Source organism: Streptomyces sp. NPDC048584, assembly GCF_043199595.1.
GTDB classification, from domain to species: Bacteria; Actinomycetota; Actinomycetes; order Streptomycetales; family Streptomycetaceae; genus Streptomyces; species Streptomyces edwardsiae.
The window spans coordinates 118731-175156 of record NZ_JBICWF010000016.1 but is presented as its reverse complement, the minus strand read 5'-3'; the positions used below and the strand labels follow the sequence as shown (position 1 = coordinate 175156).

At 71.9% G+C, this 56426-nt stretch carries 52 protein-coding genes and 3 tRNA genes (2 of these 55 cut by a window edge); 31 read left to right on the top strand and 24 right to left on the bottom strand.

Annotated features, from left to right (window positions below; genetic code table 11):
* The 8 genes from ACGFR9_RS30205 to ACGFR9_RS30170 form a co-directional block, all read left to right on the top strand.
* On the top strand, window positions 1–871 hold the 3' portion of the coding sequence (locus ACGFR9_RS30205) for a DHA2 family efflux MFS transporter permease subunit (protein ID WP_393214651.1). 611 nt of this gene lie to the left of the window's left edge; only the last 871 of its 1482 coding nucleotides appear in the window; its start codon lies off the left edge, out of view; it ends in the stop codon at window positions 869–871.
* 325 nt (window positions 872–1196) lie between these two features.
* Entirely contained in the window at window positions 1197–3320 is a 2124-nt protein-coding gene (locus ACGFR9_RS30200; protein ID WP_393214648.1) for a cellulose binding domain-containing protein, read from the top strand.
* Between the two features lie 685 nt (window positions 3321–4005).
* Window positions 4006–4380, top strand: a complete 375-nt coding sequence (locus ACGFR9_RS30195) for an MmcQ/YjbR family DNA-binding protein (RefSeq protein ID WP_393214645.1) — start codon at window positions 4006–4008, stop codon at window positions 4378–4380.
* 111 nt (window positions 4381–4491) lie between these two features.
* Window positions 4492–4565 (top strand) — tRNA-Pro (locus ACGFR9_RS30190).
* 215 nt (window positions 4566–4780) lie between these two features.
* On the top strand, window positions 4781–6046 hold the full coding sequence (locus tag ACGFR9_RS30185; RefSeq protein WP_393214642.1) for an ABC transporter substrate-binding protein: 1266 nt from the start codon (window positions 4781–4783) through the stop codon (window positions 6044–6046).
* Between the two features lie 5 nt (window positions 6047–6051).
* Window positions 6052–6972 (top strand): carbohydrate ABC transporter permease, encoded by a 921-nt coding sequence (locus tag ACGFR9_RS30180; RefSeq protein WP_393214713.1) that lies wholly within the window; start codon window positions 6052–6054, stop codon window positions 6970–6972.
* Window positions 6972–7805: a carbohydrate ABC transporter permease gene (locus ACGFR9_RS30175; protein WP_393214640.1), complete on the top strand. Its 834-nt coding sequence runs from the start codon at window positions 6972–6974 to the stop codon at window positions 7803–7805. The genes ACGFR9_RS30180 and ACGFR9_RS30175 overlap by 1 nt, the downstream gene beginning before the upstream one ends.
* A 25-nt stretch (window positions 7806–7830) precedes the next feature.
* Window positions 7831–9012, top strand: a complete 1182-nt coding sequence (locus ACGFR9_RS30170) for an ABC transporter ATP-binding protein (RefSeq protein ID WP_393214637.1) — start codon at window positions 7831–7833, stop codon at window positions 9010–9012.
* An 11-nt stretch (window positions 9013–9023) separates the two neighbouring features.
* On the opposite strand, the gene ACGFR9_RS30165 is transcribed toward ACGFR9_RS30170, so the two are convergent.
* From ACGFR9_RS30165 to ACGFR9_RS30145, 5 genes are all read right to left on the bottom strand, one after another.
* Complete coding sequence (locus tag ACGFR9_RS30165; protein WP_030225899.1) at window positions 9024–9551, bottom strand: NUDIX hydrolase family protein; 528 nt, start codon at window positions 9549–9551, stop codon at window positions 9024–9026.
* Between the two features lie 31 nt (window positions 9552–9582).
* Entirely contained in the window at window positions 9583–10392 is an 810-nt protein-coding gene (locus ACGFR9_RS30160; RefSeq protein ID WP_393214634.1) for an SAM-dependent methyltransferase, read from the bottom strand.
* Window positions 10393–10509: 117 nt separating this feature from the next.
* Window positions 10510–11166: an endonuclease gene (locus tag ACGFR9_RS30155; RefSeq protein ID WP_393214631.1), complete on the bottom strand. Its 657-nt coding sequence runs from the start codon at window positions 11164–11166 to the stop codon at window positions 10510–10512.
* Window positions 11167–11169: 3 nt separating this feature from the next.
* Window positions 11170–11502: a DUF3140 domain-containing protein gene (locus ACGFR9_RS30150; RefSeq protein ID WP_393214628.1), complete on the bottom strand. Its 333-nt coding sequence runs from the start codon at window positions 11500–11502 to the stop codon at window positions 11170–11172.
* Between the two features lie 99 nt (window positions 11503–11601).
* The gene (locus ACGFR9_RS30145; protein ID WP_030225910.1) at window positions 11602–12084 is read right to left on the bottom strand and encodes a Dps family protein; all 483 of its coding nucleotides are present in this window, start codon (window positions 12082–12084) and stop codon (window positions 11602–11604) included.
* A 235-nt stretch (window positions 12085–12319) separates the two neighbouring features.
* On the opposite strand from ACGFR9_RS30145, the gene ACGFR9_RS30140 reads away from it, so the two are divergent.
* Both ACGFR9_RS30140 and ACGFR9_RS30135 read left to right on the top strand, forming a co-directional pair.
* Window positions 12320–13507, top strand: a complete 1188-nt coding sequence (locus ACGFR9_RS30140) for a thiolase family protein (protein WP_393214625.1) — start codon at window positions 12320–12322, stop codon at window positions 13505–13507.
* A 75-nt stretch (window positions 13508–13582) separates the two neighbouring features.
* Window positions 13583–14356 (top strand): sulfite exporter TauE/SafE family protein, encoded by a 774-nt coding sequence (locus ACGFR9_RS30135; RefSeq protein ID WP_393214622.1) that lies wholly within the window; start codon window positions 13583–13585, stop codon window positions 14354–14356.
* Here ACGFR9_RS30135 and ACGFR9_RS30130 read toward each other — a convergent pair.
* On the bottom strand, window positions 14342–15793 hold the full coding sequence (locus ACGFR9_RS30130) for a diacylglycerol/lipid kinase family protein (protein WP_393214710.1): 1452 nt from the start codon (window positions 15791–15793) through the stop codon (window positions 14342–14344). The genes ACGFR9_RS30135 and ACGFR9_RS30130 overlap by 15 nt on opposite strands.
* 122 nt (window positions 15794–15915) lie before the next feature.
* Here ACGFR9_RS30130 and ACGFR9_RS30125 point away from each other — a divergent pair, with 122 nt between their 5' ends.
* Window positions 15916–16665, top strand: a complete 750-nt coding sequence (locus tag ACGFR9_RS30125; protein ID WP_393214619.1) for a cobalt-precorrin-6A reductase — start codon at window positions 15916–15918, stop codon at window positions 16663–16665.
* A 35-nt stretch (window positions 16666–16700) separates the two neighbouring features.
* On the opposite strand, the gene cobF is transcribed toward ACGFR9_RS30125, so the two are convergent.
* Together cobF and ACGFR9_RS30115 are read right to left on the bottom strand one after the other, a co-directional pair.
* Window positions 16701–17474, bottom strand: a complete 774-nt coding sequence (gene cobF, locus ACGFR9_RS30120; RefSeq protein ID WP_393214616.1) for a precorrin-6A synthase (deacetylating) — start codon at window positions 17472–17474, stop codon at window positions 16701–16703.
* Window positions 17475–17529: 55 nt separating this feature from the next.
* Entirely contained in the window at window positions 17530–18045 is a 516-nt protein-coding gene (locus tag ACGFR9_RS30115; protein ID WP_393214613.1) for a DUF309 domain-containing protein, read from the bottom strand.
* Window positions 18046–18144: 99 nt separating this feature from the next.
* On the opposite strand from ACGFR9_RS30115, the gene ACGFR9_RS30110 reads away from it, so the two are divergent.
* Window positions 18145–18218 (top strand) — tRNA-Pro (locus ACGFR9_RS30110).
* A gap of 599 nt (window positions 18219–18817) precedes the next feature.
* Here ACGFR9_RS30110 and ACGFR9_RS30105 read toward each other — a convergent pair.
* Window positions 18818–19759 (bottom strand): endonuclease/exonuclease/phosphatase family protein, encoded by a 942-nt coding sequence (locus ACGFR9_RS30105; RefSeq protein WP_393214610.1) that lies wholly within the window; start codon window positions 19757–19759, stop codon window positions 18818–18820.
* A gap of 154 nt (window positions 19760–19913) precedes the next feature.
* Here ACGFR9_RS30105 and ACGFR9_RS30100 point away from each other — a divergent pair, with 154 nt between their 5' ends.
* Window positions 19914–20894, top strand: coding sequence for an aldo/keto reductase (locus ACGFR9_RS30100; protein WP_393214607.1), 981 nt, complete (start codon window positions 19914–19916; stop codon window positions 20892–20894).
* Window positions 20895–20901: 7 nt separating this feature from the next.
* Here ACGFR9_RS30100 and ACGFR9_RS30095 read toward each other — a convergent pair whose 3' ends face one another.
* From ACGFR9_RS30095 to iolC, 5 genes are read right to left on the bottom strand one after another with little or no spacing between them, the layout of a single operon-like run.
* Window positions 20902–21687 (bottom strand): GntR family transcriptional regulator, encoded by a 786-nt coding sequence (locus tag ACGFR9_RS30095; protein WP_393214604.1) that lies wholly within the window; start codon window positions 21685–21687, stop codon window positions 20902–20904.
* Between the two features lie 34 nt (window positions 21688–21721).
* Window positions 21722–23593: a 3D-(3,5/4)-trihydroxycyclohexane-1,2-dione acylhydrolase (decyclizing) gene (gene iolD, locus ACGFR9_RS30090; protein ID WP_393214601.1), complete on the bottom strand. Its 1872-nt coding sequence runs from the start codon at window positions 23591–23593 to the stop codon at window positions 21722–21724.
* On the bottom strand, window positions 23590–24507 hold the full coding sequence (gene iolB, locus ACGFR9_RS30085) for a 5-deoxy-glucuronate isomerase (RefSeq protein WP_393214598.1): 918 nt from the start codon (window positions 24505–24507) through the stop codon (window positions 23590–23592). Before iolB ends, iolD begins: the two co-directional genes overlap by 4 nt.
* Before the next feature lie 28 nt (window positions 24508–24535).
* Window positions 24536–25411, bottom strand: a complete 876-nt coding sequence (locus tag ACGFR9_RS30080; RefSeq protein ID WP_393214596.1) for a deoxyribose-phosphate aldolase — start codon at window positions 25409–25411, stop codon at window positions 24536–24538.
* Window positions 25412–25424: 13 nt separating this feature from the next.
* Window positions 25425–26417, bottom strand: coding sequence for a 5-dehydro-2-deoxygluconokinase (iolC, locus tag ACGFR9_RS30075; protein ID WP_393214593.1), 993 nt, complete (start codon window positions 26415–26417; stop codon window positions 25425–25427).
* 308 nt (window positions 26418–26725) lie between these two features.
* Here iolC and ACGFR9_RS30070 point away from each other — a divergent pair, with 308 nt between their 5' ends.
* Genes ACGFR9_RS30070 through ACGFR9_RS30050 form a run of 5 tightly spaced genes read left to right on the top strand, consistent with a single transcriptional unit; the run spans window position 26726 to window position 31655 of the window.
* Entirely contained in the window at window positions 26726–27745 is a 1020-nt protein-coding gene (locus tag ACGFR9_RS30070) for a sugar ABC transporter substrate-binding protein (RefSeq protein WP_393214590.1), read from the top strand.
* Window positions 27745–28821 (top strand): ABC transporter permease, encoded by a 1077-nt coding sequence (locus tag ACGFR9_RS30065; protein ID WP_393214587.1) that lies wholly within the window; start codon window positions 27745–27747, stop codon window positions 28819–28821. The genes ACGFR9_RS30070 and ACGFR9_RS30065 overlap by 1 nt, the downstream gene beginning before the upstream one ends.
* A gap of 5 nt (window positions 28822–28826) precedes the next feature.
* The gene (locus ACGFR9_RS30060; protein WP_393214584.1) at window positions 28827–29714 is read left to right on the top strand and encodes an ATP-binding cassette domain-containing protein; all 888 of its coding nucleotides are present in this window, start codon (window positions 28827–28829) and stop codon (window positions 29712–29714) included.
* Between the two features lies 1 nt (window position 29715).
* Entirely contained in the window at window positions 29716–30618 is a 903-nt protein-coding gene (locus ACGFR9_RS30055) for a sugar phosphate isomerase/epimerase family protein (RefSeq protein WP_393214581.1), read from the top strand.
* A 17-nt stretch (window positions 30619–30635) separates the two neighbouring features.
* On the top strand, window positions 30636–31655 hold the full coding sequence (locus tag ACGFR9_RS30050; RefSeq protein WP_393214578.1) for a Gfo/Idh/MocA family protein: 1020 nt from the start codon (window positions 30636–30638) through the stop codon (window positions 31653–31655).
* Between the two features lie 75 nt (window positions 31656–31730).
* Here the strand turns inward: ACGFR9_RS30050 and ACGFR9_RS30045 are convergent, their stop codons facing one another.
* Genes ACGFR9_RS30045 through ACGFR9_RS30030 form a run of 4 tightly spaced genes read right to left on the bottom strand, consistent with a single transcriptional unit; the run spans window position 31731 to window position 35772 of the window.
* Window positions 31731–32747: a Gfo/Idh/MocA family protein gene (locus ACGFR9_RS30045; protein ID WP_393214575.1), complete on the bottom strand. Its 1017-nt coding sequence runs from the start codon at window positions 32745–32747 to the stop codon at window positions 31731–31733.
* Window positions 32744–33748 carry a Gfo/Idh/MocA family oxidoreductase gene (locus tag ACGFR9_RS30040; RefSeq protein ID WP_393214572.1) on the bottom strand — a complete coding sequence of 335 codons (1005 nt, stop codon included), beginning with the start codon at window positions 33746–33748 and terminating at the stop codon, window positions 32744–32746. Before ACGFR9_RS30040 ends, ACGFR9_RS30045 begins: the two co-directional genes overlap by 4 nt.
* Window positions 33749–33801: 53 nt before the next feature.
* Window positions 33802–34578: an SDR family oxidoreductase gene (locus tag ACGFR9_RS30035; RefSeq protein WP_393214570.1), complete on the bottom strand. Its 777-nt coding sequence runs from the start codon at window positions 34576–34578 to the stop codon at window positions 33802–33804.
* An 18-nt stretch (window positions 34579–34596) separates the two neighbouring features.
* A complete protein-coding gene (locus tag ACGFR9_RS30030; protein ID WP_393214567.1) occupies window positions 34597–35772 on the bottom strand; it encodes a phytanoyl-CoA dioxygenase family protein in 1176 nt (391 codons plus the stop codon).
* A gap of 109 nt (window positions 35773–35881) precedes the next feature.
* On the opposite strand from ACGFR9_RS30030, the gene ACGFR9_RS30025 reads away from it, so the two are divergent.
* Window positions 35882–36904: a LacI family DNA-binding transcriptional regulator gene (locus ACGFR9_RS30025; protein WP_393214564.1), complete on the top strand. Its 1023-nt coding sequence runs from the start codon at window positions 35882–35884 to the stop codon at window positions 36902–36904.
* A 180-nt stretch (window positions 36905–37084) separates the two neighbouring features.
* Here ACGFR9_RS30025 and ACGFR9_RS30020 read toward each other — a convergent pair whose 3' ends face one another.
* Window positions 37085–38236 (bottom strand): Gfo/Idh/MocA family protein, encoded by a 1152-nt coding sequence (locus ACGFR9_RS30020; protein ID WP_393214561.1) that lies wholly within the window; start codon window positions 38234–38236, stop codon window positions 37085–37087.
* 189 nt (window positions 38237–38425) lie between these two features.
* Between ACGFR9_RS30020 and ACGFR9_RS30015 the strand changes: the two genes are divergently transcribed.
* From ACGFR9_RS30015 to ACGFR9_RS29985, 7 genes are all read left to right on the top strand, one after another.
* Window positions 38426–39076, top strand: a complete 651-nt coding sequence (locus ACGFR9_RS30015) for a GntR family transcriptional regulator (RefSeq protein WP_311640548.1) — start codon at window positions 38426–38428, stop codon at window positions 39074–39076.
* Window positions 39077–39124: 48 nt separating this feature from the next.
* On the top strand, window positions 39125–39877 hold the full coding sequence (locus ACGFR9_RS30010; protein ID WP_393214558.1) for a PIG-L deacetylase family protein: 753 nt from the start codon (window positions 39125–39127) through the stop codon (window positions 39875–39877).
* Window positions 39874–40581: a 4-carboxy-4-hydroxy-2-oxoadipate aldolase/oxaloacetate decarboxylase gene (locus ACGFR9_RS30005; protein ID WP_393214555.1), complete on the top strand. Its 708-nt coding sequence runs from the start codon at window positions 39874–39876 to the stop codon at window positions 40579–40581. The genes ACGFR9_RS30010 and ACGFR9_RS30005 overlap by 4 nt, the downstream gene beginning before the upstream one ends.
* 23 nt (window positions 40582–40604) lie before the next feature.
* On the top strand, window positions 40605–41690 hold the full coding sequence (locus ACGFR9_RS30000) for a 4-oxalomesaconate tautomerase (RefSeq protein ID WP_393214707.1): 1086 nt from the start codon (window positions 40605–40607) through the stop codon (window positions 41688–41690).
* On the top strand, window positions 41671–42621 hold the full coding sequence (locus ACGFR9_RS29995; protein ID WP_393214553.1) for a catechol 2,3-dioxygenase: 951 nt from the start codon (window positions 41671–41673) through the stop codon (window positions 42619–42621). Before ACGFR9_RS30000 ends, ACGFR9_RS29995 begins: the two co-directional genes overlap by 20 nt.
* Before the next feature lie 172 nt (window positions 42622–42793).
* A complete protein-coding gene (locus tag ACGFR9_RS29990) occupies window positions 42794–44116 on the top strand; it encodes an MFS transporter (protein ID WP_393214550.1) in 1323 nt (440 codons plus the stop codon).
* A gap of 70 nt (window positions 44117–44186) precedes the next feature.
* Window positions 44187–44260 (top strand) — tRNA-Pro (locus ACGFR9_RS29985).
* 291 nt (window positions 44261–44551) lie between these two features.
* Here the strand turns inward: ACGFR9_RS29985 and ACGFR9_RS29980 are convergent.
* Window positions 44552–47182, bottom strand: coding sequence for a CHAT domain-containing protein (locus tag ACGFR9_RS29980; protein WP_393214548.1), 2631 nt, complete (start codon window positions 47180–47182; stop codon window positions 44552–44554).
* A gap of 102 nt (window positions 47183–47284) precedes the next feature.
* On the opposite strand from ACGFR9_RS29980, the gene ACGFR9_RS29975 reads away from it, so the two are divergent.
* Genes ACGFR9_RS29975 through ACGFR9_RS29965 form a run of 3 tightly spaced genes read left to right on the top strand, consistent with a single transcriptional unit; the run spans window position 47285 to window position 49802 of the window.
* The gene (locus ACGFR9_RS29975; RefSeq protein WP_393214545.1) at window positions 47285–48715 is read left to right on the top strand and encodes a S8/S53 family peptidase; all 1431 of its coding nucleotides are present in this window, start codon (window positions 47285–47287) and stop codon (window positions 48713–48715) included.
* A 59-nt stretch (window positions 48716–48774) separates the two neighbouring features.
* Window positions 48775–49350: an RNA polymerase sigma factor gene (locus tag ACGFR9_RS29970; RefSeq protein ID WP_030226003.1), complete on the top strand. Its 576-nt coding sequence runs from the start codon at window positions 48775–48777 to the stop codon at window positions 49348–49350.
* Window positions 49347–49802, top strand: a complete 456-nt coding sequence (locus ACGFR9_RS29965) for a hypothetical protein (RefSeq protein WP_393214542.1) — start codon at window positions 49347–49349, stop codon at window positions 49800–49802. The genes ACGFR9_RS29970 and ACGFR9_RS29965 overlap by 4 nt, the downstream gene beginning before the upstream one ends.
* Before the next feature lie 117 nt (window positions 49803–49919).
* Here the strand turns inward: ACGFR9_RS29965 and ACGFR9_RS29960 are convergent, their stop codons facing one another.
* Entirely contained in the window at window positions 49920–50738 is an 819-nt protein-coding gene (locus ACGFR9_RS29960; RefSeq protein WP_393214539.1) for an N-formylglutamate amidohydrolase, read from the bottom strand.
* An 86-nt stretch (window positions 50739–50824) separates the two neighbouring features.
* Between ACGFR9_RS29960 and ACGFR9_RS29955 the strand changes: the two genes are divergently transcribed.
* On the top strand, window positions 50825–51166 hold the full coding sequence (locus ACGFR9_RS29955; protein ID WP_393214536.1) for a DUF5713 family protein: 342 nt from the start codon (window positions 50825–50827) through the stop codon (window positions 51164–51166).
* A 72-nt stretch (window positions 51167–51238) separates the two neighbouring features.
* On the opposite strand, the gene ACGFR9_RS29950 is transcribed toward ACGFR9_RS29955, so the two are convergent.
* The 3 genes from ACGFR9_RS29950 to ACGFR9_RS29940 form a co-directional block, all read right to left on the bottom strand.
* Window positions 51239–53458: an NADP-dependent isocitrate dehydrogenase gene (locus tag ACGFR9_RS29950; RefSeq protein ID WP_393214534.1), complete on the bottom strand. Its 2220-nt coding sequence runs from the start codon at window positions 53456–53458 to the stop codon at window positions 51239–51241.
* A gap of 146 nt (window positions 53459–53604) precedes the next feature.
* Window positions 53605–54702, bottom strand: coding sequence for a mechanosensitive ion channel family protein (locus ACGFR9_RS29945; protein ID WP_393214531.1), 1098 nt, complete (start codon window positions 54700–54702; stop codon window positions 53605–53607).
* 179 nt (window positions 54703–54881) lie between these two features.
* Window positions 54882–55781, bottom strand: a complete 900-nt coding sequence (locus tag ACGFR9_RS29940) for a YbhN family protein (protein ID WP_393214704.1) — start codon at window positions 55779–55781, stop codon at window positions 54882–54884.
* A 162-nt stretch (window positions 55782–55943) separates the two neighbouring features.
* On the opposite strand from ACGFR9_RS29940, the gene ACGFR9_RS29935 reads away from it, so the two are divergent.
* Window positions 55944–56426, top strand: the 5' end (the start) of a protein-coding gene (locus ACGFR9_RS29935; RefSeq protein WP_393214702.1) for an ABC transporter ATP-binding protein. The gene runs 1395 nt beyond the window's last position; 483 of the gene's 1878 nt are visible here — the first part of the coding sequence; its start codon is at window positions 55944–55946; the stop codon falls past the right edge of the window.

Here is a 56426-nt window from a genome sequence, read left to right as displayed (position 1 = left end):
CCGCGTGGAGCCGTCCGAGACCTTCGACTGGCCGGGCATGCTGATGCTGTCGCCGGGCCTGGCGACCTTCCTGTACGGCGTCTCGTCCATTCCGGAGGCCGGTACCGTCTGGGCGGGCAAGGTCCTGATACCCGCGGCCATCGGCCTGGTTCTCCTCGCCGCGTTCGTCCCGTGGGCGCTGCGGCGGCACAACATCCATCCGCTGATCGACCTGCGGCTGTTCCTCAACCGGGACCTGAGCATCGCGGTGATCGCGATGTCGCTGTTCGCGATGGCGTTCTTCGGCGCCAGTCTGCTTTTCCCGCTCTACTTCCAGCAGGTGCGCGGGGAGTCGGCGCTCGACTCCGGAGTGCTTCTCGCCCCGCAGGGCATCGGCGCGATGATCACCATGCCGATCGCCGGAATACTCGCCGACCGCATCGGTCCCGGCAAGATCGTGCTGACCGGCATCGTGGTGATCACCGTCGGCATGGGGATGTTCACGCAGCTCAGCGCGGACACGTCCTACACCTACATCGTCGCCGCGCTGTTCGTGATGGGCCTCGGCATGGGTGCCACGATGATGCCGATCATGGCGTCGGCGCTGGCCACCCTGAAGGACCACACGGTCGCCCGCGGATCGACCCTGATGAACATCGTCCAGCAGGTGGCGGCCTCGATCGGCACCGCCCTGTTCTCGGTGCTCCTCACCAACGGCCTCAAGGACATCACCGCGACCTCGCCCGTCGAGGTGCGCTCCGAGATGGGTGACGCGTTCGCCTCGGTGTTCCTGGTCGCGACCATTCTGGTCGCCGTGTGTCTCGTCCCGGCGGCGCTGCTGCCCCGCAAGAAGGTCAAGGCGACGGACCCCACCGTGCTGGCCGGACACTGAGTCCGGGAAACGCGGACGCCGGCCGGCGCCGCGTGCCGTCGAGGCGATGACCTCGGCGGCACGCGGCACCGGCCGATCCGTGTACCGGGGGAAACCGGTCACGGACGCGGGTCCCCTCTGTTGACAGCACGTCACACCACTCCCATCATGGGAGCGCTCCCACCGGCGACACCGGCCGCGCGCCGCCGTGCACGACCGCACCGCAACCACGCACCGTCCCTGTGCCACAGGCGCGGAACGTCCTGCCGTCGCGCCGGCACTCCGCCTGTCCGGCCGCACGTCCCCGGCAACTGCCGCCCGCCGGACCCCGAGGGAGGACCCCCCCATGTCCTTACCGCAGAGATCCGGCCGCCCGGCCGGCAGCGCCACCGTACGCGCCGCCGCCGCCGTGGCCGCAGCGCTCACCCTGCTGCTCCCGCTGGACGCCGCCGGTGCCGCGTCGGCCGCCGAGCCCGACGTCCCCGCGGCGGACGCCGAGGTCCGCGTCAACACGCGGGCGTCGCTGGGCCGTATGTCCGACACGGCACGCGGCGTCAACACGGCCATCTGGGACTCCCACATGAACGATCCCGAGGTCGTCGGCCTGATGAAGGCGGCCGACGTCGGGGCGATGCGCTATCCGGGCGGTTCCTACGCGGACATCTACCACTGGGAGACCCACACCGCGCCCGGCGGTTACGTCGCCCCCGGTACCGGCTTCGACGCCTTCATGGGCACCGTCCGCGCCACCGGCGCCCAGCCGATCCTGATCGCCAACTACGGTTCCGGCACGCCCGAGGAGGCGGCCGGCTGGGTCCGGTACGCCAACGTCACCAAGGACTACGACGCCGAGTACTGGGAGATCGGCAACGAGATCTACGGCAACGGCCACTACGGCAGCGGCTGGGAGCACGACGAGCACGCGGACAAGAGCCCCCGGGAGTACGCCCGTCAGGTCCGCGCCTACGCCGAGGCGATGAAGGCCGTCGACCCGGCCGTGAAGATCGGCGCGGTCCTCACCACGCCGGGCGAGTGGCCGGACGGCATCGTGGGCGAAGGCGATCCGGGCGACTGGAACCACACCGTGCTCTCCGAAGTCACCGACGTCATCGACTTCGTGAGCGTCCACTGGTACGCGGGCGGCGCCGACACCACCGCCGAGGACGCCATGGCCAGGCTGACCCGCCTTCCCGGCGAACTGCGTGAGGTGCGCAACCAGTTGGACCGGTACGCCGGTGCCGATTCGCCGCGCATCGGCATCGCACTCACCGAGATCAACACCAACACGGGCGGTGCCATGCTGACCGCCCGCCCCAACGGGCTGTTCGCCGCCGACGCCTTCATGACCGCACTGGAGAACGGTGTCTTCACCGTCGACTGGTGGAACACCCACAACGGCGCGGGACAGATCACCACCGTCGACGGCGAGACCGACTACGGCGACATGGGGATGCTCTCCAGCGGCGTCTGTACCGGCGACGTCTGCGAGCCGGCGCCCAACACTCCGTTCCACCCGTACTACGGCATGAAGATGACCAGTGAACTGGGCACCGCGGGGGACACGCTGGTCGCCGCCGAGTCCTCCGCGCAGGACGTCTCCGTACACGCCGTGCACCGTCGCGACGGCCGGCTGAGCGTCCTGCTCATCAACAAGAACCCGGACGCCGCCCGCACCGTCGACCTCGCCTACGACGGCTTCACCCCGTCCGCCGCGACACCCGAGGCCGGCCGATACGCGCGCGGCGACAGCGACATCACCGATGTCACCGACGGTACGGTGTCGGCCTCCCGGGCCACCGTGCCGCCGTACGGGATGCTCACCGTCACCCTCACCCCCGAGCCCGGAACCGGCCCCGGCGCATCCGGCGCCGAGGCCCCGGGCACTCCGGTGCTGGAAGCGATGACCGACACCACCGCCCGGCTCTCCTGGCCGGGCGCGGCGGGCGCCGCCCGCTATCTGGTCCAGGAGCGTGAAGGTGTCCACACCTACGCCGTGGGCGAGAGCACCGGCACCTCCGTGACCCTGCGCAACCTGCCCCCGGGCAGCACCCATACCGTCAACGTGCTGGCGGCCGACGCCGCGGGCCGGCTCTCCGCGCCGTCCACCCCGCTGACCTTCACCACCGGCACCCCGCCGGACGCCCGCTGCGCGGTGTCGTACCACCGCGACACGAGCTGGGGCAACGGCTTCGTGGCCACGGTCACCGTCCGGAACCTCTCGGACACCCCCCTCACCGGCTGGACCATGGACTGGGAGTGGCCGACCGGGGGCCAGTCGGTGTCCTCCGGCTGGAACGCCGGATTCCACCAGACCGGCAGGCATGTCCGCGTGACCGCCCCCGACGGTGCCGGCCCGCTGGCCCCGGACGGCGGCTCCACGGCCTCGTTCGGCTTCGTCGGCGCCAACGACGGCCCCAACCCGGACCCGACGGTCTTCCGCCTCAACGGCACGGTCTGCTCGGGCGGCTGACACCGCGCGGTCGAAGAAAGGGGGGCGGCCGGCACGACCGGCCGCCCCCGCCTTCCGTACGGCGAGCAGCGCCACGATCACCTCCGCCGAGCGCGGCACCGACACCGCCACCACCGCGCCGGGACCGGCCCCGAGGGACCGTGGATGCCACACCAACCGGCGTGCCCGCGCGGCGGTTCGCCGTGGGCCTGGGTGCCTCCCCGGTACACCGGGGCGGTCGCGCCGGGGGTCGGTGGGCCCGGCCCGTGCCTCGATCGGTCCGGTCAGGGCCGTCGCGGGCAACTCCCGCTCGCTGTCGTCGACAACGCTCTCCCTGCTCCCCCCGTCCTGATGTGCACGGGCCAACCCGTTGTCTCGGTTTGCCGTACTGCGAGTAACGAGATCACGATTGATGTGTGCGCCTCAGGCAACCACCTGGGGTGATCCATCCCCCGCGGGCGCCCGTGATCCGGCGCGCCCCGGCCGACCGTCAGGAAGCCGAATGCAGCCGTCACCCGACCGTCTCGAACAGGCACGCCAGGACTACGAGCACCATCTGCGCGCCTGCCGCCAATGTGTGGCGGACGGCGCCCACTGCCCCGTCGCCAAGCATCTGAGACGGCTGTACAACCTCGCCAGAGTGGGCAGATGACCGGGAGCGGCCGCCGGCGGACGCATGTCAGTGGCGGCCGCTAGCGTGCCTGTCATGCCGGATGCAGAAGACGTACGACGGATCGCCCTGTCCCTGCCGGACACCACGGAGAAGGTCGCCTGGAGCATGCCCACGTTCCGGGTCGCGGGAAAGATGTTCGCCACCCTGCCCGAGGACGAGACCTCCATCGCGGTGCGCTGCCCCAAGGAGGAGCGCGACGAACTGGCCCTCGCCGAACCGGAGAAGTTCTGGATCGCCGGCCACGAGGCACAGTTCGCCTGGGTCAGGGTCCGGCTCTCGGCCCTGGAGGACGAGGGCGAACTGCGCGACATCCTCGCCGACTCCTGGCGCCAGGCGGCGCCGCCCCGGCTCATCGAGGCACACCCCCGGCTGGGGCTGCCGCCCGCCGGCCGGACGGCACCGGCCTGACGGCGGCCCGGGACGAGCCCCCGGCCGTAAACGCGTGCGCGATCACCGCCCGGAGTGCGGTATGGTTTCCGTGCGCGTTCAGCCGGGGGAATCCCCAGGTCAGACGGGCAACGGGACGTGGCGCAGCTTGGTAGCGCACTTGACTGGGGGTCAAGGGGTCGCAGGTTCAAATCCTGTCGTCCCGACTTGTGGCATCGCAGGTCGGAGGCCGTATCGGGGATACCCGGGACGGCCTCTTCGTCATGTCTCCCGCCGGGCGAACCGGCCCCGGCACACCGACCGCCAGGGGCGAGTCGCCGTCGGATGTCCTTGATGTAGCACTTCGCCCTGTTTAGTCTTCGCCGGGTAGGCGCCGCCGCGGGGTTTCCGCGCGCCCGCGCCGCTGTCCCGGAAGCGAGGTGTGGAGCGCGTGGTGCGACGGACGCGTGTGCTGGTCGCGCTGACCCTGCTGGCCTCCGCGCTCGCCGCCTGCGGCGGCGACGAGGACACCTCCCGGCCCACCCTGAACTGGTACAACTTCCCCGACGACTCCGGTGCCCTGCAGCAGGCCGCCGACCGCTGCAGCCGGGCGTCCGGCGGCCGCTACCGCATCAGCTACCAGAAACTGCCCCGCGCGGCCGACGGCCAGCGCCAGCAGATGGTGCGCAGGCTAGCCGCCGAGGACGACTCCCTCGACATCCTGGGCCTCGACGTCACCTGGGCCGCCGAGTTCGCCGAGGCCCGCTGGATCCGCGAATGGACCGGCGAGGTCGAGCGCCGGGCCACCGAGGGCACCCTCCGCGTCCCCCTGCAGACCGCCACCTGGAAGGGCAGGCTGTACGCCGTCCCGTACAACACCAACACCCAGCTCCTGTGGTACCGCTCGGACCTGGTGCCCACCCCGCCCGCCACCTGGTCCGAGATGCTCGACATGTCCCGCGATCTCGCCCGGCGGGGCGAACCGCACTACGTGGAGATCCAGGGCGCCCAGTACGAGGGCCTCACGGTCTGGTTCAACTCGCTCATCAACAGCGCGGGCGGCACCATCCTCAACCCGAGCGCCACCGAGCCCTCCCTCGGCCCGCCCGCCGTGCAGGCCGCCACGGTCATGCGGGAACTCGCGAACTCCCCGGCCGCCGACCCCTCCCTGCCCAACCAGATGGAGGACCAGAACCGCCTCGCCATGGAGTCCGGCACGGCCGCCTTCGAGCTCAACTACCCGTTCGTCTATCCGTCGATGAAGGCGAACAACCCGGCGCTGTTCAAGAACTTCCGCTGGGCGCCGTACCCGCGCGTCGACGCCGGCCGGCCCGCCCGCCCCACCATCGGCGGAATCGACCTCGCCGTGAGCGCCTACTCCCGCCACCCCGACCTCGCCTTCGAGGCCGCCCTGTGCCTGCGTGACCGGGAGAACCAGCTCACCGCCGCGCTCGACGGCGGACTCCCGCCCACCCTGCGCGCCCTCTACGACGAACCCGCCTTCAAGAAGGCGTACCCCTTCTCCCAGGAGGTGCTGGCCGCCCTGGAGACCGCGAGCGTACGGCCGCTTACCCCCGCCTACCAGAACGTGTCGATCGCCGTCTCCCACGCCCTGTCCCCGCCCTCCGGAATCGATCCGAGGAGCGCGGTCGGCACCATCCGGGAACAGATCGACCAGGCCCTGCGATCCGAGGGTGTGATCCCGTGAGCACCATGGCGGAACCCGCCAAGGAGAAATCGCGGAGCCGGAAGGAGCTCTCCGCCGGCGCCCGGCAGGAACGCCGGCTCGGCCTGCTGCTGTGCGCACCCGCCGTCCTCGTCATGGCCGCCGTGACCGCCTACCCCATCGGCTACGCGATCTACCTCTCCCTGCAGCGCTACGACCTGCGCTTCCCCGACCGGGCCGAGTTCGTGGGCCTGAGCAACTACGGGTCGGTACTGACCTCCCCGTTCTGGTGGGACGCCTTCTGGGTCACCGTGTTCCTCACCGCCGTGTCCGTGGCCATCGAACTCGTCCTCGGCATGGGCCTCGCCCTGGTGATGCACCGAACGCTCTTCGCCCGAGGCACCGTACGCACCGCGGTCCTCGTCCCGTACGGCATCGTCACCGTCGTCGCCGCCTTCTCCTGGCAGTACGCCTGGACACCCGAACTCGGTTACCTCGCGGACCTGTTGCCCAGCGGCGACGCCCCGCTCACCGAGCAGTGGCCCGCGCTGTGGCTGATCGTCCTCGCCGAGGTGTGGAAGACCACCCCGTTCATGGCGCTGCTCCTGCTGGCCGGCCTCGCCCTCGTCCCCGAGGAGACGCTGAAGGCGGCCATGGTCGACGGCGCCACTCCCTGGCAGCGGTTCACCAAGGTCATGCTGCCGCTGATGAAACCGGCCATCCTGGTCGCCCTCCTCTTCCGCACCCTCGACGCCTTCCGGATCTTCGACAACATCTATGTGCTCACCTCGGGCGCGCAGGGCACCGGCTCCCTGTCGATCCTCGGCTACGACAACCTGTTCACCGCGCTGAACCTGGGCATCGGGTCGGCGATCTCGGTCCTGATCTTCCTCTGTGTCGGGATCATCGCCTTCACCTTCGTCAGACTGTTCGGCGCCGCGGCACCGGGCGCGGAGGTGAAGCGCTGATGGCCGCCGTCGGCAGGTCCCACGCCACCCGCTGGGGCGTCGTCAACGTCGTGGTGGTGCTGTACGCCCTGTTCCCGGTGTGGTGGATCGCCGCCCTGTCGTTCAAGGACCCCGGCACCCTCACCGACGGCAACTACATCCCCCGCGACTGGACCTGGGAGAACTACCGGGGCATCTTCGAGACCTCCGAGTTCACCCGCGCGCTGATCAACTCGATCGGCATCGCCCTGATCGCCACCGTGATCGCGGTGGTCCTCGGCACCATGGCCGCCTACGCGGTGGCCCGGCTGCGGTTCCCCGGGAAGCGGCTCCTCATCGGCATGTCGCTGCTCATCGCCATGTTCCCGCCGATCTCCCTGGTGTCCCCGCTGTTCGAGATCGAGCGGATCATCGGGATCTTCGACACCTGGACCGGGCTGATCATCCCGTACATGACGTTCTCGCTGCCGCTGGCGATCTACACCCTGTCGGCGTTCTTCCGGGAGATCCCCTGGGACCTGGAGAAGGCCGCCAAGGTCGACGGGGCCACTCCGGCGCAGGCCTTCCGGCTGGTCATCGTGCCGCTGGCCGCGCCCGGCGTGTTCACCACCGCCATCCTCGTATTCATCTTCTGCTGGAACGACTTCCTGTTCGCGATCTCGCTGACCTCCACCGAGTCCGCGCGCACGGTCCCCGCCGCGATCGCGTTCTTCACCGGCAGCTCGCAGTTCCAGCAGCCCACCGGGTCGATCGCCGCCGCGGCCGTGGTGATCACCATCCCGATCATCATCTTCGTCCTGCTCTTCCAGCGGCGGATCGTCGCCGGACTGACCTCCGGGGCGGTCAAGGGATGAGCCCGAAGGCAAGGAGGCGCCACCCATGGCCGAGATCGTCCTAGAGGGAGTCACCAAGCGCTATCCCGACGGATCCCTCGCCGTACGGGACGTCGACCTCGACATCGCCGACGGCGAGTTCGTGATCCTGGTCGGACCCTCCGGCTGCGGCAAGTCCACCACCCTGAACATGATCGCCGGGCTGGAGGACATCACCGAGGGCACCCTGCGCATCGGCGGCCGGGTCGTCAACGACCTCGCCCCCAAGGAGCGCGACGTCGCCATGGTGTTCCAGAGCTACGCCCTGTACCCGCACATGAGCGTGCGGGAGAACATGGGGTTCCCGCTGCGGCTGGCGAAGGTCGACCAGGCGGTCATCGACAGCAAGGTGGAGGAGGCCGCCCGGGTGCTCGACCTCGGCGAGTTCCTGGACCGCAAGCCCGCCAACCTCTCCGGCGGCCAGCGCCAGCGGGTCGCCATGGGGCGGGCGATCGTCCGTGACCCCGAGGCGTTCCTCATGGACGAGCCGCTGTCCAACCTCGACGCCAAACTCCGGGTGCAGATGCGCACCCAGATCTCCCGGCTGCAACGCCGCCTGGGCACCACCACCGTGTACGTCACCCACGACCAGACCGAGGCGATGACCCTCGGAGACCGGGTCGTGGTGATGCGGCAGGGCCTGGTGCAGCAGGTCGGCACTCCCGCCCAGCTCTACGAGATGCCGCGCAACCTGTTCGTGGCGGGCTTCATCGGCTCACCGGCGATGAACTTCCTCCACGCCTCCCTGTCGGGCGGAGCCCTGCGCACCCCGCTCGGCGACCTGCCCCTCGACGACCGTACGATCCGGGAGCTCGAGGAGCGCGACGCGCCCCGCGAGGTCATCGTCGGGCTGCGACCCGAGGCCTTCGAGGACGCGAGCCTGGCGCACGGGACCGGCGGCCCCGTCGTCACCGCCACCGTGGACGTGCTGGAGTCGCTGGGCTCCGACGCGTACGTCTACTTCAGCGCGGAGGGCGGCCCGGTGACGACGGCCGAACTGGAGGAACTCGCCACGGACTCCGGTGTACGCGACACCGGGGCCGGGGGAGGCCAGCAGATCGTGGCCCGGCTGAACGCCGCCACCCGGGCCCGTGAGGGCGCGCCCGTCGAACTCCGGGTCGACATGGGCAAGGCCCATGTCTTCGACCCGTCGACCGGGAGCAACCTCACCCACCCGGAGAAACACTGAGGGGCGGTCGCTCAGACCACACAGCCGGCGTGCGCCAGCGCCTGCTTCAGCAGCACCCCGTGACCGCCCGGCATCTCGCTCTGCACCGCCTGCGACAAGGCCTCCCGCGGGCTGAACCACACCAGGTCGAGGGCGTCCTGCCGGGGCCGGCAGTCGCCCGTCACCGGCACGATGTACGCGAGCGACACCGCGTGCTGACGCGGATCGTGGAACGGGGTGACGCCGTGCGTGGGGAAGTACTCCGCGACCGTGAACGGCTGCAGCGACGCCGGGACGCGGGGCAGCGCCACCGGGCCGAGGTCCTTCTCCAGATGGCGCAGCAGGGCGTCACGGACCCGCTCGTGGTGCAGCACCCTGCCGGAGACCAGGGTCCGGCTGACCGTCCCGTCGGGCCCTATGCGCAGCAGCAGCCCGACGCTGGTGACTTCACCGCTGTCGTCGACACGCACGGGCACGGCCTCGACGTACAGGATCGGCATCTGGGCGCGTGCCATCTCCAGATCGTCGGAGGACAGCCAGCCCGGCGTGGTTTCGGTCATGTCAGACATTGCTTGATCATACTTTCAGCGTTCAGGGCTTCACGGCCACCGCGCCGTACTGCGGCACCGCGGGGGCGTCGGACGTGGCATGCCAGCGCGAACAGGACACCAGACCGGGCTCGATCAGATCGAGACCGTCGAAGAAGGCGGTGACGTCCGCGGCGCTGCGGGCGGTGATCGGGGGAGTGGCGTTGGCGTTCCAGAACTCCATGGCCGGGACCTGCAGTTCGCCGCCGACCTCGGTGTCGAACGTGGGGTGGGTGAGCACCAGGAAGCTGCCCGAGGGCACCTTCGCCATGATGCTGCGGACTATCTCCCGCGCCTTGGCGGTGTCGAGCACGAAGTTCAGGATGCCCAGCATCATGACCGCGATGGGCCGGGTGACGTCCAGGGTGCCGGCGGCGCGCTCCAGGATGGCGTCCGGGTCGTGCACATCGGCGTCGATGTAGGCGGTGGCGCCCTCGCGCGTACCGGTGAGCAGGGTGCGGGCGTGGACGAGCACGATCGGGTCGTTGTCCACGTACACGATCCGTGAGTCCGGCGCGATCCGCTGCGCGATCTCATGGGTGTTGTCCGCCGTCGGCAGGCCGGTGCCGATGTCGAGGAACTGCCGCACACCGCGCTCACCGGCCAGATACGTCACCGCCCGGCCCAGGAAGTCCCGGTCGGCGCGGGCGATGTCCCGGATGACGGGGTTGATCGAGGCGACGTGCTCGCCGACCCGCTGGTCGACCTCGTAGTTGTCCTTGCCGCCGATCCAGTAGTTCCACACGCGCGCGTTGTGCGCCACACCGGTGTTCACTCTGGCCGAGCCGCTCGGCGGGGTGTGGCTCTCACTCACGGTCTCTCCCTCTCCCTCACCCGTGGCGGCCGTATCGGGCCACCGACGGCCATTGTGCCCCGCGGTGATCACGTTGTCCCGCGAATGAGGGAGGGGGAAACCCATGTTGACGGCGGGTCACCGGGCACCGGCGTGTTCCAGCGAGTCCTCGGCCACGTCCCTGTCGATCGCCGCACGGACCAACGCGGCCGCGAGGACCGCCGGTTCGGTACGTCCCGCGAGGCCGAGGAGCCGCTCCCGGTCCTCGGGCAGGTCGAGCCGCCGGGCGCCCTGGAGGGCCTTGGCGTCCAGCTCGGGCGCCGCCTCCGGCCAGACACGCTGGACCTCGCGCAGGAAGATGTCGGCACCGGCCGGTCCCATGCCGGGGAACTCCCGCAGCAGGCGCCGCAGTTCACCCACGTCGCCGTGCGCCTCCTTGCGGAGCCTGCGCAGATCACCGCCCCAGCGTTCGGTCAGCAGCCGGGCGCCGTCGCCCAGTTGTGTGGCGGTGCGCTCGTCGTAGCGGCGGTAACCGCCCCGGCCGAGCGCGTCCACCCGTTCCTGCCACGTGGCCTGCGCCATACGGCGGGAGTCGCGCAGGCCCGCCTCGTACAGGGCGCGGGCGGAGGCCACGGCGATCGATCCCCTGATCCGGGCGCTGAGCAGATGGGCCAGCACCAGCAGCCGGTACAGCGGCTGAGGCGTGTCCCGCAGCCTGATCCCGGCCTCCTCCGCGTACGTCGTGCCGTGCGCGCCGACCAGGGCGCGCACCACCCGCTCGTCCCGGCCGGCCACGGCTCACGCCCTGAGCGGGTCGTGGCCGAGGGTCATCAGGTGGTGCCGGCGGGGGGTGTTCTCGGCCGTGGGCTCGTTCTCCATATCCGTCTGCTCGGTCACGGCGTCCACGACCTCCTCCATCACCCGCAGATCGTCGTCGGTGAGGTCGGTGCGGCGCTTCTGCAGGATGGCGAGGACATGCTGTCCCGTCTCGTCGCCGGCCCGGTCGGGCAGCGGCTCCGTCGTCTCACCGGCCTCGCTCACCCGCAGCCAGGCGGCCAGCTCCGCCGAGGTCATGTTCACCACGCGGTGGAACTCGTCCCACAGCGCGTCCATCTCGAGGGCGTCGGTCATCATGTGCCCCTTACGTGCGTGTGTTGTGCGGCCGGAGCGGGTCGGGACCGCCCGGAGCGGTCGGCGACCGCCCCGGGGTCTCAGGACCCGCAGGGCGGTTCAGGACGCGCCCGGGTGGTTCTCCGCCTCGAACATCCAGCGCTGCTTCTCCAGGTCCGCGGTGATCGAGATCAGCAGGTCCTGGGTGACCAGGTCCGCCTTCTCGGTGGCGTCGATGCGTTCGCGCAGCCGTGTGACGGCCGCGCCGAGCGCCTCCGTCATCACCTCCACCGCCTGGGAGTCGCGTAGCCAGCCCTCCTTCGGGGCGGGCAGCGAGAAGACCTTGGCGATGGTCTCCGGACGCCCGTCCGGCGGCACGCCGAGCGCGGAGGACCGCTCCGCCACCGTGTCGGCGTGGGTACGCGCGGTGGAGACCACCTCGTCCAGCTGGAGGTGGACGGAACGGAACCGCGGGCCCACGACGTTCCAGTGCGCCTGCTTCGCGATCAGTGACAGCCCGAGCAGGTCCACCAGGGTGTCCTGGAGGGCCTCGCCGGAAACCCGGCGGGCCTCGTCGGGCAGGGTGCTCCTCACAACGGTCATGGGGTGCCGTTCCTCCTTCTCGTGTCGTCGGGTGGTCCGGCGCGGTGGCGTCCGGCGCTCCGCGCGACCACTCCGTCGACGCGCGGGTGCCCGTGGCCGTCCGGGACAAACCCCCGCGGCGGCCGGCCGGGATCTTCCCAGAGGACCACCCGCGGTCTATAGTCAAAAACTAGCGGTGCTAATTAATGCGTGCCGCCCCGCAGCACAGCCGTCGGCATCGGTCAGGAGTCCTGTCGTGCGTCCCGTCCACTTCGCGGCCGCCCGCCGCACCCCCATCGGCAAACTGCGCGGAGCCCTGTCCACCGTACGGCCCGACGATCTCGCCGCCGCCGTGATCCGCGGGCTGGTCGCCGACGTGCCCGCGCTGGACCCGGCACGCGTCGACGACGTCTACTGGGGCGCCGCGAACCAGGCAGGCGAGGACAACCGCAACGTCGCCCGGATGGCCGCGCTGCTCGCCGGGCTGCCCGAGTCCGTCCCCGGCGCCACCGTCAACCGGCTGTGCGCCTCCGGCCTCGAGGCCGTGACCACCGCCGCCCGCACCATCGCGGCCGGCGAGGCCGACATCGTCATCGCCGGCGGCTCCGAGTCGATGAGCCGCGCCCCCTTCGTGCTGCCCCGCCCCGACGAGGCCCTCCCGCACCGCGTCGAGACCGTCGACACCCGGCTCGGCTGGCGGCTGGTCAACCCCGCGATGAGGGAACTCCACGGACTGCTGGCCATGGGCGAGACCGCCGAGGAGGTCGCCGCCCGGTACGACGTCCCGCGCGCACGCCAGGACGAGTTCGCCCTGCGCAGCCACCGGCGCGCCGCCGAGGCCCGCAAGAACGGCCACTTCGACGACGAACTCCTCCCCGTCACCCGCCCGGACGGCGTGGTCGTCGAGACGGACGAGTGCGTCCGCGAGGACACCTCGATCGAGAAGCTGGCCCGGCTGAAGCCCGTGTTCCGCACGGGCGGTTCCGTCACCGCGGGCAACGCCTCCCCGATGAACGACGGCGCCGCCGGCCTGATCCTCGTCAGCGAGGAGGCGCTCAACGAGCTGGGCCTGGAGTCGCTCGGCCGCTATGTCGCCGGCGCCTCCGCCGGCGTCCACCCGGACGTCATGGGCATCGGCCCCGTCCCCGCCACCCGCAAGGTGCTGGCCCGCGCCGGCTGGACCATCGCCGACCTGCAGGAGGCCGAGTTCAACGAGGCGTTCGCGGCCCAGGCTCTCGCCTGCGTCGACCAGCTCGGCATCGACCCCGAGCTGGTCAACCCCAGCGGCGGCGCGATCGCGCTCGGCCACCCGCTGGGCTGCTCCGGCGCCCGCATCCTCACCACCCTGCTGCACCGCATGCGCCGCACCGGCGCCGGACGCGGCCTGGCGACCATGTGCGTGGGCGTGGGACAGGGCAGCGCGCTGCTGGTCGAGAGGCACTGACCGGCACCCCGGGCGTCACAGGGCGAGACGCTCCTTACGACAGCCGATTGCCTGCGCATAGCATCTGTCCCCGTAATGGACATGATGACACCCTGGGACCTCAACGGCTGGGAGTTCGCCGCGCTCGCCTTCGCGGCCCTGCTCGTCGGCTTCTCCAAGACCGCCGTCAGCGGGGCCAACACGGTCAGCCTCGCCATCTTCGCCGCGGTGCTGCCCGCCAGGGCCTCCACCGGCATCCTGCTGCCCATCCTGATCGCCGGTGACGTCCTCGCCGTCCTCACCTACCGCAGGCACGCCCACTGGCCCACCCTGTGGCGGCTGTTCCCGGCGGTCGCGGCGGGCGTCGTCGCCGGCACCCTGTTCCTGGTGTGGGCCGACGACGCGCTCGTACGGATCTCGATCGGCGTGATCCTGCTGCTGATGGCCGGGGTGACGGTGTGGCGGCGGCGGACCGCCGCCGCGGACCGGGAGCCCGACGGGGTCACCACCCGGGCGGGCCGGGCCAAGGCCCGCTCCTACGGTGTCCTCGGCGGCTTCACCACCATGGTCGCCAACGCCGGCGGCCCGGTGATGTCGATGTACCTGCTCTCCGCGGGCTTCCGGAAGCTCGGCTTCCTGGGCACCTCGGCGTTCTTCTTCCTCATCGTCAACACCTCCAAGCTGCCCTTCAGCGCCGGCCTGGGCCTGATCGACGCCGACTCGCTGCTCCTGGACGCGGCGCTCGTGCTGTTCGTGGTGCCCGGCGCGCTCCTCGGCCGCTGGGCGGTGGACCGGATCAACCAGCGGCTGTTCGAGCGGCTGGTGATCGCGGCGACCGTGGTGGGCGGCGTACAGCTACTGGTGCCCTGAGCGGGGCCCGGCCGTCTCGCTCCGCCCGCCCGGCTCGTCCGGGTCCGTGGGCGGTACGGCCGGCGGCTGCGGCTCGTACGGCGCCGGGTACGGCCGGTGGAGCCGGCTGGGCGCGGCGGTACGGCCGACCGTCGCCGCCAGCTTGCGCAGCCGCCGCCAGTCCAGCCGGGGCGGGGCCTGGGTGACGCCGGGCCGCCTGCGGGGGACCCGGACGCGCAGCACGCCGGGGGCGATACGGCAGTGGACCGGGGCGGGCAGCACCATCGCCTCACCGTCGACCCCGGCCTCGATCTCCGCCCGGTCCGCCTCGACGTGCACCTCGGTTGCGGTCACGATGGTCAGCCCGCTCGGCTCCGGGTTCAGCAGCAGGGCGGCGGCACTGATGGCGCCCTCCAGCCTCACCCCGAGGACGCCCAGCGCGGCGCCGTCCAGCCGCTCCCGCCGGCCGAGGCCGAAGGGGTCGCCGGTGCGGTACGGATTGTTGCTGACCAGCACGGCCTGCGGCGCGGTGAGCGTGGTGTCCCCGGCGCGCGCGACCAGCCGGGGCCCCTCCCGCCCGGTGAGCAGGCCGGGCAGCATCTCCAGACTCGTGCCGATCTTGTCGTCGCGGTAGGCGGGGCTCTGCACGATCGCCGCGTACGCGCCGAAAGAGGCGTTGTTCACGAACGGCTGCTCGCCCGCGAAGCCCAGGTCGACGCGGAGCTCGACGCCGTCCGTGAGCGCGTCGAGACAGGCGGCCGGGTTCCCGCGGTCCAGGCCGAGGTCCAGGGCGAAGTGATTGCGCGTACCGGCGCTGATCACCAGGAACGGGATGTCGTGCTCGGCCGCCACCGCCGCCACCAGTGCCTGGGTGCCGTCTCCGCCGGCCGCGCCCAGCAGATCCGCGCCGTCCGCCACGGCCCGGCGGGCCAGCGCGGTGACGTCGTGCTGCTCGCCGGGTTCCAGCAGCACCACCCGGGCGCCCAGCCGCTCCGCCTTCTCCCGCAGCCGGAACCGGCCCACCTTGCCGCCGCCCGACCGGGGATTCATGATCAGCACGGGCTTCCGGGGCGGCGGCAGCCGCCGCTCCCGCACCTCGGTGTGCCCGCCGCCCGGTCCGCGCAACGCGAACCTGCCGCTCCACACGGCCAGCCCCCACAGGGTCAGGGACACCAGCAGCGCCCAGAACAACGTCACGGCGAACAGGGCGATCAGACCCGCCGGAACACAGACGGCGACCAGCGCGGACACCCAGCGCAGCGGGCCCCGCTGGGTCAGCGTCCACCACACCGCGGCCGCGCTGAGCCCCAGTCCCGCGACCCCGCACACCAGCAGCAGCAGACCACGCAGTCCGCCGTACACGAGGGGAGTCGCCACCGCGAGCGCCGCGGCGGCCAGCGCTCCCCGCGCCGCCCATCGCTGGGCGTGATAGCCCCGCCCACTCCAGTCCACGGCCATGGTTCCTCCCGTCACCCGGCGTCATCGTAGGTGGTGTGCGGACATGTGTGCGGCCGGACGCCGATCTTCGTCGGGCGGGCCGGTGCCTCCGGGCGGCACCCGGGCCTCGTACCCTCGGCGCCATGTCCCCCCACGTCCTGGTCCTCGGCGGCACCACCGAGGCGCGCGCACTGGCCGGAGAGCTGTCCGCCCGCCCCTCGACCAGGGTGACGACGTCCCTCGCCGGACGCGTGACCCGGCCGGGCGCGCTCGCCGGCGAGGTCCGCATGGGCGGTTTCGGCGGCGCGGAGGGACTGGCGGACTGGCTGCGCTCACAGGGCGTGGACGCGGTCGTCGACGCCACGCACCCCTTCGCGGCGGCCATCACGGCGAACGCGGCACGCGCGGCGGCCGTCACCGGGGTGCCGCTGGTCGTCCTGCGCCGGCCGGGCTGGCAGCCCGACCCCGGCGACCACTGGCACCCGGTTCCCTCGCTGGCGGCGGCGGCCGGCCTGCTGCCCGAGCTCGGCCACCGGGTGTTCCTCACCACCGGCCGCCTCGGCCTCGCGGCCTTCGCCCACCTGACGGACCTGCGGTTCGTCACACGCTCGGTGGAGCCCCCCATGCCGCCCATGCCCCCGCACACGCACGTCCTGCTGGCCCGCGGACCCTTCACCGTGGCCGACGAGACCGCCCTCCTGCGCGACCACGACATCGACGTCCTGGTCACGAAGGACAGCGGCGGCACGGCGACCGCCGCGAAACTCACCGCGGCGCGCGACCTCGCCCTCCCGGTGGTCGTCGTCCACCGCCCGCCCCTGCCGGCCGGGGTGACGGCGGTCCCCGACGTACCGACGGCCCTGCACCGGCTGGACGCCCTCGGCCGGCCGTGACCCGGCGGGTGGCCGTGGCCGGCCGGAGCTGCCGCTCAGCTCTCGTCCGGGCGCCTGCGCAGCAGGTAGGTGTCCATGATCCAGCCCTTGCGCGCGCGGGCCTCCGCACGGAGGTGCTCGATGCGCGGGGCGGCCTCGGCGAGCGGTCCGGAGACCAGGATCTCGTCCGGGGTGCCTATGTAGGCGCCCCAGTAGATGTCGACGTCCTGGTCGGCGTACGCGCGAAAGCCCTGGTGGGCGTCCAGCATCACCACCACGTCGTCCACGCCCTCCGGGAACCCCTCGGCGAGCCGCCGCCCCGTGGTGATCTGCACCGGGCGGGCGACCCGGTTGAGCCCTGTACGGTGCCGGGCGACGAGCGCCGACACACTGCTGATGCCCGGCACGACGTCGAAGTCGAAGACGACCCGGCCGCGCTCCAGCACCTCCTCCAGGATGCCGATCGTGCTGTCGTAGAGCGACGGATCGCCCCACACCAGGAACGCCCCGGTCTGTTCCTCGCCCAGTTCCTCGGAGATCAGCCGCTCGTAGATGTCCGCGCGGGCGCTGCGCCAGTCCCCGACGGCGGGGGAGTAGGCACGACCCCCGGCCTTGCGGTCCCGCTCCGGGTCACGCGCCTCGACGACGCGGTAACCGCCCTCCGGTACGTGCGCCTCGAGCATGTCGCGGCGCAGCCCGGTCAGGTCCGCCTTCGCCTCACCCTTGTCCAGGATGAAGAACACGTCCGTGCCCCGCAGCGCCTTGACGGCCTGCAGGGTCAGTTGGTCGGGGTCGCCCGCGCCGATACCGATGACATGAATCTCTCGCACGCCCCGAGTCTGCCGCACGCCACCGACAACGCGCAGGGCGCACCCCACCCGGCCGTCAGCGCAGCCGTGGTGCCCGCGCCCCCGCGTTCACCACGGCGCCGCCCTCCACCTCGGCCGCCAGTTCCCGCGCCCAGACGATCACGCCCGCCAGATCGATCCCGTGCGGCCGGAACCCGCCCTGCGCCGCCCACCCCTGCGCCGCCCCGGCCCCGCGCAGCAGCAGCCGCGCCCCACCGGTGACGTTCCCGCGCGCGGCATGGGTGAGGCCCACCGCGAGCTGGGCCAGCCCCCGCCACAGCTCGCGCTCCTCCTGGGGCCCCGACTTCCAGGCGTCCTCGAACACCTCGTGCGCGTGGAACGGCTTCCCCTCGTCCAGCAGCCGCTGCGCCTCCGCGACGCTCTCCTCCGGCCGCCGTACGACCCCTTCCGGCTGCCGGGCCACACCCGGCGCGCCGTACGGCAGGGGCCGCCCGAGGCCGTCCCGCGGCCGCGCGTTGCGCGCCCGCCCCTCACTGTCCCGGTCCCGCGCGGCGACCGTCCGGCCCGACGACGTGCTCTCCATGCTGCCCATACGCCGATTGTCCCGCGCCCGGTCCGATTCGGGGCGTCCCGGGGGTGTGGGGTAAAGTGCTGTTCGCGCGATCACGCGGTTCACCGCACGTGAGCGCACCGGGACGTGGCGCAGCTTGGTAGCGCACTTGACTGGGGGTCAAGGGGTCGCAGGTTCAAATCCTGTCGTCCCGACTTTACGAAGTCGCAGGTCAGGGGCCGTTTCAGAGATCATCTGAAACGGCCCCTTGATCATTTCCGGGGACCGTTCGGGGAGCCGGTGCGGATCCCGCCGGGGGCACCGGCGCGGATGCGGAACGGGATTCCCCTGATCGCCGGGCGACGGCCGTTCCGCCGGCCGCCCCGGCCACCTGGCGGTGGCAGACGCGACTCCAGCGGTGCGCTGCGCGTTCCGACGTGCCCGGAAAGGTCCTCCAGGCGGACAGGGGGTAGAAGTCGTTGTCGCTGGAGTTCAGCCTCAGGCCGTCCCCCGGGATCTGAACGACGTCGTCGTCCGCGGGAGGCTCCCCGAAGAAGACGGGACCGATCTGAATCGTCCGGTAGAAGACCCGAGGGCGAACCTCGACGACATCCACCACCTCGGCCATGTGCCCTCCTGCGCTCGGTCTTCCAGCGGACGGATCGACGTGTCGCACTCCATGCGGCGGCCGTCCCGTTCTTCGTCCCGCCCGATCGGTCGCCGCGGCCGATCAGCTGGGGTGCTCGTCCGCTCGCGTGCTCGTCTGCTCGTCTCGAGGCCGGTACGGCCGTCCGGTCGTCCCGGGGCAGGCGCTTCAGCGCAGGGTGATCCGCGCGGTCACCGGCAGATGGTCGCTGCCCGTTGCCGTGAGGGCGCGGATACCGGTGACCGTCGCCGAGCGGGCCATGACCTGGTCGATCCGGGCCAGCGGGAGACCGGCCGGGAAGCTGAAGGCGAAGCCCCGCCGGGCCACGTTCATCCGTGAGGTGAGCGGCGACAGTCCGCGGTCGTCGACCGTGCCGTTGAGGTCTCCCAGCAGGATCGCCGTGCCCAGGGGCTCGGCGGCGACCGCCTCGCCCAGCAGGCCGGCGCTCTCGTCACGCCGCGCTGAGGTGAGGCCGCCCGCCCCGACCCGGACCGACGGCAGGTGCGCCACGTACACGGCGACCTCGCCGTACGGCGTGTGGACCACGGCACGCAGTCCGCGGTTCCAGGGCCCGGTGATGTCCCGCGGCTTGATGTCAAGGAGGCGGGCCTCGGTGAGCGGATGCCTCGACCACAGCCCGACGGTGCCGCGGACCGCGTGGTGCGGGTACTCCCGCGCGAGCCGCCTCTCGTAGACCGGCAGCGCGGCCGGGACCAGCTCCTGCAGTGCGATGAGGTCGGGCCGCGCCTCGGCCAGGGCACGGGCCGTGCCCGCCGGATCGGTGTTCACGTCGCTGACGTTGTGCTGCACCACCACCAGCTCACGCGGGCCGGATTCCCCTGCGGGCAGGAACAACCCGCCGAAGAGGTACGTCCACGCCACCCCCGGCAGCAGCAGGGCCACCAGGGCGGTGGCCGAACGGCGCAGCAGGGCCGCGACGAGGAGCACCACGACCACCAGCCCGAGCCAGGGCAGGAACACCTCCAGCAGACTGCCCGCCCGGCCCACGGAGTTGGGAACCAGCCGGTGGAACACCAGCAGCCCCGCCGTCAGTACGGCCGCCCCCGCGAGCACCCGCCCGCGCGCCCACGACCATCCGCGCTGTCCCACGTTGCTTCCCGTCCGCTCGACTCCCTGTCCCAGGACGCGGTCGCGGAGTGGATCGGTTTCAGCAGACCCGACACGCTTGACTTGGAGCGCTCTTCAAGCGGAAGACTCCCGATCCGTGCCCCGACAGCGGGGTGCGAAACGGGAGGGAACACCCATGAAGTACCGCACCATCGGCACGGGTCCGCACAGCCGCCGGGTGAGCGTGCTCGCGCTCGGGGCGATGCTGTTCGGGTCCAGGACCGACGAGAAGACCTCCTTCGCCGTACTCGACCGCTACGTCGAGGCCGGCGGGAACTTCATCGACACGTCCGACAACTACGCCTTCTGGATCGACGGCGGCCAGGGCGGACAGAGCGAGGAACTGCTCGGCCGCTGGCGCCGCAGCCGCGGGGCCGGTGACGAGATCGTCGTCGCCACCAAGCTCGGCGCCCGCCCCCTCGCCCCCGGCACCAGCTACACCGACAACCCCGAGGGTCTGTCCGCGAAGGTGATCAGGGAATCCTCCGAGCGCAGCCGCGAGCGGCTCGGCATGGAGCGACTGGACCTGCTGTACGCGCACATCGACGACCACACCGTCCCCCAGCGCGAGACGGTCGAGGCCTTCGGGGAACTGGTCGCCGAAGGCACGGTGGGGCTGCTCGGGGTGAGCAACCAGGCCGTGTGGCGGGTGGAGCGGGCCCGCGCCCTCGCGGCGGCGGCCGGGCTGCCCGGCTACGAGGTCCTGCAGTACCACCACAGCCTGCTGCGGCCCCGCTCCGACGTGCCGAGCGACCTGTTCCCCGACGGCAACCTGGGCCACGCGGGCCCCGAGATGGCCGGCTATCTGCGCGCCGAACCCGGCCTCACCCTGGTCGCCTACTCACCGCTGCTCACCGGCGCCTACGCCCGCCCCGAACGGCTGCCCGCCGACTTCGACCACCCGGGCGCCCCGGCCCGCCTCGCCGTGCTGCACGAGGTTGCCCGGGAGACCGGGGCGACGCCGGGCCAGGTCGTACTGGCCTGGCAGATCGGTCACGAGCTGCCGATCATCCCGCTGGCCGGGGCGTCGTCGGTGGCCCAGCTGGAGGAGAACCTGGCCGCGGTGGACCTGGAACTGTCGCCGGAGCAGTGGGCCCGGCTCGACGCGGCGCACTGAGCACGCCTCACGGCCTGACCAGCAGCTGGAAGTCGAACGAGTACCGGGACGCGCGGTAGATGTGGGTGCCGTACTCTACCGCGCGCCCGGTGTCGTCGTAGGCCGTGCGCTGCATGGTGAGCAGGGCGGCGCCCTCCTTCTCGTCCAGGCGGGCCGCCTCGGCCGCGGTGGCCGCGCGGGCCCCGACGGTCTGGCGGGCGCTGTGCAGGGTGATGCCGGCCGTGCGCATCATCCGGTACAGGCCGGTCGCCTCCAGACGGTCCGTGTCCAGGGCGAGCAGGTCCGGCGGTAGGTAGTTGCACAGCAGCGCGACCGGCTGGCCATGGGTGCGGCGCAGGCGTTCCAGGAGGGCGACCTCGGTGCCCTCGGCCAGTCCGAGGGCCGCCGCCACCACCGCGGGCGCCGGGACCGTCTCGTTGCGCACCACCCGTGTGGTCGGGCCCTGCCCGGCCGCCTCCAGGTCGTCGTAGAGACTGCTCAGCTCCAGGGGCCGTCTGACCTGGCTGTGCACCACCTGGGTGCCCACCCCCCGCCGCCGGACCAGCAGCCCCTTGTCGACGAGGGACTGGATGGCCTGGCGGACGGTGGGCCGGGACAGCCCCAGCCGTACGGACAGGTCGACCTCGTTGCCCAGCAGATTGCCCGGCGCGAGGACGCCCTGCTCGATCGCCGCCTCCAGCTGCTGCGCGAGCTGGTAGTACAGCGGCACCGGACTGCCCCGGTCCAGGGCGAAGTCCAGCGTGCTCAGCGCGGGTTCGGTCGCGGCACGTGCGGGGCCACCGGTCTTCGCCATGGACGGTCCTCTCTGGAGCGGGGTGCGGGCGGGTTCAGAGGTGGCGGCGGCGGCCGGCGACCTCGGCGTCGTACCGTGTGCGCGCCTCCACGGCGGCCTCACGGGCGGACACCTCGGCCACCGGGACGTCCCACCAGGCCTCGGCCGGGGGAGCGGTCGCGGCGGGGTCGGTCTCGACGTACACGCACGTCGGACGGCCGGAGGCCCGCGCCTCGGCCAGCGCGCCGCGCAGCTCCCGTACGGTCTTGGCGCGCAGGACGTCCATGCCGAGGCTGGCCGCGTTCGCGGCGAGGTCCACGGGCAGCGGGGCGCCGGTGAAGGAGCCGTCGGCGGCCCGGTGCCGGTAGGCGGTGCCATAGCGCTCCGCGCCCACCGACTCCGACAGGCCGCCGATGGAGGCGTACCCGTGGTTCTGCACCAGGACCAGGTTGACCGGGAGGTTCTCCTGGACGGCGGTGACGATCTCCGTCGGGTTCATCAGATAGGTGCCGTCGCCGACCAGCGCCCACACGGGTGTGCCGGGCGCGGCCTGCTGCACACCGAGGGCGGCCGGGATCTCGTAGCCCATGCAGGAGTAGCCGTACTCCAGGTGGTACTGGCGGGGGCTGCGCGCGCGCCAGAGCTTGTGCAGGTCGCCGGGGAGCGAACCGGCCGCGTTGATCACCACGTCCTCGTCGCCGACCACCGCGTCGAGCGCGCCGAGGACCTGCGTCTGCGTCGGTACGGCCGTGTCGTCGTCCGCGCGGAAGGCGGTCTCCACGACCCGCTCCCAACGCTCCTTGCCGGTCCGGTACTCCGCCTCGTACGACTCCCGCACACGATGGCCGGCCAGCGCCCCGGCCAGCTGCTCCAGCGAGGTCCGCGCGTCGCCGACCAGGGTGCGGGCCGCCAGCTTGTGCGCGTCGAAGCCGGTGATGTTGAGGTTGAGGAAGCGGACGTCCGGGCGCCGGAAGAGGGTGCCGGAGGCGGTGGTGAAGTCGGAGTAGCGGGTGCCGACGCCGATCACCAGGTCGGCGGTGCGGGCGAGTTCGTCGCTCACCGCCGTGCCGGTGTGGCCGATGCCGCCGAGGTCGGCGGGGTGGTCGTGGCGCAGGGAGCCCTTGCCGGCCTGGGTGGAGGCGACCGGGATGCCGGTGGCCTCCACCAGCGCCCTCAGGGCCTCCTCGGCCTCGCTGTGGTGGACCCCGCCGCCCGCGACGATCAGCGGCCGCCGAGCCGCCCGTACCGCCTGGGCGGCCGCCGCCAGTTCCGCCGGGTCCGGGACGGGACGCCGTACGGACCAGACGCGGTCGGCGAAGAACTCCTCCGGCCAGTCGTACGCCTCCGCCTGCACGTCCTGCGGGAGGGCCAGCGTCACCGCGCCGGTCTCGGCCGGGTCGGCGAGTACCCGCATCGCGTTCAGCGCGGAGGCGATCAGGGCCTCGGGGCGGGTGACACGGTCGAACCAGCGCGACACCGGGCGGAGCGTGTCGTTGACCGACACATCGGCCTCGACGGGGTGTTCGAGCTGCTGCAGCAGCGGATCGGCGACGCGGGAGGCGAAGTAGTCGCCGGGGAGCAGGAGTACGGGCAGCCGGTTGATGGTGGCGAGGGCGGCGCCCGTGACGAGGTTGGTGGCGCCGGGGCCGATGGAGGTCGTGACCGCCTGCGCCGAGAGCCGGTTGAGCTGGCGGGCGTGGCCGACGGCGGCGTGCACCATCGCCTGCTCGTTCCGGCCCTGGTGATACGGCATCGCATCGCGGTACTCGACGAGTGCCTGCCCGATGCCGGCCACGTTGCCGTGGCCGAAGATGCCCCAGGTGCCCGCGATCAGCCGGCGGCGCACGCCGTCACGTTCGGTGTACTGCGCGGACAGGAACCGCACCAGGGCCTGGGCGGTCGTCAGTCGGCGGGTGGCGGCGCTCATACGGACCTCTCCGGTGCGGTGTAGAGGGGAAGGCGGGGGTCGGCCGGCTGCTCGGGCCAGGTGTCGCGGATCCAGGCGTGGTCGGGGTGGTCGCAGATCAGCCAGGCGCGTTCGGCCTCCGGACCCGCCATGACGTTGAGGTAGTACATGTGATGCCCCGGCACGGCCATGGACGGGCCGTGCCAGCCGTCCGGGATGAGGACGACGTCGCCGTCGCGCACCTCGGCCAGCACATCCGTCCCGCGGCCCGGACCGGACGGGGAGACCCGCTGGTAGCCGAGGCCCGGGGTGTTGTCGTGGGCGGCGAACTCGAAGTAGTAGATCTCCTCCAGCACGGACTCCTCACCGGGCCGGTGTTCGTCGTGCTTGTGCGGCGGGAAGGACGACCAGTTGCCGCCCGGCGTGAGCACCTCGACCGCGATCAGCTTGTCGCACTCGAAGCCCTGTCCATCACCGCCTCCGGCGGGGGCCGCCGCACCGAAGTTGTTGACCTGCCGGGAGCAGTTCCCGGTGCCGCGCAGCTCGACCGGGACGTCGGAGGCGGGACCGTAGCGGGCGGGCAGCCGGCGGGCGCAGCGGGCGCCCGTGAGCGCGAACCGTCCGCCGCCCGCCGAGGCGACCGTCGCGCGGGCATCGCGCGGGACGTAGGCGAAGTCGGTGACTCCGTCGAACACACTGGTGCGGCCGGTGAGTTCGAAGGTGTCGTGGCCGAAGTCGTCGTCGGCCGTGACCGTGCAGCCGCCGCTCAGCGGCAGCACGATCCACTCGCTGTCACCCGCGTCGAAGGTGTGCGCGCCGCCGGGCGGCAGCTCCAGCACACGCAGACTGGAGTAGCCCCAGCCCGCCGACTCCGGGCTCACGTCGACGGCGTACGGGCCGGCCTGTGCCTCGCCGGCCGGAAGGTGATGTGTCATGCCATGCCTCCGTGTCGCAACGGGCTTCTCACAACAGGCCGACGGCCGTGTCCACCGCCGTCTCCACACTGCCCTCCGCCGGATAGAGCAGCGAGCGGCCGACGACCATCCCCATCACGGTCGGCAGCCGCAGCGCCTTGCCCCACCGCTCGTACGCCGCCTCCTGGTCGCCGACCTCGCCGCCGAGGAGCACGACGGGCAGCGTCGAGGCCGCCAGCACCTCCGGCATCGCCTCGACGTCGTCGGTGACCGGGAGCTTCAGCCAGGTGTAGGCGGAGGTGCCGCCCAGACCGGAGGCGATGGCGATGGAGCGGGTGACGGCCTCGGCGGTCAGGTCGTTGCGGACCCGGCCGTCCACCCGGCGCGAGATGAACGGCTCCACGAACACCGGCAGCCGGCGCTCGGCCATCGCGTCCACCGCGCGGGCCGAGGACTCCAGGGTGGTCAGCGAGCCCGGGTCGTCGTAGTCGATACGGGCCAGCAGCTTGCCCGCGTCGAAGCCCATCCGCGCGATGTCCTCGGCGCGGTGGCCGGTGAAACGGTCGTCCATCTCGAAGGACGCGCCGGCCAGACCGCCCCGGTTCATCGAACCCATGACGACCTTGTTCTCCAGCACCCCGAGGAGCAGCAGGTCCTCCAGGATGTCGGCCGTGGCCAGCACCCCGTCGACGCCCGGCCGGGACAGCGCGACGCAGAGACGTTCCAGCAGATCGGCGCGGTGGGCCATGGCCAGCCGCCGGTCACCGATGCCGAGCGCGCCCCGCGCGGGGTGGTCGGCGGCCACGATCATCAGCCGGCCGCTGTCGCCGATCAGCGGGCGGCGCGCCCGGCGGGCGGCCGCCTCGGCGACGGCCTCCGGATTGCGGGCCCGGACCGCGGTGAGGTCGGGGATGCTCAGATTCAAGGAAGGGCTCCGTTCAGGACTGGCTCGGCAGGTCCGCCGGGGCCGGCGAGGCGGACCGCGCGAGAAGGTCCGCGACCTCCCGCCCGGTCGGCATGGCGGACGAACAGGCGAGGCGCGAGGCGACGAGGGCGCCGGCGGCGTTGGCGTGGCGCATGGTCCGCTCCAGGTCCCAGCCGGAGAGCAGACCGTGGCAGAGCGAGCCGCCGAAGGCGTCACCCGCGCCGAGACCGTTGACCACCTCGACCGGCACCGGGGGCACCTCGGCCCGGGTGCCGTCGCGGTGCACCGCCAGCACACCGCGCGGACCCTGCTTGACCACGGCCAGTTCCACACCGGCCGCCAGCAGTGCCCGCGCGCACGCCTCCGGTTCACGCACCCCGGTGGCGATCTCGCACTCGTCGAGGTTGCCGACCGCGACCGTGGCATGCCGCAGCGCCTCGCGGTAGTAGGGGCGGGCCTGGTCCGGGTCGCGCCAGAACATCGGGCGCCAGTCCAGGTCGAAGACGGTCGTCCCGGCCCGGGCGCGGGCCTCCAGGGCGGTGAGGGTGGCCGAGCGGCTCGGTTCCTCGCTCAGACCCGTGCCGGTGATCCAGAAGATCCCGGCCGCGCGTACGGCGGCCAGGTCCAGCTCGTCGGCGTGGATCTCCAGGTCCGGGGCCTTGGGGCGGCGGTAGAAGTACAGGGGGAAGTCGTCCGGCGGGAAGATCTCGCAGAAGGTGAGCGGGGTCGGGTAGGCGGCGACCGGGGTGACCCAGCGGTCGTCCACGCCGAAATCCCTCAGCGCCTCGTGCAGAAACATGCCGAAGGGGTCGTCACCGGTGCGGGTGACGATCGCCACGGAACGGCCCAGCCGGGCGGCCGCCACCGCGACATTCGCGGCCGATCCGCCCAGGAATTTCCCGAAAGTCTCCACTCGTGCCAGCGGAACCCCGGTCTCCAGTGGATAAAGATCGACCCCGATGCGTCCCATGGTGATCAGGTCGAAATATGGTGGTGAGTCGGCCATTGAGCGACGCCTCTCGAGCTACTGGGGATGCGGGTCCCAAAGCGCCCTGCCACGGTGGGGACGTGGATTCCAGGGACCTGCCACCTCACAGGTGTAGGTCTCCGAGGGCGGCGATGTCAATAGTTTGTACTTACATTCGGACTAGTACGTGAACTGATGTCTTAACAAAGTATTGACAGCGGAGGCTTCTGGGGATTGGATCGCGTCCCAGCATGACCGCCGTGTTCTATGGCACACCCGGACTTCCGAGGCACCGGATCCTCGGACTCCCGCCCTTTCCCCGCGTAGCACAGTGAGGTGCAGGACAGATGGACCGCTCTTCGCACACCCGCTCCCGCAGAATCGCGCCGTTCATCGCGGTCGCGGCGGCAGCCACCCTGGCCCTCGCCGGCTGCTCCAGTGACTCCGGCGGCAAGAAGTCCGAGGAGGGTGCAGCCGACGCGTCGGCGGGCAAGGCGAACACGCCCCGGATGAAGGTCGCCCTCGTCACCCACCAGGCGCCCGGCGACACCTTCTGGGACATCGTGCGCAAGGGCGCCGAGGCCGCCGCCGCCAAGGACAACATCGACCTCGTCTACTCCGCCGACCCGAACGCCGGCAGCCAGGCCACCCTGGTGCAGAACGCGATCGACCAGAAGGTCGACGGCATCGCGGTCACCCTCGCCAAGCCGGACGCGCTGAAGGCCGTCATAGCCAAGGCCAACGCGGCGAACATCCCCGTCGTCGGTCTCAACTCCGGCCTGACCGACTGGAAGGACCTCGACCTGCTCGAGTTCTTCGGCCAGGACGAGTCCGTCGCGGGCGAGGCGTTCGGCAAGAAGCTGAACGAGGTCGGCGCGAAGAACACCGTCTGCGTCATCCACGAGCAGGGCAACGTCGGCCTGACCCAGCGCTGCGACGGCGTGAAGAAGACCTTCGAGGGCGAGACCCAGATCCTCAACGTCAACGGCACCGACATGCCGTCGGTGAAGTCGACCATCACCGCCAAGCTGAAGCAGGACTCCGCCATCGACTACGTCGTCACCCTCGGCGCGCCCTTCGCGCCGACCGCGGTGCAGTCGGTGGGCGACGCGGGCAGCAAGGCGAAGGTCGCCACCTTCGACCTCAACAAGGAACTCACCAAGTCGATCGAGGCCGGCGACATCGAGTTCGCCGTGGACCAGCAGCCCTACCTGCAGGGCTACCTCGCCGTCGACGGCCTGTGGCTCTACAAGAACAACGGCAACTACAGCGGCGGCGGCGAGCAGCCGGTGCTGACCGGCCCGGCGTTCGTCGACAAGTCCAACGTCGACGCGGTCTCCGAGTACGCCGCGAAGGGCACTCGGTGATGAGCATGGCCCAACAGGCTGAGCCGGCGGTGACCCCACCGCCGGCCCCCGGCCCGAAACAGAGCGACGGCCGCACCCGGCGCCGCCCGCTCGCACTGCGGCTCCTGGCCCGCCCCGAGGTGGGCGTGTTCCTCGGAGCCGTGGCCGTCATGGTGTTCTTCCTGATCACCGCACCGCCGATGCGCGACGGCAGCTCCATGGCGAACATCCTGTACCAGTCGTCGGTCATCGGGATCATGGCGCTGCCCGTGGCCCTGCTGATGATCGGCGGCGAGTTCGACCTCTCGGCCGGTGTCGCGGTCGTGACCTCGGCACTGACCGCGAGCATGCTCAGCTACCAGCTCACCCTGAACGTGTGGATGGGCGTGATCGTCGCCCTGGTGGTCTCCCTGGCCGTCGGCGCCTTCAACGGCTGGCTGCTGGTCAGGACGGGGCTGCCCAGCTTCCTGGTCACCCTCGGCACCTTCCTGATCCTCCAGGGCGTGAACCTGGCGGTGACCAAGCTCGTCACCGGCAACGTGGCCACCGACAGCATCGCCGACATGGAGGGCTTCGACCAGGCCAAGGCCCTCTTCGCCTCCAGCTTCGACCTCGGCGGCGTCCAGGTGAAGATCACCGTGGTGTGGTGGCTCGTCTTCGCCGCCCTCGCCACCTGGGTGCTGCTGCGCACCAAGTACGGCAACTGGATCTTCGCCGTCGGCGGCAACAAGGAGAGCGCCCGCGCGGTCGGCGTCCCGGTCACCTTCACCAAGATCTCCCTGTTCATGCTGGTCGGCTTCGGCGCATGGTTCGTCGGCATGCACAACCTGTTCTCCTTCAACACCGTGCAGTCCGGCGAGGGCGTGGGCCAGGAGCTCATCTACATCGCCGCCGCCGTGATCGGCGGCTGTCTGCTGACCGGCGGCGCCGGCAGCGCGATCGGCCCGGTCTTCGGCGCCTTCATGTTCGGCATGGTGCAGCAGGGCATCGTCTACGCCGGCTGGAACCCGGACTGGTTCAAGGCCTTCCTCGGCGTGATGCTGCTCGGCGCCGTCCTCATCAATCTGTGGGTCCAGCGCCAGGCGACCCGGAGGTGACCGCAATGACCGACAAGACCACCGGCACCGCGTCCGACGGCGGCCGCCCCCTGGTCGAACTCCGCGCGGCCGGCAAGTCCTACGGCAACATCCGCGCCCTGCACGGCGTCGACCTCACCGTCCGCCCCGGCAAGGTGACGTGCGTCCTCGGCGACAACGGCGCCGGCAAGTCCACCCTCATCAAGATCGTCTCGGGGCTGCACCAGCACACCGAGGGCGAGTTCCTCGTCGACGGCGAGCCGGTGCGCTTCTCCACCCCGCGCGAAGCCCTCGACAAGGGCATCGCCACCGTCTACCAGGACCTCGCCGTCGTCCCGTTGATGCCGGTGTGGCGGAACTTCTTCCTGGGCTCCGAGCTGACCAGGGGCCCCTGGCCGGTCCGCCGCCTCGACATCGACCGTATGAAGAAGACGGCCGACGAGGAACTGCGCAACATGGGCATCGTCCTGGACGACCTGGAGCAGCCCATCGGCACGCTCTCCGGCGGCCAGCGCCAGTGCGTCGCCATCGCCCGCGCCGTCCACTTCGGCGCACGCGTGCTGATCCTGGACGAGCCGACGGCCGCCCTCGGTGTCAAGCAGTCCGGTGTGGTCCTGAAGTACATCGCCATGGCCCGCGACCGCGGCCTCGGCGTCATCTTCATCACCCACAATCCGCATCACGCCTATATGGTCGGCGACCACTTCAGCGTGCTGCGCCTGGGCACCCTGGAACTCAGCGCCGCCCGCAGCGAGGTCGGCCTCGAGGAGCTGACGAACCACATGGCCGGCGGCGCCGAACTGGCCGCGCTCAAGCACGAGCTGGCGCAGGTCGGCGGCGTCGACACCGAGGAACTCCCCGAGGAGGGCGACCTCCAGGCCCCCGTAGCCGCAACTCCGGAAGGAAAGTCCTGACATGGCAGTCGCGCTCGACCGCATCCGGGTCGGTTCCGCCCCCGACTCCTGGGGGGTCTGGTTCCCCGACGACCCGCAGCAGGTGCCCTGGCAGCGCTTCCTCGACGAGGTCGCCGAGGCCGGCTACTCCTGGATCGAACTCGGCCCCTACGGCTACCTCCCCACCGACCCGGCCCGCCTCGGCGACGAGGTGAAGAAGCGCGGCCTCAAGGTCTCCGCCGGCACCATCTTCTGCGGACTGCACCGCGGTCCCTCCGAATGGGACGGCACCTGGGAGCAGGTCAGCCGCGTCGCCGCCCTCACCCAGGCCATGGACGCGAAGCACCTGGTGGTCATCCCGTCCTTCTGGCGCGACGACAAGACCGCCGAGATCCTCGAGGAGCCCGAACTCACCACCGAGCAGTGGGGCCACCTCACCCGGGGCATGGAACGCCTCGGCCGTGAGGTGAAGGACACGTACGGCCTGGACATCGTCGTCCACCCGCACGCCGACACCCACATCGACACCGAGGAGCACGTCGAGCGCTTCCTCGACTCGACCGACTCCGGCCTGGTCGGCCTCTGCCTGGACACCGGCCACTACGCCTACTGCGGCGGCGACAGCGTCAAGCTGATCGAGACCTACGGCGAACGCATCGGCTACCTCCACCTCAAGCAGGTCGACCCGGAGATCCTCGCCGACGTCGTCAAGAACGAGGTCCCGTTCGGGCCTGCCGTGCAGCGCGGGGTGATGTGCGAACCGCCCACCGGTGTCCCCGAGCTGGGCCCGGTCCTCACGGCCGCGCAGAAGCTGGGCGTGGACCTGTTCGCCATCGTCGAGCAGGACATGTACCCCTGCGAACCGGACAAGCCGCTCCCCATCGCCGTACGCACCCGCAAGTTCCTCCGCTCCTGCGGCGCCTGACGAACCGGAGGGACACGATGAGCCGGCGCGAACCGCTCGGTGTCGCCGTCATCGGCACCGGCCGTATGGGCGCGGACCATGTACGCCGGATCGACCGGGTGGTCGGCGGCGCGCGAGTCACCGCCGTCGTGGACCTCGACGCCCGACGCGCCGAGGCCGCCGCCGAGGGCATCGAAGGCTGCGGTGTCTACACCGACCCGGCCGCCGCGATGGCGGCGGCCGACGTCGACGCCGTGCTCATCGCCTCCTCCGGACCGGCCCACGAGGCGGCCCTGCTCTCCGCTTTCGAGCGCGATCTGCCGGTGCTGTGCGAGAAGCCGCTCACTCCGGACGCGGCGTCCGCGCTGCGGGTCATGGAGGCCGAAGCGGCCCTCGGGCACCGGCGGGTGCAGGTCGGGTTCATGCGCCGCTACGACGCCGAGTACATGCGGCTCAAGGCGCTGCTGGAGACGGGGGAGTTGGGACGGTCGCTGATGCTGCACAACCGGCATCGCAATGTGGCGAGCGCGCCGTTCTTCACGAGCGGGATGCTTATCACCGACTCCGTGGCCCATGAGGTGGACGCCACACGGTGGCTGCTCGGGCATGAGATCGCCGCCGTGACGGTACTGCGGCCCGCGCCGTCCTCGGGAGCGCCCGAGGGGCTGCTCGATCCGCAGTTCGTCGTGCTGGAGACGGACGGGGGCGCGCTGTCCGACGTCGAGATCTTCGTCAACTGCGGGTTCGGGTACCAGGTGCAGGCGGAGATGGTCTGCGAGCGGGGGACGGCGCGGATCGGTGACGGGCACGCGCTGGTCACCAACTGGGGCGGCCGATGGGGTGGCACGATCGCCCAGGACTGGACGGAACGGTTCGCCCAGGCGTACGACGACGAGGTCCGGGCGTGGGTCGACGCGACACGGCGCGGTGAGGTGGTGGGGCCGAGCACGTGGGACGGCTATGCGGCGGCGGCGGTGTGCGAGGCGGGGGTACGGGCGCTGGATACCGGCGGCCGGGTCGAGGTCGACCTGGTCGAGCAGCCCGCGCTGTACCGGTGACGCCGGACATGTGAGTGTGCCCCAAGACGGCCGGCGCTCCGCGGTGTCGGCTGCGCCTGCCCGCAGCCGGGGGTATCAGGCTGATGAGCGGGGTCGTGGGGCCAGCCCCGCCGACTCGTAGCACGCGTCGATCAGCCGCATCGTCGCCACCGCGTCGTCCGCGTCCAGAGGAAGCGCAGCATCGGCGCGTACCCGGGCCGCGAACGCCTTCAGTTGGTACGCGTACGACGACCGCGTGCCGAGATGTTCCGTGCGTTCGCCGTCCGGTGTCCGGACGATGACACGGTCGTCCCGCTGCGGAAGCACGAAGTTCGGGGCCGTCGCCTCGCCCCGGCTGCCGACGACCCGCATGCTCATCTCCAGCCGGTCGTACGCCATATGGCACCGCGCGCTGCCCGTCGCGCCGGACGGAAAGCCGAGGCCGGCGTCCAGCCACTCGTCCACCCCCGGCGCCCCCGCACGCTCACCGGCCCGAGCCGACAGCACACGCGGCGCACCGCCCGCCCACGGTGCGAGCATCCGCAGCGCGTGCACGCCGTAACAGCCCAGGTCCATCAGCGCACCGCCGGCCAGGGACAACGACCAGCGGGGGTCGGCGGCTTCCGGCGCGGGGATCGCCACCATGGCCTCCGCATGCCGGAGTTCGCCGAGCTCACCGGAGGCCAGCAGTTCGTGCAGCCGCCGCGTGACCGGATGGAACAGGTAGTGGAACGCCTCCATGAAGACCGCGCCCGACCGGGCGGCCGCCTCCCGGACCTCCTCCGCCTCCGCCGCGTTGCTCGCCGACGGCTTCTCGCTCAGGACGTGCTTGCCCGCGGTGAGCGCCGCCAGATTCCACGGCCCGTGCAGGCCGTTGGCGAGCGGGTTGTAGACGACGTCGACCTCGGGGTCGGCCAGCAGCTCGGCGTACGAGCCGAGAACCCGCTCCACGCCGTGGGCCGCGGCGAACGCCTCGGCGCGGGAGCGGTCGCGGGCGGCCACCGCGACCAGGCGGTGGCCGGTCGTCCGGGCCGGGACGACGAGGGAGCGCTCGGTGATCCGCGCGGCTCCCAGGACGCCGATACGCAGGGGTTCCCGGCCGGACTCGCTCATGCCTGCCGTACCTCCTCGACGGTGACGGGACGGTGCTCGTGCAGGGACAGTGTGCACGCCTCCGCGATCCAGCCCGCCTCGAGGGCCTCCGCGATCGTGCACGGCGAGGGGCGGGAGCCCGCCACGACCTCGGTGAACGCGGTGAGTTCGGCGCGGTAGGCGTCCGTGAAGCGGTCCATGAAGAAGTCGTGCGGGGTGCCCGCCGGGAAGGTCGTGCCGGGCTCCACCGACCGCAGCGGCAGCTTGTCCTCCAGGCCCACCGCGATGGAGTCGGCGAAGCCGTGGAGTTCCATGCGGACGTCGTGACCGCGGCCGTTGTGGCGGCTGTTGGAGACCACCGCGAGGGTGCCGTCGTCGAGGGTGAGGACCGCGCCGGTCGTGTCGGCGTCGCCGGCCTCCCGGATGTAGTCCGCGCCCCGGTTGCCGCCGGCCGCGTACACCTCGGTCACCTCCCGGCCGGTCACCCAGCGGATGATGTCGAAGTCGTGCACCGAGCAGTCCCGGAAGATGCCTCCGGACGCGGCGACGTACGCGGCCGGCGGCGGCGCGGGGTCCAGTGTCGTCGAGCGCACGGTGTGCAGCTTGCCCAGCTCCCCGCTGCGTACAGCGGCCCGCGCGGCGACGAAACCGGCGTCGAAGCGGCGGTTGAAACCGATCTGGACCGGCACGTCACGGCCCCCGACGGCCTTCAGTACCTCCACGCCCTCGCCGATGGTGCGGGCCACGGGCTTCTCGCAGAAGACGGGCACGCCCGCCTCCACACACGCCAGGATCAGCCCCGGGTGGGCGTCGGTCGCGGCGGCGACGACCACCCCGTCCACCCCGGAGGCGAGCAGGGCCTCGGGGGAGTCCGCGACCTCGGCGCCGAACCGCTCGGCGGCCGCTTTCGCGGCGTCCGCGAACGGGTCGGAGACGACGAGGGACTCGACGGCGTCGAGCCCCGACAGGGTCTCGGCGTGGAAGGCGCCGATACGGCCGAGACCGAGGATTCCGATGCGCATGGGGACGGTGCTCCTTGCTTGCGGGTGCGTACGAGCGGAGAGGTGCGGGGAGATCAGTCGAGGCCGCCGAGGACGTTCTGGTCCCAGTCGATCACGGAGCCGGTGACCACCCCGGAGCGGTCGGAGAGCAGCAGGACCACGAAGCCCGCGATCTCGTCCGGTTGGCCCAGCCTGCCCATCGGCAGCCGTGCGGCGGCCCGCTCCCTCCAGTCGTCCCCGGCGCCGTGGAAGGCCCGCTGGGTGGCGTCCTCGCCCTCGGTGGCGGTCCAGCCGATGTTCAGGCCGTTGATCCGGATCCGGTCCCAGCGGTGCGCGTGCGCCGCGTTCCGGGTGAGGCCGATCAGCCCGGCCTTCGCGGCGACATACGGTGCCAGGAACGGCTGTCCGCCGTGCGCCGAGGAGGTGATGACGTTGACGACCGAGCCGGGTGCCGCGCGCCGCACCATGTCGGCGACGGCGGCCTGCATGGCGAAGAACGGCGCCTTGAGGTTGATCGCGATGTGCTCGTCGAACAGCTCGGGTGTGGTGTCGAGCAGGGTCCCGCGCGAAGTGAGGCCGGCGGAGTTCACCAGGCAGTCGATTCTCCCGTACGCCTCCACCGTCCGCGCGACGGAGCCCTTGGCCTGTTCTGCGTCCGCGAGGTCGGCGCGTACGAACATCGCCTTGCCGCCCGCGGCGGCCAGCTCGGCCACCAGCGCCTCACCGGGCTCGGCGCGCCGCCCGCTGACGGCCACGACCGCGCCCTCGCGGACCGCGGCCCGCGCGACGGCCGCGCCGACGCCCTGGCTGCCGCCGTTGACGAGGACGACCTTGTCGTCGAGAAGTCCCATACCGGTCTCCGGGTCCCTTCAGCTGTCGCGCCGCTTGGCGCCGGCCCGCAGTTCGCCGCGCAGCGTCCGCGGGGTCCACCCCTCGCGCAGGGCCCGTCGTACGACCTCGGCCTGCGACGGCGGGGCGAGGCCCTCCACGGGCGGGTCGTTGTCGAGGTTGGTGGGGAAGGGGTAGCCCTCGGCGCTCGCCGCGATCACGTTCTCCAGCCACTGCTCGCCGGCGCCCTCGCCCTGGCGCCTCAGGAGCACCGGGTAGACGGCGCCCGCCACGGCCTCGCGGTCCACCGTCTCCATCGCCCGGCCGAACGCCGACGACACCTGGAGCAGGTTGGCCATGCGCCGGATGTCCGCCGAGTGGTTGGCGCCGGCGGCGTGGAACAGCGCCGGGTTGAAGAACACCGCGTCGCCCTTGGCGAGCGGGAGCTGTACGTGGTGCTCCTCGAAGTACGCCCGGAACTCCGGGAGCCGCCAGGCGAGATAGCCGGGCTCGTACTTCTGCGAGTGCGGCAGATACAGCGTGGGCCCGGACTCCACGGGCATGTCGCAGTGCGCCACCGCGCCCTGGAGCGTGAGCGCGGGGGAGAGGCGGTGCACATGCGCCGGGTAGCGGGCGGCGACCTCGTCGGAAAGGAAGCCGAGGTGGTAGTCGCGGTGCACGGTCTGCGCCGCACCGCCCGGGTTCACCACGTTGACCTGCGAGGTGACCTGGTAGCCGGGGCCGAGCCAGGCCGAGGACACCAGGGCGATCACCTCGTTCGCGTAGTACTCGGCGAACGCCTCCGGATCGTACAGGGCGGCCTTCTCCAGGGCGTTCCACACCCGGTCGTTGGCACCCGGCTTGGCGAAGTGGTCGCCGGCGGCGGCGCCCGTGGCGCGCTGTTCGGCGATCAGGGCCTCGAACACGGCGGTCGTACGGTCCACCACCGCCGGATCGGCGAAGGCTCCGCGGACCACCACGATGCCGGGGCCGTCCGCGAACGCGCGCACCAGTTCGGCCTGTACGGCACGGCGGTCGGCGAGGGCGAGCCGGTCGGCGTCGTACAGCGGCACGTTCCGCTCGACGGCACTGGCGTGCGGGTAGGCGTCGAGGTCGGTCGACTGCTCCACCAGGGCGCGGAAGGCGTCGAGGTCGCAGTGCCGCTCGGACAGCCAGGCGGCCGGGGCGGGTGTCCGGTGGTGGGTGGAGGCTGACATGGGGTCGTCCCTTCGGGTCACGGAGCGACGCGGCTGATGCCATTCTTGTCAGTACAAACCCTTCGAACAACCAGCAGCGACCCATCAAAAACCCCTCAGGAGCCGAGCCATGGGGCACCCCTTCCCGATCCGGGAAATCGCACGTCAGGCCGGGTTGAGCGAGGCCACGGTGGACCGGGTCCTGAACGGCAGGGGAGGAGTGCGGGAGAGCACCGCGCGTGAGGTGCACCGGGCGATCGCCGACCTGGACCGCCAGCGCACGCAGGTCCGGCTGGTGGGGCGGACGTTCATGGTGGACATCGTGATGCAGTCGCCGGAGCGGTTCTCGACGGCCGTCCGGGCGGCGCTGGAGGCCGAACTTCCGTCCCTGCGTCCGGCGGTGGTCCGCTCCCGCTTCCACTTCCGGGAGACGGGGCCGGTCGGGGAACTGGTCGCGGTGCTGGACCGGATCGGGCGGCGGGGCTCACAGGGGGTGTTCCTCAAGGCGCCGGACGTCTTGGAGGTCACGGCTGCCGTCGGCCGGCTGGCTGCCGCCGGGGTTCCCGTGGTGACGCTGGTGACGGATCTGCCGGCGAGTGCGCGGATCGGGCACGTGGGGAGCGACAACCGGGCGGCGGGGGCGACTGCCGCGTACCTGGTGGGGCAGTGGCTGGGGGACCGGCCGGGCCATGTGCTCACCAGTCTCTCCAGCGGCTCCTTTCGCAACGAGGAGGAACGGGAGATGGGGTTCCGCGCCACGATGCGCGCCCGGTTCCCCGGGCGGGCCCTCGTCGAGATCGCGGAGGGGCAGGGGCTGGACGCCACCCAGTACGACCTGGTGCGGGCCGCGCTGGAACGGGATCCGGGGATCCGGGCGGTGTATTCGATCGGGGGTGGCAACATCGCGACGTTGCGGGCGTTCTCGGACGCGGGGAGGGAGTGTGCGGTGTTCGTGGCACACGATCTCGACCACGACAACACGCGGCTGCTGCGCGAGCACCGGCTGTCCGCCGTACTGCACCACGATCTGCGGCACGACCTGCGTGAGGCGTGTCATCTGGTGATGCGCGCCCACGGCGCCCTGCCGCCGGCGGGGCCCACGCCCCCCTCGGCGATCCAGGTGGTGACCCCGTACAACATGCCCCCGCCGTGACGCGGCTGATTTCCTTCGCCCCCGCCGCCCCTTCCCGTCCCGTCCCTGGGGGCTGCGCCCCCAGACCCCCTTCGCGCAGTTCCCCGCGCCCTGAAGGGGCGCGGGGAACTGCGCGAGCAACCCCCACCGGCCCGCAGGTCCGGGGGCCGAAGGGGCAGCGCCCCTTGGGGGCGAGAGCGCTCAGAGCGTCACCCACGACCCGCTCTCCGCGGACCGCGTCATCGCGTCCAGCGCCGCCGCGCTGTGCACCGCGTCCGCGAGCGACGCCCCGTACGGAACCCCCTCCGCGACCGAGCGCAGGAACCGGTACGCCTCGATCACCTTCAGATCGTCGTACCCCATGGCGTTCGCCGCCCCCGGCTGGAACGCGCCGAACTCCCCGTCCCCCGGCCCGACATAGACCGTACTGACGGGCTGGTCCTGGTACCCCGTCCCCCTGCTGACGCCCAGTTCGTTCAGACGCCGGAAGTCCCAGAACACCGCCCCCTCGGTGCCATGCACCTCGAAGCCGTAGTTGTTCTGCTCCCCGACCGACACCCGGCAGGCTTCCAGTACCCCGCGCGCCCCGGAGGCGAACCGCAGCAGACAGCTGACGTAGTCCTCGTTCTCCACCGGCCCGAGTTCGCCGCCGGCCGCACGGGAGTGGCCGGCCGTCGCCCCCGCCGGGCGGGACCGCTCGGGCACGAAGACCGCCGTGTCCGCGGTCAGCGAGGCGATGTCGCCGAGCAGGAATCGGGCCAGGTCGACGCCGTGCGAGGCCAGATCGCCGAGCACCCCGCTGCCCCCGCGAGCGCGCTCGTAGCGCCAGGTCAGCGCACCCTCGGGATGGGCGGCGTAATCGCTGAACAGCCGGATACGGACATGCGTGACGGTCCCGATGTCCCCGGAGGCGATCAGCTCACGAGCCGCCTCCACCGCGGGCGCGTTGCGGTAGTTGAAGCCGACCGTCCCCTGGACCCCCGCCTTCGTGACCGCGTCCGCGACCGCGCGGGCGTCGTCCGGGCCCAGCCCCACCGGCTTCTCGATCCAGATGTGCTTGCCTGCCTCCGCCATCGCGACAGCGATCTCGCGGTGCAGGAAGTTCGGCGCGGTGATGCTGACGGCCCCCACCCGGAGGTCGGCGGCCACCTCCCGCCAGTCGCGGGTGGTCGAGGCGAACCCGAACTGCGCGGCGGCCTCCTCGGCCCGGCCCGGCACCTCCTCGGCGACCGTGATCAGCTCCGGGCGCAGGGCCAGCTGCGGATAGTGGTGCCGTACGCGCGCGTACGCCTGGGTGTGCACCCGCCCCATCCAGCCGAATCCGACGACGGCGACACCCAGCGCATCCACCATGAAAAGCCTCTCTCCGGCCCGTTCCCCGTGCTGTCCCGCCCACCCTGAGCGGCGACCGGGATCATGTCAACCGTTTGACAGGACAAATGTCGCACCCATCGCGTCGGACCTCATCTGGCGAACAAAATTGTTGACAATCTTGTTTGGCTAGATTTACGTTCGACAGGCACTCACTCAGGGAGGGCAACCATGCCGAACCAAGCCCGTCCGGGCACCGGGGAGCAGGCGAAACAGCTTGCGCTCGGGCAGTTGCGGGAGGCGATCCTGCGCGGCGACATGGCGCCGGCGCAGCGGCTGGTGGAGAACGAACTCGCCGAGCAGTTCGGCGTGACCCGGGCCAGTATCCGGGCCGCGCTGATAGAGCTGGAGTCGCAGGGGCTGGTGGAGCGGATCCGCAACCGTGGGTCACGGGTACGGGTGGTGACCGTGGAGGAAGCGGTCGCCATCACCGAATGCCGCCTGGTCCTCGAAGGTCTCTGCGCGGCGAAGGCGGCGGCCGCCGTCACCGACGCGCAGGTCACCGAGCTCAAGGACCTGGGTACGTCGATGCGCAAGGCCGTGGCCGACGGTGAACCGCTCACCTACTCGGATCTCAACCACGAACTCCACGCCAGGATCCGCGAGTTCTCCGGTCAGCTGACAGCCGTGGAGCTCCTGGAGCGGCTCAACGCCCAACTGGTCCGGCACCGCTTCCAGCTGGCGCTGCGACCGGGGCGTCCGCAGCAGTCCCTGAACGAGCATCTGGCCATGATCGAGGCAATCGCGGCCAGGGACCCGCAGGCGGCCGAGGCGGCCGTCCGCGCCCACCTCACCAGCGTGATCGAGGCGCTGCGCGACTGATCCACGCACCGGGGCGGGCGTCACCTGTCACCAAGGAGATTCTGAGCAATGACGCATGCCAACGCGCCCGCCGCCGTTCCCCGTTCGACGCTCGTCGTCACCGCACACGCGGGCGACTTCGTGTGGCGGGCGGGCGGCGCCATCGCCCTGGCCGCCTCGCGAGGCGAGAAGGTCACCATCGTGTGCCTGACCTTCGGCGAACGCGGCGAGTCCGCCAAGGCGTGGCGGGAGGGCAGGAAGCTGGACGAGATCAAGGCGATACGGCGGGCGGAGGCCGAGAAGGCCGCCGCCACGCTCGGCGCCGACGTCCGCTTCTTCGACGCCGGCGACTATCCGCTGCTCGCGACTCCCGCACTGACCGACCGGCTCGTCGAGGTCTACCGCGCCACCCAGCCCGACGTGGTGCTCACCCACCCCGTCGAGGACCCGTACAACGGTGACCACCCGGCCGCCAACCGCATGGCCCTGGAGGCCCGCGTCCTCGCGCAGGCCATCGGCTACCCGGGCGAGGGCGAGATCATCGGCGCCCCGCCCGTCTTCTACTTCGAGCCGCACCAGCCCGAGATGAGCGGCTTCAGACCCGAGGTCCTGCTCGACATCACCGAGGTGTGGGAGACCAAGCGCAAGGGCATGGAGTGCCTCGCCGCCCAGCGGCACCTGTGGGACTACTACACCGACCTGGCCGTCCGCCGCGGCGTCCAGCTCAAGCGCAACGCCGGCCCCAACCTGGGCCTGCCGCACAAGACCATGGCCGAGGCGTTCATGCGCCCGTACCCGCAGATCGCGAAGGAACTGGCATGAGCGGCGTCGTCGTCACCAACCCCCCGAAGGCCGAGCCCGAGGACGTCGAGGCGCTCGCCGGGTACGGCGTGGCCACGATCAGCGAGGCGATGGGCCGAACCGGTCTGCTCGGCCCCGGAATCCGCCCGGTACAGCAGGGCGTACGGGTCGCGGGCACCGCGGTCACCGTGCTCTCCTGGCCCGGCGACAACCTGATGATCCACGCCGCCGTGGAGCAGTGCGGCGAGGGCGACCTCCTGGTCGTCACCACCACCTCCCCTTCCACCGACGGCATGTTCGGCGAACTGTTCGCCACCGCCCTGCGACGGCGCGGTGTGCGCGGCCTGATCATCAACGCGGGCATCCGCGACACCCAGGAGCTCCGGGAGATGGGCTTCGCCGCCTGGACCCGGGCGGTCTGCGCACAGGGCACCGTGAAGGCCACCGGCGGATCGGTGAACGTACCGGTCGCCGTCGACGGGCAGGTGATCCGTCCCGGCGACGTGATCGTCGCCGACGACGACGGCGTGGTGATCGTCCCCCGCGAGCGCGCCCGCCAGGTCGCGGAGGCGTCCGAGGCACGCGAGAAGAAGGAGGCCGCCTCCCGCGCCGCTTTCATCGAGGGCCAACTCGGTCTGGACCGTTACGGGTTGCGCGAGAAGCTGGAGCAACTGGGCGTGACCTACAAGTCGTACGACGAGTACACGGCCGGGGAAGGCTCGTGACCGCCCCCGACGAGGTGCGCTGCATGCTGATGCGCGGCGGCACGTCGAAGGGCGGCTACTTCCTGGCCGGCGACCTGCCCGCCGATCCCGCGGCCCGCGACGCCCTGCTGCTGCGGATCATGGGCAGTCCGGACCCGCGCCAGATCGACGGCCTGGGCGGCGCCCACCCGCTGACCAGCAAGGTCGCCGTGGTCTCCCGTTCGGCCGACCCGGACGCCGACGTCGACTATCTGTTCCTCCAGGTCTCCGTGGACGCCTGTGAGGTCACCGACCGGCAGAACTGCGGCAACATCCTCGCCGGAGTGGGCCCGTTCGCCGTCGAACGCGGGCTGGTGCCGGCCGGGGACGACCGGACGTCCGTACGCGTCCGCATGCTCAACACCGGCGAGCGTGCCGTCGCCACCTTCCCCACCCCGGGCGGGCGCGTCGACTACACCGGTACGGCCGAGATATCGGGCGTACCGGGCACGGCGGCCCCGGTCGTCATCGAGTTCCCGCAGGGCCCCAGCCCGCTGCTGCCCACCGGCAACGCCCGCGACACCGTCGCCGGCACCGAGGTGACCTGCGTCGACAACGGCATGCCGGTGGTGCTCGTCCCGGCGGCCGCGCTGAAGGCCACCGGGTACGAGACGCCCAAGGACCTGGAGGAGGACATCGTGCTCGCCGACCGCCTCCGGGAGATCCGGCTGGCCGCCGGGCATCTGATGGGCCTCGGGGACGTGGAGGGCGCCACCGTGCCCAAACTGACCCTGCTCGCCCCGCCCCGGCACGGCGGCGCGGTCACCACCCGCACCTTCATCCCCGTGCGCTGCCACACCTCCATCGGCGTCCTGGGCGCCGCGAGCGTGGCCGCCGGACTGCGCGTCCCGGGCGGGGTGGGGGAGGGGATCGCGGAACTCCCCGAGTCCGACCGCGTACGCGTCGAACACCCCACCGGGTTCCTGGAGGTCGACGTCCACGTCGACCCCGGCGCCGCCGTGGTCCGCCGTACCGCCGTCGTCCGCACCGCGCGCAAGATCCTCGACGGCACCGTCTTCCCCCGGTCCGCCGCCACGGCGCCGGTCCCCGCACCACGCCCTGGAGGCACCCATGACTCCGCCGCTCGGTGACATCGCCCATATCGGCCACGCCCAGCTGTTCACACCCGACCTGGACGCCAGCGTCGCCTTCTTCACGGACTACCTGGGCCTGACGGTCAACGGCCGGGACGGCGACACCGTCTATCTGCGTACCTACGACGACTACGAACACCACAGTCTGGTGCTCACCGCCCGCGAACAGCCGGGCCTCGGCCGGCTCGCACTGCGCACCTCGGGCGAGGAGGCGCTGCACCGCCGGGTCGCGGCCCTGGAGGCGGCGGGACGGCCCGGGACATGGGCCGAGGACGAGCCCGGTATCGGCAAGCTGTACCTCACCACCGACCCCGACGGCCACGAGCACGCCCTGTACTGGGAGAGCGAGCACTACCGGGCGCCCGAGGAACTGCGTCCGGCGCTGAAGAACCAGCCGCAGGCCAAACCCAACCGGGGCGTGGGCGTCCGCCGCCTCGACCACGTCAACTTCCTCGCCTCCGACGTCCTCGCCAACGCCGAGTTCCAGGAACAGCTCCTCGGCGCCCGGCCCACCGAGCAGATCAGGCTCGACTCCGGGAGGATCGCCGCCCGTTGGCTGACCTTCACCGACAAGTCGTACGACATCGTCTACACCGAGGACTGGACCGGCTCCTCCGGACGGCTGCACCACATCGCCTTCGCGGCGGACACCCGCGAGGACATCCTGCGCGCCGCCGACCTCGCCATCGACACCGGCGTGTTCATCGAGACGGGCCCGCACAAGCACGCCATCCAGCAGACGTTCTTCCTCTACGTCTACGAGCCCGGCGGCAACCGCATCGAGCTGTGCAATCCGCTCACCCGGCTGGTGCTGGCGCCCGACTGGCCGCTGATCACCTGGACCGAGGCGGAGCGGGCCAGGGGACAGGCCTGGGGTCTGAAGACCATCGAGTCCTTCCACACCCACGGCACCCCGCCGACCGCCTGACGGCGACCGCACCACGGGGTGGGTCACGCGCGCACACCGCCGCGTGACCCACCCCTTAAATTGTTCCTGAGATTGTCAACAAAAGCGTTGACACTTCAGAACGGGGTCCTTAGCGTCGCCCCATCACACGTCCCCTCCAGGGAGACTCCTCCTGGACGAGAGGAAAACAACGATGTCCTCCTCCTCCGCGCTGTCCGCACGCGGCAGCAGACTGGCCCCGCTGGTCGTCGGCCTGTGCTGGCTCGCCGTGCTCTTCGACGGCCTGGACATGTTCATCTACGGCTCGGTGCTGCCCCACATGCTCGAGGAGAAGGCCCTCGGCATCACCTCCGGCCAGGCCGGCGACCTCGGCAGCTACGCCACCTTCGGCATGCTCGTCGGCGCGCTGACCGCGGGGACGGTCGCCGACCGCATCGGCCGCAAGAAGCTGATGGTCTTCTGCGTCACGCTGTTCTCGCTGGCCTCGGGCATCTGCGCGGTCTCGAACGGCGTCGCCGTCTTCGGTCTCGGCCGCACCCTGGCCGGTGTCGGCCTCGGCGGCCTGCTGCCCACCGCGATCAGCATGGTCTCCGACTACGCCCCGCGCACCCGCGCCGCCCTCACCATCGGCCTGCTGATGACCGCCCACCACGCCGGCGGCATCCTCTCCGCCTACGTGGCCCTGTGGATCGTCGAACCGCTCGGCTGGCGCGCCGCTTTCTGGGTGTGTGTGGTCCCGCTGCTCTTCGTCCCCGTGCTCGCCCGCTTCCTGCCCGAGTCGCTGAGCTTCCTGGTCGCCCGGGGCCGCACCGAGGAGGCCGCGGCGCTGGCCGGCCGCTACGACGTCGAGGTGCCCGCCGCCAAGGACCGTACCGGCGGCGCCCCCTGGGCCAACCTGCTGAACCTGTTCCGCGGTGGCGAGTGGGTGCAGACCCTGCTGTACTGGCTGGCCTCGTTCGGCGGCCTGCTCCTCGTCTACGGCGTCGCCACCTGGCTGCCCACGCTGATGCGCAGCGAGGGCTACGAACTCGGCTCCGCGCTCACCTTCGTCGTCCTGTTCAACCTCGGCGGCATCGTGGGCATGCTGGTCGCCGGGCGGGCCTCCGACCGGTTCGGTGCCCCTCGCATCTCGGCGATCTGGTTCGCGCTGACGGCCGCCGGGGTGTTCCTGCTCAGCGTCCACATGCCGCTGACGCTGACCTTCGTGGTCGTCTTCCTCACCGGCGTGTTCCTCAACAGCGCCCAGACGATGATCTACGCGACCGTTTCCATCGGCTCCGCCCCCGCCAACCGCGCGACCGCGGTCGGCTGGACCTCCGGCATGGGCCGCTTCGGCGCGGTCTTCGGACCGTGGCTGGGCGGCCAGTTGCTCGCCGCGGGCCAGGGCGACCGGGGCTTCACGGTTTTCGCGCTGGCCGGCACGGCGTCGATGGTGTTCATCGGGATCGCGGCGCTGCGTACCTCGCGGACGGCACGGCGCGGTGCCGCGCCGCGGCACCTGGTCACCACCGGCTGAGCCCGGCCGCGGGCGACGCCCGACTCGCCCACGTCCCGATGGGGTAGGCTTTGACCTGCGTGATCACGATCGGGACGTGGCGCAGCTTGGTAGCGCACTTGACTGGGGGTCAAGGGGTCGCAGGTTCAAATCCTGTCGTCCCGACGAGTGGTTCGAAAGCCGTACCGGATGCTTTCCGGTACGGCTTTCGGCGTCGCAGACGCGCGGTTTCGTCGTCGGCCGCGGGCCCGCCGTGGCCGCTCGCGCAGTTCCCCGCGCCCCTGGGGGGCGGGTCCGCGCCGCAGACGCGCGGTTTCGTTGCGGGGTGGCGGGCGCGTTGTGGTTGTTCGCGCAGTTCCCCGCGCCCCTTTGAGGTCGGTGCGGTGGGCCCACCTGAAGGGGCGCGGGGAACCGCGCGGGCGGCCCCCACCCACCCGAGGCCGCCCGGGGCGGAGCTCACGCCGGCCCGAAGGCGCTGAACGCCCACCCCGTGGCCCGATGCACCGCGTCCGACGGCAGAGAGGCCCGCGCGTCCCGCAACGCCTCCGCCAACGACAACCCGGCCCCCAGCCCCTTGTGAAGGGCCCCCATCAGGGGGACGACCGCCGCATCGTTGACAGGCGAACTGCACGCCACCACCCCCGCGGTCCCCAACGGCAACAACGCCGTCACCAGGCCCAGCAGTTCATCCGCCCCCACCGACGCGAACCGCGCCGTGTCGCAGCAGGACAGGATGATGCGGTACGGGCTGCGGTCCAGCCGTTCGAAGTCGTGCACGATCAGCGGCCCGTCGGCCATCCGCAGCGACGAGAACATCGGACCGTCCGCGCGGAACGCGCCGTGCGCGGCGATGTGCGCGAGACCCGCCCCGTCCAGCTCGCGCAGCACCCGCGGCACCGTCGCGTCGTCGTCCTCCAGGACCGTCGCACCGCCGTAGCGGACGGCCAGCTCCGGCACCTCCGCACCGCCCGTCGCCAGCCCCGGACCGCGCACCAGCACCTGACGCCCGCCGGGCGGCGGCGCCGTCTCCTTCGCGCGCAGCCAGCTGCTCGCCGACGGCGACACGCTCACCACCCGCTCCCGCAGCGACGGCAGCAGCGCCCACGGCACCCGGTGCAGCCGTCCCGGCGGCACGATCACCACCGGGCCCTCACCGAGATGCGCCGCGGCAGGGCCGAGCAGCAGCTCCTCCAGCCGCCGGCCCGCCGCCTCCACCACCGGAAGCCGCGCCTGCGCCCCCGGATGGGCCAGCCGCCGCAGCCCCGCCTGTATGTGCTCGGCCTCGGTCTCCGCCGCCGCCAGCAGCCCCGCCTCGAACCGCCGCACCCGCCCCCGCCCGCACAGCAGCACCTGCACCCGCCCGTCGAGCACGGCCAGTTCGACCAGGGACGTGTCGTCACCCAGCCGCGCGAGCAGCCGTCCGACGTCGAACCGGTCCCCGCCGTCCGGCGCCTCACCGCGCATGTGCAGCGTCCGGGACCGGATCTCCCGCTCCAGCCGCCGCTGGTCCCGCTCCAGCGCCGGTACGGGCCTGCCCTCCATACGGGCCTCCTCCGCGCGGGCGGCGATCTCCCGGTAGGCGGTCATACCGCTGAGCAGTGCGCGGTCGGCGGGCGGCCGGGTGGGCGGTGCGGACAGCGCGGTGGCCCGCCAGCGTTCGCTCCACACCAGCAGCCGCCGCGGCCCGCCCGAGACCAGGCTGGCCCGCTGGGCGAGCGCGGCCAGCTCCGCGCCCTGCGCGGTGGCGCGGGCCCGCAACTCGGAGGCGCCCAGCGTCATCCGGTGGTCGTCGAGCACGTCCAGGCCGCGCCGGCACGCCTCCAGCACCCCGCGCGGGGAACCGGCGGCCCGCGCGCGCAGCGCCTGCGCGGCCCAGCCCGTCAGCCGCGCGAGCGGCGGCCCGCCGTGCCTGCTCCGCGCGGCGAGCGCGAGATGCCGCTCCGCCTCCGCCGTCCGCCCCAGGTCCAGGGCGATCCGCCCGGCCAGCAGGGACGCCTCGGGGGCGGCCGGCGCCCCGAGTGCGGCCAGCCGCCCGGCCACCGCCGCCGCGTCCGCGACCAGCCGGGCCGAGGCGTGCCCGGCCGCGTGCCGGGCCCCGATGAGCACCAGCCGCGCGTGCGTCTCCCACCAGGTGCGCCGCTGACCGGCGAACAGCCGCACCGCGAGCGCCGCACGAGCGATCGCCGTCTGCGGCTCCCCCGCGAGGCGGGCCGCCCGCGCGGCGGCCAGCAGCAGCTCCGCCTTGCGCGTGGACTGCCCGCCGATGTCGTCCAGCGCTCCGACCGCCGCGTCCGCCTCGGCCAGCGCCTCCGCGGCCAGCCCGGCGGCCATCAGCACCTCGCAGCGCCGGATGTTCAGCATGAACGTCGGCGTGCCCAGCTTGGCGTACCGCTCCTCCGCCTCGTCGAGCAGCCGCAGCGCCGCCGGCATGTCACCCGCGCGGAACGCGGCCAGCCCCCGGCTCTCCACCGCGTCCGCCTTGTCGTGCTCCTGGCCCGTCGTGTCCCACAACGCCTCCGCCGCCGTGAAATCGGCGACCGCCCGCTCCACCGAACCCAGCGCCAGATGCACCGTCGCCCGCAGTGTCAGCGCCCGCGCCGTCCAGATCACGTCCTCGGCCTGCCGCAGCACGGGAATGGCCCGCCGTACGTCCTCCAGCGCCTCCTTGTGATGTCCCAGCACCCACCACGAGTACGCCCGGCGGAACAGCACCCGCGCGCGGGTGTGCCCGCTGCCGCGCTCCACACCGCGCCCCAGCGCGTCCATGCCCTGCCGGGTGCGCCCCGCGTGCACCAGCGCGACCCCGAGCGTGGCGAGGACGTCCGCCTCCCGCTCCGCCGAGTCCGCGCGGGCCGCCCAGGTACGGGCCCGCCGCAGATGGGTCAGGGCCAGCCGCAGATCGCCGAAGTCGCGCTGCCAGATGCCGATCACCTGATGGGCCACGGAGGCGTGCAGGGCCGGGGGACGGTCGCCCAGCACCTGTTCCGCCCTCGCCCGCGCCTCACCGGGGTCGGCGAACACCATCGGCAGCAGTTCCAGCACCGTGTCGCTTCCCGCTGTCACCCCACGATGGTAGTTCTCGGTCATCACGCCTCACAGGTGTGACGCTGTATCAAACCCCCGCTTCACGGCTCTCCTTACACGACAGCTCCGCGGCACCGGCCGCCGTCGCACCAGTGGAGGAACTCCATGGCACCACAGCGATTCCGCGAGCAGTTCACCCAGATCCAGCGCTCCATGCCCGACGTCCCGCTGGCGATGGGGCCGGACGACGCGGGCGAGTTCCTCTACGAGAAGGGTGTCGTCCTCGCCCGTGACGGCGAGGAGGCCCGCGTCGTCGAGGACACCGTGCGGCAGCACTTCACCACCTTCGCCGGCCTCACCCCGGACCAGGTGCGCCGGACGAGCCCGCAGACCAACCGCTCCGGCATCACCCGCATCCGGGTCGCCGACCCCGGCCAGGGCGACGGCAGCGGCGACCCGGCGGTCGCGGGAGCCCTGCGCGCCCTCTCGGCGGCAGAGGACCGCACCGGCCGCCGCCTCGTCAGCCGCAACCACGTGGTGTCCATCGCCGTCAACGCCTGCCCCGGCGACGAGCCCGTGCCCGTGGGACGCGGCGCACGGCCCAACCCGGCCGCCGTGGACGGCGCTCACGACCCCGAGACCGCCGTCGGCGTGCTCGTGATCGACACCGGCCTCATGCACGACCACGGCTCCTACCCGCTGCTCGCCCACACCCGCGGCGACGCGCAGGTGGAGGAGTGCGACGGCGACGGGATCCTGCGGGAGTACTGCGGGCACGGCACGTTCATCGCCGGACTCGTCGCCGCCGTCGCACCCAACACCGACATCACCGTCCGCGGCACGCTCAACGACGCCGGGGCCGTCCTGGAGTCCGAGTTCGGCGAGAAACTCTTCGAGGCCGTGGACCGCGACGGCTGGCCCGACGTCATCAGCCTCTCCGCCGGCACGTCCAACGGCCGCACCGACGGACTCCTCGGCGTCGACGCCTTCATGCGTGAACTGCTCGACCACCCCACGCTGCTGGTCGCCGCCGCGGGCAACAACGGCAGCGCCACCCCCTTCTGGCCCGCCGCCTACGCCGCGCTGCCCGGCTACGAGAACGCCGTCCTGTCCGTCGGCGCGCTGCGCGGGGACGGCGAGTTCGGCGCCTGCTTCAGCAACCACGGCGGCTGGGTGAAGGCGTACGCGCCCGGCGAGCGGCTCACCGGCGCCCTCACCGGCTTCGAGACACCCGTCCCGTACGTGTACCAGCACTCCACGTACGACGCCTGCCGCTATGGCTTCACCTACGCCTGCACCTGTCACCACCCGCGCCACAGCGGCGTGTTGAGCGAGGACGGCACGACCGGCAAGCCGGACCAGGTGATGTTCGAAGGGCTCGCCCAGTGGAGCGGGACCTCGTTCGCCACCCCCGTCGCCGTCGGCATGGTCGCCGCCCACATGACCGCCCAGGCGGAGACCGACCCGCGCAAGGCCCGGCGCCAACTCCTCGACGCGAACACCGAGTACGCACAAGTGCGCGGGGCGCACGTCCCCGCGCTCCTTCCGCCCACCTGGCGCCCCGTGTCCGTCTCACCACCCTCCGCACGGACATGACGACCGGAGCGTTCCCCTCCACGGCGTACGATGACTGGCCGTACACGAGGGGTGTGACCGTGGAGCGTAGGGAAGTCGGCGCGTTGGTCCGGTCCGCTGTCGACGGTGACGCGGCGGCCTGGAAGTCGATCGTGGAAGGGCTCGGCCCACTGGTGTGGTCCGTGGTGCGCTCGCACCGGCTCTCCGACGCCGACGCGCACGAGGTCTACCAGACCGTGTGGTTCCGTTTCGCCCAGCATCTCGGGCGGCTCCGGGAACCCGACAAGGCCGGTTCCTGGCTGGCCAGTACCGCGCGGCACGAATGTCTGAAGGTGCACAGGGACGCCCGCCGGCTGATGCTGACGGACGATCCGCAGCTGCTGGACCGGGTCAGCGAGGACGGTGCGCCGGAGCAGTCGCTGCTGGAGGCGGAGGAGGCGGCCGCACAGAGCGAACGCGTGCGGCGGCTGTGGCAGGAGTTCGAGGAACTGGGCGAGCGGTGCCGGCAGTTGCTGCGCGTACTGATCGCGTCGCCGCCGCCCAGCTATCAGGAGGTGTCCGCCGCGCTCGACATCGCGGTGGGCAGCATCGGACCGCTGCGCCAGCGCTGTCTGCGCCGGCTGAGGGCCCGGCTCGAGGAACGGGGGGCGACGTGAGCGACGGCCTGAACGACGACTTCGACACCGATCTGCTGGAGGAGGAGCTCCGGCAGGCGGCCGCCGTCCTGGACCCGCTCCCTCCGGCGTTGCTGCAGCTCGCGGTCGACGCGTACGCGCTGCACGACCTCGACGCCCGGGTGGCCGAACTGACCTTCGACTCACTGGTCGACGCGATCCCGGTCAGGGGAGCGACGGACGTGCCACGCATGCTCACGTTCACCGCCGGGGAGGTGACGCTGGACGTCGAGGTGACGGCGGAGGGGCTGCTGGGGCAGGTGCTGCCGCCTCAGCCGGGTCGTGTGGAGGTGCTCGGGGGGCCGTCGCAGGCGGTCTCCCTGACCGCCGACGATCTGGGACGCTTCGCCACCACGGATCCGCCCGCCGGTCCGTTCGCCCTCCGTCTGCACACGGGTGCGGACGTGGTCGTCACGGAGTGGCTCCGGGCCTGACGCCTTTGTGGATCGTCGAGGGGCGGTCGTGTCTTCCCGGCGGCCGGCCCGGGTTTTCGCCCCCGCCGCCCCTTCCCGTTCCCGTCCCCGGGGGCCCTGCCCCCGGGCCCCCGCTCCTCAAACGCCGGAGGGGCTGTTCTTGCTGGAGAGCGTGTCGATCAGGGTCGTGAGTGCCGAGGTCAGGTCGTGCAGGCCCTGGGTTGTGGGGCCTCCCGGCTCGGTCATGTATGTGTCGCGGCGGATCTCCACCATCAGCGCCGACACCTCCGCCCGCTCGCCGTAGAACTCCAGCGGTACGTACGTCCCCGCGAACGGGCTGTCCAGCCCCGTCTCCCCGCACCGTGCGAACGCCTCGCGGGCGGCGTCGAGCAGGGCGGCCGGGGTGTGGAACGAGTCGGTCCCCAGGCAGACTTCGGGGCGGGGCCCGTCGCCGTGCAGCTCGTACGGCAGCGGGGCGCTCGGATACGAGTGCACATCGATGATCACGGCCCGCCCGGTCGCCGCGAGCCGGCCGGCGACGGCCTGCGTCATCGCTCGCGCGTACGGCCGGAAGTACCGCTCGACCAGCGGCCCGGGGTCGAAACCGTCGGGCCGCAGCACATCCTTGTGCGTGGTCCGCGTGTAGACCGCGCCCATGCCGACGGCCAGCATCTCCTCCCGCTCGTCCGGGAACCGCTCGGGGTCGACGACCAGCCGCGACAGCCCGTTCACGAACCGCCAGGGCGTGACACCGGCGGCCAGGGCCGCGGCCTCGGCGATCGCCGCGGTGTGCGAGTCGGTGATGTGGTCGAGCTCCCGCTCGAGGCCGGTGTCGTCCAGTACGATCCCGGACCGCGCATCCGCCGGTATCTCCCGCGAGGAATGCGGCACATGCAGGATCACGGGGGAGTCCGGGTCACCGGCCAGAAGTTCGCAGGACGGCGGTGTAGCGGTCATTCGGCTGCTCCAGGGGGATTGTCAGTGGTGCACGGCATGATCAAGGTGCCACATCCCACTGACAACGCCGACCAGCGAGGCCCCTCATGCCGATCAGCAACGAGCAGGTGACCGCCCACCCGTTCCTGAGCGCCCTGTACCGGAGCACCTACTACCCCGACCCTGTGGTGGACCGCGGCCGGGCCGTGCTGCTCGCGCTGTGCGAGCGCATCGAGGCGGAGCGCCCCGCCGGTCTCGCCGCGCTCTACGCGCTGACCCACGCCGCCACCGAGGAGTTCAACGACCTTCAGGACGCCTTCGTGGAGGCGGGCAGCGAGATCGAGACGGTGGCCCGGGACGAGATAGGCGGGGAGTTCCGGTTCGTGGCGCGGGCCTACGGCTTCGCGGACGCCGACATCGAGGAGCTGATCGCCCCGCGGGACTGGTGAGCCGGCACCCGCCGGACACGGCTCCGCCCCGGCCGGGCGCGAGGCCGGCCGGGGCGGAGTACCCGGGGAGCGTCAGCTCAGGGACGCCAGCGCCTCGTTCCACGTGGTGGACGGGCGCATGACCTCGGCGGCCCTGGCCGGGTCGGGCTGGTAGTAGCCGCCGATCTCGGCCGGCTTGCCCTGGACGGCGTTCAGCTCGTCGACGATCGTCGCCTCGTTCGTGGCGAGCACCTCGGCGAGCTGGGCGAACGCCTTCGCCAGGTCGGCGTCGTCGCTCTGCGCGGCCAGTTCCTGCGCCCAGTACAGGGACAGGTAGAAGTGGCTGCCGCGGTTGTCGATGCCGCCGACGCGGCGGGTCGGGGACTTGTCCTCGTTGAGGAAGGTCGCCGTGGCGCGGTCGAGGGCGTCGGCGAGCACCTTGGCCCGCGTGTTGCCCGTGACCGAGGCGTACTGCTCCAGCGACGGCACCAGCGCGAAGAACTCACCGAGGGAGTCCCAGCGCAGGTAGTTCTCCTTGACCAGCTGCTGCACGTGCTTCGGCGCGGAGCCGCCCGCACCGGTCTCGAACAGGCCGCCGCCCGCCATCAGCGGGACGACCGACAGCATCTTGGCGCTGGTGCCCAGCTCCAGGATGGGGAACAGGTCGGTGAGGTAGTCGCGCAGCACGTTGCCGGTGACCGAGATGGTGTCCTCGCCGCGGCGGATGCGCTCCACCGACAGCTTGGTGGCCTCCACCGGGTTCAGGACGCGGATGTCCAGGCCCTCGGTGTCGTGCTCCGTGAGGTACTGCTCCACCTTGGCGATCAGGTTGGCGTCGTGGGCGCGGGTGGCGTCCAGCCAGAAGACGGCCGGGGCGCCGGTGGCGCGGGCGCGGGTGACGGCCAGCTTGACCCAGTCGCGGATCGGCGCGTCCTTGGTCTGGCAGGCGCGGAAGATGTCACCGGCGGAGACGGTCTGCTCGAGGACGGTGTTGCCGGCCTGGTCGACCAGCCGGACCGTGCCCGTGGTGGGGATCTCGAAGGTCTTGTCGTGGCTGCCGTACTCCTCGGCCTTCTGCGCCATCAGACCGACGTTCGGCACCGAGCCCATGGTGGACGGGTCGTAGGCGCCGTTGGCCCGGCAGTCCTCGATCACGGCCTGGTAGACACCGGCGTAGCTGGAGTCCGGGAGCACCGCGAGGGTGTCGGCCTCCTGGCCGTCCGGGCCCCACATGTGACCCGACGTGCGGATCATGGCCGGCATGGACGCGTCGACGATGACGTCCGAGGGGACGTGCAGGTTGGTGATGCCCTTGTCGGAGTCGACCATCGCCAGCTCCGGGCCCTCGACGAGCTCGGCGTCGAAGGACGCCTTGATCTCGGCGCCCTCGGGCAGCGACTCCAGGCCCTTGTAGATGCCGCCCAGACCGTCGTTCGGGGTCAGGCCGGCCGCGGCGAGCTTGTCGCCGTACCGCGCGAACGTCTTCGGGAAGAAGGCGCGCACCACATGGCCGAAGACGATCGGGTCGGAGACCTTCATCATCGTGGCCTTCAGGTGCACGGAGAACAGCACGCCCTCCTGCTTGGCGCGGGCGACCTGCGCGGTCAGGAACTCACGCAGCGCGGCGACGCGCATCACGGAGGCGTCGACGACCTCGTCCTTCTTCACCGGCACGGACTCGCGCAGCACGGTGGTGGTGCCGTCGTCGCCGACCAGCTCGATGCGCAGCGCGCCGTCCTCGGCGATGACGGCGGACTTCTCGGTGGAGCGGAAGTCGTTCTCACCCATGGTCGCCACATTGGTCCTGGACTCGCCGGACCAGGCGCCCATGCGGTGCGGGTGGGTCTTGGCGTAGTTCTTCACCGAGGCGGGGGCGCGGCGGTCGGAGTTGCCCTCGCGCAGCACCGGGTTCACGGCCGAACCCTTGACCTTGTCGTAGCGGGCGCGGATGTCGCGCTCCTCGTCGGTCTTCGGGTCGTCCGGGTACGCCGGCAGCGCGTAGCCCTGACCCTGCAGCTCGGCGATCGCGGCCTTGAGCTGGGGGATCGACGCCGAGATGTTCGGCAGCTTGATGATGTTGGCCGCCGGCGTCTTCGCCAGCTCACCGAGCTCCGAGAGGGCGTCCGGGACACGCTGGTCCTCGGCCAGGTACTCCGGGAACAGGGCGATGATGCGCCCGGCCAGCGAGATGTCACGCGTCTCCACGGTGACACCCGCCTGAGAGGCGTACGCCCGGACCACCGGCAGGAAGGAATACGTCGCCAGGGCCGGGGCCTCGTCAGTGTGCGTATAGATGATGGTCGAGTCAGTCACCGGGTGCTCCGCTCCACGTCTGCAACATTGCTCGACATCAAGATATCTCGTGACCGGCCGGGGCTCGACAGGGGTCCGCGCCCACTTCCGGTCGATCTCCCGCCGCGGGCCTTCCCGGGCGGCGGGAGATCACCCGGCCGGTGCGCTCAGATGGGCCGGGTGGCCGTCATGTCGTCCTCCGCGGCGTCCGTGTCGCGCTGCTGCGGGAACACCACCGAGCCCTGCTGGAGTGCCACCGTCCGGGCCGGTGACGGGATGCGGATGCCCTCCTCGCGGTAGCGGCGGTGCAGACGCTTGATGAACTCGTGCTTGATCCGGTACTGGTCGCTGAACTCGCCGACGCCCAGAATCACGGTGAAGCCGATCCGGGAGTCCCCGAAGGTGTGGAACCGCACCGCCGGCTCGTGCTCCGGCACCGCCCCGGTGATCTCCGTCATCACGTCGGCGACCACGTCCTTCGTCACCCGCTCCACCTGCTCGAGGTCACTGTCGTACGACACCCCGGCCTGGACCAGGATGGTCAGCTGCTGCTCGGGACGCATGAAGTTGGTCATGTTCGTCTTGGCGAGCTGCCCGTTCGGGATGACCACCAGGTTGTTGGACAGCTGACGCACGGTCGTCTGGCGCCAGTTGATGTCCTCGACATAGCCCTCCTCACCGCTGCTGAGCCGGATGTAGTCACCCGGCTGCACGGTCTTGGAGGCGAGGATGTGGATGCCCGCGAACAGGTTGGCGAGCGTGTCCTGCAGCGCCAGCGCGACCGCCAGACCGCCGACGCCGAGGGCGGTGAGCAGCGGGGCGATCGAGATGCCCAGCGTCTGCAGCGCCACCAGGAAGCCGATCGCGAGGACCAGGATCCTGGTGATGTTCATGAAGATGGTCGCCGACCCGGCGACCCCGGAGCGGGACTGGGTGACGGAACGCACCAGCCCCGCCACCACCCGTGCCGCCGAGATCGTCGCGGCGAAGATGACCAGCAGCGTCAGCGTCTGGTTGACGCTGTGCTGCACGGCGCGGGTCAGCGGCAGCGCCGCCGCCGCGGAGGCCGCACCCGCCGCGATCGCCGCCCAGGGCGCGATCATGCGCAGCGCGTCCACGAGGACGTCGTCCCCGCGCCAGCGGGTGCGATCGGCGTGCCTGCCCAGCCAGCGCAGCAGCATCCGCAGCAGGAACGCCGCCAGCAGGCCGGCCACGACAGCGATACCGGCGTACGCCAGATCGTGTCCGGTGAGGGCTCGGGTCACCGCTCACCTCCGGCGGACACCCGGGCCGACGGGCGTATGTGCATTCGTGTCACGTGTCGTCACCTGTTCGAGTTCTACGGGAAGTAGGCGCGCCGACCGTCCCTGACCTGCGGTCGGCGCGATCGCTCATCCTGCCGTATCCCACCGGGCGGCTCGCACCAACGGGCCCGGCCCGGCGGTCAGATGACCTTCAGCCGTACCAGCACGCCCAGCGTCAGCGCCCCCGGCAGCAGCGGCAGCCACATCGTGATGATCCGGAAGACCAGCACCACCGCCGTGGCCACCGCCGCCGCGCCGCCCACCGCCACCAGCGCCACCACGAGCGCCGCCTCGACGGAGCCGATCCCGCCGGGAGTCGGCACCAGCGCCACCGCGACCGTCGCCGCCAGATACGCCACCGCCATGTGCGCGGGCGGCACCGCGAGCCCGAACGCCAGCCCCACCAGTACCAGCGCCGCCGCCTGCAGCGCGGGGAAGGCCAGCGCCCCGCCCCACAGCGCCAGCGCCCGCGACGGCAGGGCGTGCACCGACCGCGCCTCGCCCAGCGCCGTCCGCAGGAACCCCACGACCATGCGCCGCAGCCGCCGTACGGCCGTCAGCGCCACCACGACGACGGCCAGCAGCCCGCCGACCGCGAGCAGCAGCGGACCGAACGTCCCCTCGGGCAGCAGCGAACCGAACCGCAGCGCGCCGGGGAACGCCACCAGCAGAGCCGCCAGCAGCCCCACCCGGCCGGCCGACTCCGCCAGCAGATACAGCGCCAGTGCCGCCGAGGAACGGGCCGGCGGGAGCCCGCACACCGTCATGAACCGCAGATTGACCGCGCTCGCGCCCAGCCCCGTGGGCAGCAGATGGTTCGCCGCGCCCGCCGCGAACTGCGTGGCCAGCAGCCGCCGTCGGGGCAGCCGTTCCAGCACCGCGCCCTGCCGGGTGCACGCGGCCGCCACCCAGGTCAGACAGGTCGCGCCGGCCGCCGCCAGCAGCCAGGGCCAGCGGGCCGTCGCCAACTGGGCGAACCCCTCGGCCAGCACCGACCGGTGCCGCACCGCGACCACGGTCACCAGCAGCAGCGGCAGCACACACAGGATCCGGCGGATCGTCCCCGTCACAGCCCCCGAGGATGTCCGGCGCGCGACAACGGCGGGTTGCGGCGGCCCGGACGCCCGCTGACGGCCGGGCAGCGGGGCGGGGCCGTCCTTGACCTCAATCATGCTCGAGGTTCTACTGTCGTCCGCATGAGCATGGAGACCACAGCGTGGACACAGCTGCGCAGCGTCATGACCGCCGAGGACGAGCACCGACCCCTGACAAGGGCGACACTGCGCCGCATCGGCGCCTTCGCCCGCCCGCACCGCCGCCGGCTGATCCTGTTCGTGCTCCTCGGCACGGCGACGGCCGCGCTCGCCGTCGCCACCCCCGTACTCGCCGGGCGGGTCATGGACGCCATCGTCTCCGGCGGCGCCGAGGCCACGGTCGTACGCCTGGCGCTGCTCATCGCGCTGATCGCCGTCGCGGAGGCGGCCCTCGGCGTCCTCGGGCGCCGGCTGTCGGCGGCTCTCGGCGAGGAACTCATCCTCGACCTGAGGACGGCGGTCTTCGACCATGTACAGCGGATGCCGGTCGCGTTCTTCACACGCACTCGTACGGGAGCGCTGGTCTCCCGTCTCAACAACGACGTCATCGGCGCGCAACGCGCCTTCAGCAACACCCTGTCGACCGTGGTC

Bases quoted from the DNA above. Each gene is read 5' to 3' on its own strand.
- ACGFR9_RS30095 (WP_393214604.1), bottom strand. From the start codon at position 21,687: ATGGCGAAGACCGGTGGCCCCGCACGTGCCGCGACCGAACCCGCGCTG.
- ACGFR9_RS30115 (WP_393214613.1), bottom strand. From the start codon at position 18,045: ATGGGCAGCATGGAGAGCACGTCGTCGGGCCGGACGGTCGCCGCGCGG.
- ACGFR9_RS30195 (WP_393214645.1), top strand. From the start codon at position 4,006: ATGCCGGATGCAGAAGACGTACGACGGATCGCCCTGTCCCTGCCGGAC.
- ACGFR9_RS30060 (WP_393214584.1), top strand. From the start codon at position 28,827: ATGACCGACAAGACCACCGGCACCGCGTCCGACGGCGGCCGCCCCCTG.
- ACGFR9_RS29955 (WP_393214536.1), top strand. From the start codon at position 50,825: ATGCCGATCAGCAACGAGCAGGTGACCGCCCACCCGTTCCTGAGCGCC.
- ACGFR9_RS30010 (WP_393214558.1), top strand. From the start codon at position 39,125: ATGACGCATGCCAACGCGCCCGCCGCCGTTCCCCGTTCGACGCTCGTC.
- ACGFR9_RS30145 (WP_030225910.1), bottom strand. From the start codon at position 12,084: ATGACCGTTGTGAGGAGCACCCTGCCCGACGAGGCCCGCCGGGTTTCC.
- ACGFR9_RS30180 (WP_393214713.1), top strand. From the start codon at position 6,052: ATGGCGGAACCCGCCAAGGAGAAATCGCGGAGCCGGAAGGAGCTCTCC.
- ACGFR9_RS30000 (WP_393214707.1), top strand. From the start codon at position 40,605: ATGCTGATGCGCGGCGGCACGTCGAAGGGCGGCTACTTCCTGGCCGGC.
- ACGFR9_RS30175 (WP_393214640.1), top strand. From the start codon at position 6,972: ATGGCCGCCGTCGGCAGGTCCCACGCCACCCGCTGGGGCGTCGTCAAC.
- ACGFR9_RS30165 (WP_030225899.1), bottom strand. From the start codon at position 9,551: ATGACCGAAACCACGCCGGGCTGGCTGTCCTCCGACGATCTGGAGATG.
- ACGFR9_RS30130 (WP_393214710.1), bottom strand. From the start codon at position 15,793: ATGGCCGTGGACTGGAGTGGGCGGGGCTATCACGCCCAGCGATGGGCG.
- iolD (WP_393214601.1), bottom strand. From the start codon at position 23,593: ATGAGCGCCGCCACCCGCCGACTGACGACCGCCCAGGCCCTGGTGCGG.
- ACGFR9_RS30100 (WP_393214607.1), top strand. From the start codon at position 19,914: ATGAAGTACCGCACCATCGGCACGGGTCCGCACAGCCGCCGGGTGAGC.
- ACGFR9_RS30125 (WP_393214619.1), top strand. From the start codon at position 15,916: ATGTCCCCCCACGTCCTGGTCCTCGGCGGCACCACCGAGGCGCGCGCA.
- ACGFR9_RS30020 (WP_393214561.1), bottom strand. From the start codon at position 38,236: ATGGTGGATGCGCTGGGTGTCGCCGTCGTCGGATTCGGCTGGATGGGG.
- ACGFR9_RS29990 (WP_393214550.1), top strand. From the start codon at position 42,794: ATGTCCTCCTCCTCCGCGCTGTCCGCACGCGGCAGCAGACTGGCCCCG.
- ACGFR9_RS30170 (WP_393214637.1), top strand. From the start codon at position 7,831: ATGGCCGAGATCGTCCTAGAGGGAGTCACCAAGCGCTATCCCGACGGA.
- ACGFR9_RS30135 (WP_393214622.1), top strand. From the start codon at position 13,583: ATGGACATGATGACACCCTGGGACCTCAACGGCTGGGAGTTCGCCGCG.
- ACGFR9_RS29995 (WP_393214553.1), top strand. From the start codon at position 41,671: ATGACTCCGCCGCTCGGTGACATCGCCCATATCGGCCACGCCCAGCTG.
- ACGFR9_RS29960 (WP_393214539.1), bottom strand. From the start codon at position 50,738: ATGACCGCTACACCGCCGTCCTGCGAACTTCTGGCCGGTGACCCGGAC.
- ACGFR9_RS30065 (WP_393214587.1), top strand. From the start codon at position 27,745: ATGAGCATGGCCCAACAGGCTGAGCCGGCGGTGACCCCACCGCCGGCC.
- ACGFR9_RS30045 (WP_393214575.1), bottom strand. From the start codon at position 32,747: ATGAGCGAGTCCGGCCGGGAACCCCTGCGTATCGGCGTCCTGGGAGCC.
- ACGFR9_RS30030 (WP_393214567.1), bottom strand. From the start codon at position 35,772: ATGTCAGCCTCCACCCACCACCGGACACCCGCCCCGGCCGCCTGGCTG.
- ACGFR9_RS30035 (WP_393214570.1), bottom strand. From the start codon at position 34,578: ATGGGACTTCTCGACGACAAGGTCGTCCTCGTCAACGGCGGCAGCCAG.
- ACGFR9_RS30005 (WP_393214555.1), top strand. From the start codon at position 39,874: ATGAGCGGCGTCGTCGTCACCAACCCCCCGAAGGCCGAGCCCGAGGAC.
- iolC (WP_393214593.1), bottom strand. From the start codon at position 26,417: ATGGCCGACTCACCACCATATTTCGACCTGATCACCATGGGACGCATC.
- ACGFR9_RS30070 (WP_393214590.1), top strand. From the start codon at position 26,726: ATGGACCGCTCTTCGCACACCCGCTCCCGCAGAATCGCGCCGTTCATC.
- ACGFR9_RS29975 (WP_393214545.1), top strand. From the start codon at position 47,285: ATGGCACCACAGCGATTCCGCGAGCAGTTCACCCAGATCCAGCGCTCC.
- ACGFR9_RS30200 (WP_393214648.1), top strand. From the start codon at position 1,197: ATGTCCTTACCGCAGAGATCCGGCCGCCCGGCCGGCAGCGCCACCGTA.
- iolB (WP_393214598.1), bottom strand. From the start codon at position 24,507: ATGACACATCACCTTCCGGCCGGCGAGGCACAGGCCGGCCCGTACGCC.
- ACGFR9_RS30055 (WP_393214581.1), top strand. From the start codon at position 29,716: ATGGCAGTCGCGCTCGACCGCATCCGGGTCGGTTCCGCCCCCGACTCC.
- ACGFR9_RS30040 (WP_393214572.1), bottom strand. From the start codon at position 33,748: ATGCGCATCGGAATCCTCGGTCTCGGCCGTATCGGCGCCTTCCACGCC.
- ACGFR9_RS30015 (WP_311640548.1), top strand. From the start codon at position 38,426: ATGCCGAACCAAGCCCGTCCGGGCACCGGGGAGCAGGCGAAACAGCTT.
- ACGFR9_RS30025 (WP_393214564.1), top strand. From the start codon at position 35,882: ATGGGGCACCCCTTCCCGATCCGGGAAATCGCACGTCAGGCCGGGTTG.
- ACGFR9_RS30050 (WP_393214578.1), top strand. From the start codon at position 30,636: ATGAGCCGGCGCGAACCGCTCGGTGTCGCCGTCATCGGCACCGGCCGT.
- ACGFR9_RS30150 (WP_393214628.1), bottom strand. From the start codon at position 11,502: ATGACCGACGCCCTCGAGATGGACGCGCTGTGGGACGAGTTCCACCGC.
- ACGFR9_RS29980 (WP_393214548.1), bottom strand. From the start codon at position 47,182: ATGACCGAGAACTACCATCGTGGGGTGACAGCGGGAAGCGACACGGTG.